35 protein-coding genes are annotated in these 42,023 nt (G+C 38.7%); 25 read left to right on the forward strand and 10 right to left on the reverse strand.

Going from position 1 to position 42,023, the window contains the following annotated elements; all coding sequences use genetic code 11:
• Nucleotides 1-124 precede the first annotated feature (124 nt).
• On the reverse strand, nucleotides 125-994 hold the full coding sequence (locus PSF31_RS18975) for an aminoglycoside 6-adenylyltransferase (protein ID WP_096864099.1): 870 nt from the start codon (nucleotides 992-994) through the stop codon (nucleotides 125-127).
• A 251-nt stretch (nucleotides 995-1,245) separates the two neighbouring features.
• Between PSF31_RS18975 and nadA the strand changes: the two genes are divergently transcribed.
• The 4 genes from nadA (at nucleotide 1,246) to PSF31_RS18995 (ending at nucleotide 5,631) form a co-directional block, all read left to right on the forward strand.
• Complete coding sequence (gene nadA, locus PSF31_RS18980) at nucleotides 1,246-2,286, forward strand: quinolinate synthase NadA (RefSeq protein WP_096864100.1); 1,041 nt, start codon at nucleotides 1,246-1,248, stop codon at nucleotides 2,284-2,286.
• 66 nt (nucleotides 2,287-2,352) lie between these two features.
• Nucleotides 2,353-3,075, forward strand: a complete 723-nt coding sequence (gene pnuC / locus PSF31_RS18985) for a nicotinamide riboside transporter PnuC (RefSeq protein WP_094962402.1) — start codon at nucleotides 2,353-2,355, stop codon at nucleotides 3,073-3,075.
• Between the two features lie 353 nt (nucleotides 3,076-3,428).
• Nucleotides 3,429-4,484, forward strand: coding sequence for a 3-deoxy-7-phosphoheptulonate synthase AroG (gene aroG / locus PSF31_RS18990; RefSeq protein WP_096864101.1), 1,056 nt, complete (start codon nucleotides 3,429-3,431; stop codon nucleotides 4,482-4,484).
• 202 nt (nucleotides 4,485-4,686) lie between these two features.
• Nucleotides 4,687-5,631: a hypothetical protein gene (locus PSF31_RS18995; RefSeq protein WP_096864102.1), complete on the forward strand. Its 945-nt coding sequence runs from the start codon at nucleotides 4,687-4,689 to the stop codon at nucleotides 5,629-5,631.
• A gap of 47 nt (nucleotides 5,632-5,678) precedes the next feature.
• Here the strand turns inward: PSF31_RS18995 and PSF31_RS19000 are convergent, their stop codons facing one another.
• Both PSF31_RS19000 and gpmA read right to left on the reverse strand, forming a co-directional pair.
• Entirely contained in the window at nucleotides 5,679-6,425 is a 747-nt protein-coding gene (locus tag PSF31_RS19000) for a hypothetical protein (RefSeq protein ID WP_164560951.1), read from the reverse strand.
• A 164-nt stretch (nucleotides 6,426-6,589) separates the two neighbouring features.
• Nucleotides 6,590-7,342: a 2,3-diphosphoglycerate-dependent phosphoglycerate mutase gene (gene gpmA / locus PSF31_RS19005; protein ID WP_004256752.1), complete on the reverse strand. Its 753-nt coding sequence runs from the start codon at nucleotides 7,340-7,342 to the stop codon at nucleotides 6,590-6,592.
• A 931-nt stretch (nucleotides 7,343-8,273) separates the two neighbouring features.
• Between gpmA and PSF31_RS19010 the strand changes: the two genes are divergently transcribed.
• From PSF31_RS19010 to PSF31_RS19040, 7 genes are all read left to right on the forward strand, one after another.
• Nucleotides 8,274-8,720 carry a hypothetical protein gene (locus PSF31_RS19010; RefSeq protein ID WP_004256749.1) on the forward strand — a complete coding sequence of 149 codons (447 nt, stop codon included), beginning with the start codon at nucleotides 8,274-8,276 and terminating at the stop codon, nucleotides 8,718-8,720.
• Nucleotides 8,721-8,741: 21 nt separating this feature from the next.
• Nucleotides 8,742-9,062 (forward strand): PTS fructose transporter subunit IIB, encoded by a 321-nt coding sequence (locus PSF31_RS19015; RefSeq protein ID WP_004256746.1) that lies wholly within the window; start codon nucleotides 8,742-8,744, stop codon nucleotides 9,060-9,062.
• On the forward strand, nucleotides 9,049-10,167 hold the full coding sequence (locus PSF31_RS19020; RefSeq protein ID WP_096864104.1) for a PTS fructose transporter subunit IIC: 1,119 nt from the start codon (nucleotides 9,049-9,051) through the stop codon (nucleotides 10,165-10,167). The genes PSF31_RS19015 and PSF31_RS19020 overlap by 14 nt, the downstream gene beginning before the upstream one ends.
• Nucleotides 10,168-10,258: 91 nt before the next feature.
• Nucleotides 10,259-12,844, forward strand: coding sequence for a glycoside hydrolase family 38 C-terminal domain-containing protein (locus PSF31_RS19025; protein ID WP_096864105.1), 2,586 nt, complete (start codon nucleotides 10,259-10,261; stop codon nucleotides 12,842-12,844).
• Between the two features lie 17 nt (nucleotides 12,845-12,861).
• Nucleotides 12,862-14,412 carry a fructose PTS transporter subunit IIA gene (locus PSF31_RS19030; protein WP_164560952.1) on the forward strand — a complete coding sequence of 517 codons (1,551 nt, stop codon included), beginning with the start codon at nucleotides 12,862-12,864 and terminating at the stop codon, nucleotides 14,410-14,412.
• Between the two features lie 175 nt (nucleotides 14,413-14,587).
• Nucleotides 14,588-15,295 carry an oligogalacturonate-specific porin KdgM family protein gene (locus PSF31_RS19035; protein ID WP_004256737.1) on the forward strand — a complete coding sequence of 236 codons (708 nt, stop codon included), beginning with the start codon at nucleotides 14,588-14,590 and terminating at the stop codon, nucleotides 15,293-15,295.
• Nucleotides 15,296-15,327: 32 nt separating this feature from the next.
• Nucleotides 15,328-17,445 (forward strand): metallophosphoesterase family protein, encoded by a 2,118-nt coding sequence (locus tag PSF31_RS19040; RefSeq protein WP_096864106.1) that lies wholly within the window; start codon nucleotides 15,328-15,330, stop codon nucleotides 17,443-17,445.
• A 120-nt stretch (nucleotides 17,446-17,565) separates the two neighbouring features.
• On the opposite strand, the gene PSF31_RS19045 is transcribed toward PSF31_RS19040, so the two are convergent.
• From PSF31_RS19045 to modE, 3 genes are all read right to left on the reverse strand, one after another.
• Nucleotides 17,566-18,393 (reverse strand): CPBP family intramembrane glutamic endopeptidase, encoded by an 828-nt coding sequence (locus PSF31_RS19045; protein ID WP_164560953.1) that lies wholly within the window; start codon nucleotides 18,391-18,393, stop codon nucleotides 17,566-17,568.
• Nucleotides 18,394-18,597: 204 nt separating this feature from the next.
• Nucleotides 18,598-20,067 (reverse strand): molybdate ABC transporter ATP-binding protein ModF, encoded by a 1,470-nt coding sequence (gene modF / locus PSF31_RS19050; protein WP_096864108.1) that lies wholly within the window; start codon nucleotides 20,065-20,067, stop codon nucleotides 18,598-18,600.
• 146 nt (nucleotides 20,068-20,213) lie between these two features.
• On the reverse strand, nucleotides 20,214-21,002 hold the full coding sequence (modE, locus tag PSF31_RS19055) for a molybdenum-dependent transcriptional regulator (protein ID WP_096864109.1): 789 nt from the start codon (nucleotides 21,000-21,002) through the stop codon (nucleotides 20,214-20,216).
• Nucleotides 21,003-21,220: 218 nt separating this feature from the next.
• On the opposite strand from modE, the gene PSF31_RS19060 reads away from it, so the two are divergent.
• Entirely contained in the window at nucleotides 21,221-21,373 is a 153-nt protein-coding gene (locus PSF31_RS19060) for an AcrZ family multidrug efflux pump-associated protein (protein WP_004256731.1), read from the forward strand.
• Nucleotides 21,374-21,457: 84 nt separating this feature from the next.
• Here PSF31_RS19060 and PSF31_RS19065 read toward each other — a convergent pair whose 3' ends face one another.
• Nucleotides 21,458-22,501 (reverse strand): ElaD/SseL family deubiquitinase, encoded by a 1,044-nt coding sequence (locus PSF31_RS19065; protein ID WP_096864110.1) that lies wholly within the window; start codon nucleotides 22,499-22,501, stop codon nucleotides 21,458-21,460.
• Between the two features lie 276 nt (nucleotides 22,502-22,777).
• Here PSF31_RS19065 and modA point away from each other — a divergent pair, with 276 nt between their 5' ends.
• The 3 genes from modA to modC are packed head-to-tail and all read left to right on the forward strand — an operon-like array spanning nucleotide 22,778 to nucleotide 25,338.
• The gene (gene modA / locus PSF31_RS19070; RefSeq protein ID WP_096864111.1) at nucleotides 22,778-23,554 is read left to right on the forward strand and encodes a molybdate ABC transporter substrate-binding protein; all 777 of its coding nucleotides are present in this window, start codon (nucleotides 22,778-22,780) and stop codon (nucleotides 23,552-23,554) included.
• A 25-nt stretch (nucleotides 23,555-23,579) separates the two neighbouring features.
• Nucleotides 23,580-24,269 (forward strand): molybdate ABC transporter permease subunit, encoded by a 690-nt coding sequence (gene modB / locus PSF31_RS19075; protein WP_094962413.1) that lies wholly within the window; start codon nucleotides 23,580-23,582, stop codon nucleotides 24,267-24,269.
• A gap of 1 nt (nucleotide 24,270) precedes the next feature.
• On the forward strand, nucleotides 24,271-25,338 hold the full coding sequence (modC, locus tag PSF31_RS19080) for a molybdenum ABC transporter ATP-binding protein ModC (RefSeq protein ID WP_094962414.1): 1,068 nt from the start codon (nucleotides 24,271-24,273) through the stop codon (nucleotides 25,336-25,338).
• Between the two features lie 118 nt (nucleotides 25,339-25,456).
• Here the strand turns inward: modC and PSF31_RS19085 are convergent, their stop codons facing one another.
• A complete protein-coding gene (locus PSF31_RS19085) occupies nucleotides 25,457-26,941 on the reverse strand; it encodes a mannitol dehydrogenase family protein (protein WP_094962415.1) in 1,485 nt (494 codons plus the stop codon).
• Between the two features lie 467 nt (nucleotides 26,942-27,408).
• On the opposite strand from PSF31_RS19085, the gene PSF31_RS19090 reads away from it, so the two are divergent.
• The 4 genes from PSF31_RS19090 (at nucleotide 27,409) to PSF31_RS19105 (ending at nucleotide 31,991) form a co-directional block, all read left to right on the forward strand.
• Nucleotides 27,409-28,746, forward strand: coding sequence for an MFS transporter (locus PSF31_RS19090; RefSeq protein WP_004256715.1), 1,338 nt, complete (start codon nucleotides 27,409-27,411; stop codon nucleotides 28,744-28,746).
• A gap of 40 nt (nucleotides 28,747-28,786) precedes the next feature.
• Complete coding sequence (locus PSF31_RS19095) at nucleotides 28,787-29,530, forward strand: glucosamine-6-phosphate deaminase (RefSeq protein WP_004256714.1); 744 nt, start codon at nucleotides 28,787-28,789, stop codon at nucleotides 29,528-29,530.
• Nucleotides 29,531-29,554: 24 nt separating this feature from the next.
• Complete coding sequence (locus PSF31_RS19100) at nucleotides 29,555-30,586, forward strand: N-acetylglucosamine-6-phosphate deacetylase (RefSeq protein WP_096864114.1); 1,032 nt, start codon at nucleotides 29,555-29,557, stop codon at nucleotides 30,584-30,586.
• Nucleotides 30,587-30,815: 229 nt separating this feature from the next.
• Nucleotides 30,816-31,991, forward strand: a complete 1,176-nt coding sequence (locus PSF31_RS19105) for an ROK family protein (RefSeq protein ID WP_004256696.1) — start codon at nucleotides 30,816-30,818, stop codon at nucleotides 31,989-31,991.
• A gap of 121 nt (nucleotides 31,992-32,112) precedes the next feature.
• Here the strand turns inward: PSF31_RS19105 and PSF31_RS19110 are convergent, their stop codons facing one another.
• The gene (locus tag PSF31_RS19110) at nucleotides 32,113-32,931 is read right to left on the reverse strand and encodes a pyridoxal phosphatase (RefSeq protein ID WP_004256692.1); all 819 of its coding nucleotides are present in this window, start codon (nucleotides 32,929-32,931) and stop codon (nucleotides 32,113-32,115) included.
• A 299-nt stretch (nucleotides 32,932-33,230) separates the two neighbouring features.
• On the opposite strand from PSF31_RS19110, the gene pgl reads away from it, so the two are divergent.
• Complete coding sequence (pgl, locus tag PSF31_RS19115) at nucleotides 33,231-34,217, forward strand: 6-phosphogluconolactonase (RefSeq protein ID WP_004256689.1); 987 nt, start codon at nucleotides 33,231-33,233, stop codon at nucleotides 34,215-34,217.
• A gap of 163 nt (nucleotides 34,218-34,380) precedes the next feature.
• Here the strand turns inward: pgl and bioA are convergent, their stop codons facing one another.
• Entirely contained in the window at nucleotides 34,381-35,649 is a 1,269-nt protein-coding gene (gene bioA, locus PSF31_RS19120; RefSeq protein ID WP_096864116.1) for an adenosylmethionine--8-amino-7-oxononanoate transaminase, read from the reverse strand.
• A 93-nt stretch (nucleotides 35,650-35,742) separates the two neighbouring features.
• Between bioA and bioB the strand changes: the two genes are divergently transcribed.
• The 5 genes from bioB (at nucleotide 35,743) to uvrB (ending at nucleotide 42,015) form a co-directional block, all read left to right on the forward strand.
• The gene (bioB, locus tag PSF31_RS19125) at nucleotides 35,743-36,780 is read left to right on the forward strand and encodes a biotin synthase BioB (RefSeq protein WP_004256686.1); all 1,038 of its coding nucleotides are present in this window, start codon (nucleotides 35,743-35,745) and stop codon (nucleotides 36,778-36,780) included.
• Nucleotides 36,780-37,937 (forward strand): 8-amino-7-oxononanoate synthase, encoded by a 1,158-nt coding sequence (bioF, locus tag PSF31_RS19130; protein WP_164560954.1) that lies wholly within the window; start codon nucleotides 36,780-36,782, stop codon nucleotides 37,935-37,937. Before bioB ends, bioF begins: the two co-directional genes overlap by 1 nt.
• Complete coding sequence (bioC, locus tag PSF31_RS19135) at nucleotides 37,915-38,700, forward strand: malonyl-ACP O-methyltransferase BioC (protein ID WP_004256683.1); 786 nt, start codon at nucleotides 37,915-37,917, stop codon at nucleotides 38,698-38,700. The genes bioF and bioC overlap by 23 nt, the downstream gene beginning before the upstream one ends.
• Nucleotides 38,693-39,370: a dethiobiotin synthase gene (bioD, locus tag PSF31_RS19140; RefSeq protein WP_096864117.1), complete on the forward strand. Its 678-nt coding sequence runs from the start codon at nucleotides 38,693-38,695 to the stop codon at nucleotides 39,368-39,370. The genes bioC and bioD overlap by 8 nt, the downstream gene beginning before the upstream one ends.
• Nucleotides 39,371-39,996: 626 nt before the next feature.
• Nucleotides 39,997-42,015, forward strand: a complete 2,019-nt coding sequence (gene uvrB / locus PSF31_RS19145; protein ID WP_004256681.1) for an excinuclease ABC subunit UvrB — start codon at nucleotides 39,997-39,999, stop codon at nucleotides 42,013-42,015.
• The last annotated feature ends 8 nt before the right edge of the window (nucleotides 42,016-42,023 follow it).

Genomic DNA, 42,023 nt, shown 5'->3' on the forward strand with positions numbered 1-42,023 from the left:
TCAAGCCATTATCAAGCAAGCAATCCAAGTAATATTTACCTAAGTAAGTACTTAGTTGTCTAATCGCTCACAACAATAAAAGCACCGCATTCCTTTGCTGTGCTTCATTTATATTTATCTTATTTTACAGTGTGTCAGGGAGTAGGGCGTTATCCTGCAAAATGCCAATAAGCAGTTCTTGCATTTTTTCTGCCATAAGCTGCATATCATTGAAGCCTTGAAGGCTAGCGAGCTCGGTAGCTACTTCATTAAAGCAGCGCATCAAACACTGAAGAGACAATGAAGCGCTGTGAGCCGTTCCACAATTAAAAATGACCTCCAATGCCTCGATATAGGGTTTAGGCATCCATTCGTGATATTGACGGCCTTTATACCAAACATGCTTACCTTGCAGAGAAACTAGGTTTTCAACTAGTGCGAGAAAATACTGCTTCATATCTGCACTTCGCGACCATGCCACCCATAACTCATTTCGTGTGAGTGCGATGGCGACTTGATGAGCCTCATGCCAAAAATCGGTGATTATCTCGGCAAATTCAGAGGCACTAACAGGCTTTGGCTGTAAAGATGTTGAATTGGCAATTTCAGGCAGGCCATTAGCGATCCCTGTTTTATCCAATAAAACAGTAAAGCCCCGTGAAAATGTCGCATCTAAACCTTCACACTTCATTTTTTCGAGACGCTCAGGTTCTGCAAAAGTGAAATCAACTTTGCGGCCTTCTTCATAGATCACCAAGCAAGTAGGCCAGTCTGGCGCATCATTTTCTTCGTTAAGTAAATGAAGAGCAGCCAAGGGGGTACCAAAGTTATTAATCCAATGTGTTTGTTGGAATAGCTCTGTCACCCCGTGGCCAATCAATTCGATATCAATATCAGAATAACTATCGATATGTTGTTCTCGCCCTCGAGAGCCGGTTAATACCACGGCTTCAATTCTTGGATCGAGCAATGAAACTGAAATAATTTTATTTATTAATAATGCAGGTGATTCCATAACTGACCTAATGAATTAAGTAAGGATGGCTACGATACCGATAAAGAGGTAGAAAAGCGAAGGTTCAAACCTAAAAAGCGTAAAAAAGCTAAAGCAAAGCCATAAAAGGTTCTCTAATGAGTGAAAAGAAAGGAGACTTATTAAGCCAAGTGGGGTATCTTGTTTAGTATATAAAACAAAATGTATGTAAACTTGCGGTTTTAAACTTGAATAAGGTAATAAAATCGCTTTTTGCTAAACAGAGGCAACCAATGAGCGTGTTTATCGATTTTGACCAGTCAGTTTATCCGTTCCCAGCAAAACCAGCGCGATTAAGCTCGGATGAAAAAGAATTTTATCGGCAGAAGATTAAGTCGCTATTGGTGGAGAAAAATGCGGTAATCGTTGCACACTACTATACTGATCCTGAAATTCAAGCACTTGCAGAAGAAACTGGGGGCTGTGTTGCAGATTCACTTGAAATGGCGCGTTTTGGGGCTAAACATTCGGCATCTACCTTAGTTGTTGCTGGAGTGAAATTTATGGGCGAAACAGCAAAAATTCTCAGCCCAGAAAAACAAGTCTTAATGCCAACATTAGAAGCCCAATGTTCCCTTGATATAGGTTGCCCTGAAGAAGAATTTATCCGTTTTTGTAATGAGCATCCGGATAGAACTGTGGTGGTGTATGCTAATACTTCAGCAGCGGTAAAGGCTCGGGCTGATTGGGTAGTCACATCCAGTATTGCTGTTGAATTAATAGAGCACCTTGATAGCTTAGGTGAAAAAATAATTTGGGCTCCAGACCGCCATCTTGGGCGTTATGTCCAACAACAAACCGGGGCTGATATTCTGTGTTGGCAAGGGGCTTGCATCGTTCATGATGAATTTAAAACACAATCATTAGAAAAAATGAAAGCCCTATACCCTGAAGCTGCGGTATTGGTTCACCCTGAGTCGCCACAAGCGATAGTCGACCTTGCAGATGCGGTCGGTTCTACAAGTCAGTTAATTAAAGCAGCACAAAATTTACCTAACCCATCGATGATAGTGGCGACGGATAAAGGTATTTTTTACAAAATGCAGCAAGCTTGCCCGGAGAAGACGCTTTATATCGCTCCAACAGCTGGTGAGGGCGCAACATGTCGAACTTGTGCACATTGCCCTTGGATGGCAATGAATGGCTTAAAAGCGATTGCTGATGCCTTAGAAGGGAATTCGCAAGACCATCAAATTCAAGTCAGTGAAATATTACGAGAAAAAGCATTACGACCATTAAATAAGATGCTAGATTTTGCAGAGAGTCTAAAATAATAAAATACAATTTCAATGGAATACTGAGCAATACAACATTAACGAACACTTATAAAGGATTTTGGGATGGATTTCTTTAGTACAGCCAATACGTTAGTGCAGATCCCACTTTGGGGATCAGTTTATGATTTATCTTACATTGAAGCCGTGGGGACCATTGCTGGCTTACTTTGTATTCTACTTGCGAGTCTAGAAAAAACGATTAATTATCTATTTGGGTTAATTAACGTTTCTCTGTTTGCAGTTATTTTCTTTCAAATTCAGCTATATGCAAATCTATTGTTACAGATATTTTTCTTTGTCGCTAATATCTATGGCTGGTACGCATGGAGCAGAGTTACTAGTTCGCAGCAAGCAGAGCTAAAAATTCGTTGGTTGAGCTTACCAAAAGCAGCTATAACATTGGTTATTTCAGTTATCGCTATTATTTATCTGACATTTAATATTGATTCGGTATTTAGTGTGCTGGCGAGATGGGCCGTCGAGTTATTAAATCTATTTGGCGCTAACCTCGCAATGCCTGCAATAGAACCTGATGCCTTCCCATTCTGGGATTCGACGATGACCATTCTTTCCGTTGTCGCGATGATTTTAATGACACGTAAATATGTAGAAAACTGGTTGTTGTGGGTCATTATTAACGTCATCAGTATTGTGATTTTCTTTATTCAAGGTGTTTATGCCATGTCCTTAGAATACTTAATTTTATTAGGTATCGCCCTAAATGGCTCTAGGCTTTGGATAAAATCAGCAAAAGAAAACGGCTCCATGCCCATTTCTCGTACTTAGACAGAAAAAATCAACTAAAACAGCTAAAGTGGCATTATCGCCATTTAGCTGTTTTAGTTATTATTTACTCTGAAAAATGCCAGTTCTGCCTACTTATCATGCTAAATTTCAACATTTCACCTCATTTTATAATTGGCTACTAATAAAGTCCTAGTTTTATCGTGCGCTTGCCTGTTTACAGATGTCTGTTGAACGGTTAGATTAAAATTTCGATGCTAATTATCTTTTATCCTTTCGAGTACAGTGAAGGAATTCTGCTGTCTACTCTGCGCTTTGTTCGGGCGAAACCAACTTGGATAAATTTGGCATGTAAATCAACTACAGTAAAAATAATAAACATTGGATATACAGGTATGAATTATCAGAACGATGACGTCAGAATAAAACAAATAAAAGAATTATTACCACCAATTGCTCTACTTGAAAAATTTCCAGCAACCGACAAAGCTGCGTTTACCGTTCATGAAGCACGCCTGGCAATCCACAATATTTTAGCCGGTAAAGATGACCGTTTAGTGGTAGTTATTGGCCCTTGCTCGATTCATGATACTAAAGCGGCTTTAGAATACGCAGAGCGCTTGGGTAAATTACGTGAGGAATTAAAAGGTTCTCTGGAAATTGTGATGCGCGTGTATTTTGAAAAGCCACGCACAACGGTAGGTTGGAAAGGGCTAATTAATGACCCTAAAATGGATTGTAGCTTTGATATTAACGAAGGTTTACGTATTGCTCGTGAATTATTGCTGACAATCAATAACCAAGGCTTACCAACCGCGGGTGAGTTCTTAGATGTCATCAGCCCACAATACGTGGCAGATTTGATGAGTTGGGGAGCTATTGGTGCTCGAACCACTGAATCACAAATTCACCGTGAGCTAGCGTCTGGTTTATCTTGCCCTGTTGGTTTTAAAAATGGTACAGATGGCACAATTAAAATTGCCATTGATGCAATTAACTCAGCGCGTTCAGCCCACTGTTTCTTGTCAGTGACTAAGTGGGGCCACTCTGCGATAGTGAACACCAGCGGAAACCCAGATTGCCATATTATTTTACGTGGTGGTAAAGAACCAAATTACAGTGCTAAACACGTGCAAGAAGTTCGTGAAGGGCTAGAGAATGCGGGGCTTGTGCCTAGTATCATGATTGATTTTAGCCATGCAAATAGCTGCAAAAAATTCGAAAAACAAATGGAAGTGGCGACGGACGTTAGCGAGCAAATCCGCCAAGGTGACCGTTCGATTACAGGGATTATGATTGAAAGTAATCTTGTTGAAGGTAACCAGAATCTCGAATCTGATGAGCCATTAGTTTACGGTAAAAGTGTGACGGATGCGTGTATTGGTTGGAGTGATACTGAAAAAGTATTGCGTCAGTTATCAGATGCGGTGATCGCTCGTCGAAATAAATAATTTAAGAATAATAAGTACATCAAGCCAGATATTTTAATATCTGGCTTTTTTTATATATATACAGCACGATGGAATTTTATATTTTTTATTATACAAAAAATAAATTAGTTTTTTATTCTAAGCTGCATTATTATTTTTTTGTCATTTTTATTAATGGCATTCTTTAAAGTTAGTTAAGTTTTCATATAAAGGAGTATATAAAATGGCATTAACTGATAAATCAAGAATTAATTATGAAATCAATCTTAGAGTACTTTCTAATAAATTGAAAGAGAATGCAGAAATAATGCAAGAAAGTATTATGAATGCTAGAAAAGAGTTAGAGGAAGATCGTGTAAGACTGAATAATGATATTGATATTAGCATTAGAGGAGGCTGGGGGAATGATAAAGATAAAACCGATTCATTTAAATATATTGATTCGTTAAATGATTATCTTAACATAAGAGCAAGTGAATATAAGGATAATATTAAGGTATCTGAGTTAATGAATGAGTACATTGAAAACCCAGATAAAAGAACGGCTATCTTAGAACAAATCCGCCCTCTCGCTGAAAAGGTAAGTCAATTAGATGAAGTGCCTATTTTGTCTCGCAAAAATTATCCTTCAATGAATTCAGCAATTTGGTATGATTTGAAAGCGAATATTTCTGGACCTAAATTAAATAATGATTTCAAGTATGAAGTTGAATATATATTTAATTTAATGAATGCAGAAATAGATAACGATAATGGATATATTTCCAATAATGTCTATAATTATATGGAGGATGTTAAATATATTCGGGAAGGAATCCCCCGCATTGAGAAATCAATTTTAGAATATGAGGCAGACTATGTATCGGACAAAGAATCATTTCCTAGCGCTGAATATTACAATGAATTTATATCAAGTTTAAAAGATAAAGTTAAAGAAGATAAAAGAATAGTTTCTATTATTAATGAAACTATTAAAGAATATGTAATTAAAAATCCTAATAGTACAATTCATTTAAGTGGGAATAGTGGTTTTTCTCCAGTAGATATTTTGGGAGAATGGACTGTTTCGTTCATAGATAATCACTTTATTAGTATAGGTTCTCCTAATGAAGTGAATATTATTAACTTGACTCCACCTGTAATGCCTATGATACCTAACGCAAATTAATCGTAACGACTGCCGGCTTGTCAAGCGGCAGTCATTGTGTCGCCCACTTACTGTTTTTTTTGAATTTGGTTAATGAAGGTATGCAATTTTGACTGTTCTTCCGGTGTTGCATTCGCCGGAGTTGCCGTTAATTGCAATCGTTCAGTATCGGTCTGCACATCAAAATGTACTTTGCCTTTCTCGCCTTTTGTATATTCCACCTCTTTTAATGGAATACGATAACAGTAAGCGAAAATGTTTGGGCGAATATAGAAATATGAGTCTTTAATCGCTAAATAGACACCATCACCCGCTTTTTTGCCAAAGTAACCAAGGAAAATGGTGAAGACAAACAGGAACATCCCTAAGCTTTGGCTCAATATAATAAAGGTGATACTGATTAAGCCAAGTGCAACGACTAAAATACGGTTATTGCGCTTGTTGAACTCAATGCGTTGGTCAAATTGAACATTTAAAGAGGTATCAAATTGGGTTAGCTGGTGGTAACGCCAGCGGATCGCAGAGAAAATCATTCCCATGGTAAATACAATGGTGATTGGCATTAATGCTAGGCTACTGAGTACGGCAAGGACAATGGATAACCGAGGTTTATAAGTCATCACCATCATACTAATAATTTGTACTGGGAAGCTGATACAAGCAATGATCATTAAGGTTTTCATCAGCTCGGCATTAGCAGCACCATTTGAACCATCAACGACTAATTCGCCACCTTGGATCATATACAGCAGGGAACCCAAGATACTGGCGCTAAGTACAAGGCCAACCCAAACATACATATTAAATTTGTTCATTTTATTGTTTTATCAACCTTTCAATGTGTTTTCCCTATAATAATCGGTTATTGGGATTTCTTACACTGTGAGTTAAGTTTTTTTGAGGAATAGAAGTAAATGGATAAGAAAAAAGGGCTAAGCATATGGCTTAGCCCTTCAATATTTAGAGATAAAGTTAATAATTACTTCGCTTTACCTTGGTTTGCTACTGCGGCTTGTTTTGCAGCAATTTCATCTTGGTTACCTAAATAGTAACGTTTGATTGGTTTCATGTTTTCATCGAACTCATAAACCATTGGTACCGCAGTTGGGATGTTTAATTCCAAAATTTCATCTTCACTTAAGTTGTCTAAGTGTTTCACTAAAGCACGCAGAGAGTTACCATGAGCGGCAATAATGACTTTCTCGCCACTAGTAACGCGAGGCTTGATGACTTCTTCCCAGTAAGGAACGACACGCTCAATAGTGGTTGCTAAGCTTTCAGTAACGGGTAATTCTTTATCTGAAAGTTTCGCGTAGCGAGGATCGTGCCCTGGGTAACGCTCATCATCTTTTTCTAGGTCTGGAGGTGTGATAGCAAAACCACGGCGCCATAATTTAACTTGCTCGTCACCGTATTTTGCCGCGGTTTCTGATTTGTCTAAACCTTGCAGAGCACCGTAGTGGCGTTCATTTAATTTCCAGCTTTTTTCAACGGGTAGCCATGATTGTTCAACTTGATCAAGGATATTCCATAAAGTATGAATAGCGCGTTTCAGAACGGAAGTGTAAGCAAAATCAAACACAAAACCTTCGTCTTTTAGCAGTTGGCCTGCAATTTTTGCTTCTTCGCGGCCTTTATCGGACAGTTCTACATCAGTCCAACCTGTGAAGCGGTTTTCTTTGTTCCACTCACTTTCACCGTGTCTTACTAAAACCAGTTTAGTTACAGCCATAGCTAAAACTCCTATCAGTACACTCAAATTAAAAATGAATTATTGCTGACCTACATTATAGGGATAGTCAACTCGAACGCTAGTAGCAACTTGCATTTTCTCCCTATCAATGCGAAAAACAAATTTTACACGAGAGTGATGACTTGTTTTCTAGGTTCATAGATCCTGTGGATACTCTAAATTTAACTCGAATTGAATCGATACAGCAAGTGGTAAAATGATTGTTTGTACATTCCCATGATAGATATCAATCTAAGCACTCAATTACCTCTAACAAGAAGAACCGGTAATGGCTATTTTTTACGAATTATTGGAGATTGTTGCTTCTATCTATAATTTTACAGCATTAGATTCTCTTTTCGTATGATTTTTGTTCAAGGATGCATTCTCTCTAAATTTTTTAATGATATAGCTAAGAAAAATGAGCATGAAAGTGACTAATGGATTGATAAGGTTGAATTTTTTAATGTTTATTTATGCGTTATTTTATAATCTTATATTGAGTAATATCATTTAGGTGCTTTAGGGCTATCAATCGAATTATTATATTTCTCTATCCTAAATTAATTGTTTTTTGATTTTTTTGTTTCATTGTATCTCTTTAAATTTAGCCAATAAGAAAAATGACATTCTATATAAAAACATATAAAAATAGCTTCTATTGGATTAATATAAAAAGATCAGATTAATAATTAATAGTATTGCGAAATTCTTAGATTATTATACTTTTAGGTTTTCAGTGAGGTTATTATTTATCTAAAAAATTTATTTTAGATAAATCTTTGATAATCAGGTTTTTATTGAAAAATGAAAATAGCCATTAATATTTTTAGCATTTTAATTTTTATTTAATTTAATAAATGAGGGTGGAATCACAGTAATTTTCTATTTTATACGTTTAGAATGGTACTAGTTTCTAAAGGGGGACACTATGTCTTTACATTTTGCTTTATTTTTTAAAGGCTGCATTTTATTTTTGCTATCACTTGATAGCAAAATGAAAGCTTTATTAAGCAAAATTTGCTGGTTTGTACCAATTGCATCCCTTGAAAAAGATGAATCTGAGAATTCTAATCAATCTGAAAATGATTTCTCAGTTAATTGGTCGCAGTTATGGCAGAGTGCACAGAAGCTTTATATTTCTGTATTTGATAGCGATTTAACTAAATTAGAAAGAAATGCTTATGTTAATCCTTTAATATCATTAAATATTCGTAAACGTCACGAATTGATCTTTTTATTCCTTGTGTCCAGTTTGCGCCACATAATGATTTGTCGTCATTCTAGTGGTGCACCTGGAAATATTATTTCTTTACCTTTAGCTGCCTTTAAAAAGCACAATGCGCATTTATGCCATTGTGCTTTTTTTATTGTCTGAATTAAATTTTAAGGAGTTGTTATGTTTATTGTTTGTGTTGCGGCTTGTCCTACTGGTGTTGCTCATACATATATGGCTGCTGAATCGTTGGATATCATAGGAAAAAAAAGAGGCCATGAAATTAAAGTTGAAACTCAAGGGAGTATGGGAATTGAAAATGAGATTACCAGTGACGATTTAGCAAGAGCAGATGCGGTCATTTTGGCTGCTGATGTCGCTGTTATTAATAAGGAGCGATTTAATGGGATGATTAAGCTTGAATGCAGTGTTGCAGACCCAATCAAGTATGGCGATGCAATTATTGATGCAATTGAGGAGGAAATGAAAAATGGGGCAGTCTAATGGAACATCGAAACTAGGCATTGGTACGGAAATAAAAAATGCCATTATGACGGGTGTGTCATGGATGCTGCCATTTGTTATCGCAGGTGCAGTGATTATGGGGATATCTCGTATTGGTGCATCTTTATATGGTATTGATAATATTTGGGATTCTAGCCATCTGGAAGCTACAAATTTCGTCGTCCAAGTGCTTCATAAATTTGATGGTTTTGGAGGATTAGCACTCTCTCTGATGTTACCTATCGTCGCGGGGTATATCAGCTTTGCTATCGCGAATAAGCCTGGTTTAGCGCCTGGAATGGTCGGTGGTTTGTTGGCAAGTAATTTAGGCACCGGGTTTTTAGGGGCCTTAGCAGCAGGGTTTATTGCTGGTTATATTGTACGTTTGTTAGCTAAATATACGAAATTACCAAAATCACTTGCATCAGCAGGACCGATTTTTATTTTGCCAGTAGGTGGTACATTACTCACCTGTATTATTATGGCATTTGTGATTGGTGCACCTTTAGCGGCACTTAATCATGGTATGGAGCAATGGCTTTTATCAATGTCGGGATCTAATAAAGTAATTCTTGCTGCCGTTATTGGCGCAATGGTTGGATTTGACCTTGGTGGCCCGGTTAATAAAGCCGCAGTAACCACTGCAATGGCATTATTAGCATCGGAAATTTACGAGCCAAATACAGCAGCTCAAGTTGCTATTATTATTCCCCCAATTGGGATCGGTTTAGCAACGCTAATTTGGTCAAAACGTTTTCCTGAATCATTAAGAGAAGCAGGAAAAGCTTCTACGCTAATGGGGTTAATTGGCGTTTCTGAGGGCGCGATCCCATTTGCTCTTGCTAATCCAAAGATTATTATCATTAACATTATTGGTGCAGCAACAGGTGCAGCTATGGCGGTCGGTCTAGGTGCGATAAATCATGCTCCTATTTCGGGATTTTATGGGTGGTTAGCCGTAGATAAATGGCCGATATATATATTATCGGTTGCTGTGGGATCTGGAATTATTACTATTGGCTCTTTATTAATATTTCGTGGTAATGAAACGATAGAAACTAAAAAAACAGAAACAGATATTCCTAAATTTAAAGTCGGTCGTTAATTAGAGAGTTATTTTAATAATGTCGTACAGTGTTAATTAGCGTGAATAACGTGACGGGGCTGTTCTGCTAAAAATATTTTAAGGTCATAAAATGAAAACGGTACATTTAATTCAACATACGCACTGGGATCGTGAATGGTATTTCACTGAGAATGATTCAAAAATTGTTCTTTATTATTTCATGAATGATTTAATTAAACATTTAGAAGAAGATCCTTCTCTTGGCCCCTTTGTTTTAGATGGGCAAACCGTGGTGCTGGAAGATTATTTACAGGTTGCACCAGAAAGGCGTGATTGCTTACAGAAATTAATTAAACAAGGCCGAATTCTTATTGGCCCTTGGTACACACAAACTGATTTTTTAGTCGTTGGAGCGGAATCTATCACGCGAAACTTACTGTTGGGAAAAGTAGATTGTGAGCAATGGGGCGGTTATATGCCAATAGGCTATGTGCCTGATTCATTTGGACAAAGTGCACAGCTACCTATGTTTTTGCAAGAGTTTGGTATCAAACATGCGGTCGTATGGCGTGGATGGTGTGAACATGATGTCGCAAGTAGTGAATTTATTTGGAAATCGCAGTCAGGTCATAGTGTGGCTACTGCTGTATTACCTTGGGGCTACGGCTGCGCGAAATGGTTACCTGATAATCCAGAAAAAGCCTCTGCCGTTTTACCTGCTATCTTGGAAAAACAAGCCCGTTTTGCTCACTCAGACCAAATATTACTACCTAATGGTAATGACCAATCCCCTTTTGAATATGCCGTACCTGCGATGCTTGAGCAATTAAATAAAGCTCAAAAGGAATATTATTTTGTCAAAAGTAGTTTCAGTGCATTTTTTGATGCTTTACAAGCAAATAGCACTGAACTACCTGAATTTAATGGTGAATTGCTGAGCCCGAAATATATGCGTGTACATCGTGGTATTTTTTCTACTCGAATGGACATTAAATTATTAAATGCAAAATTAGAACAATTTGTTAGTCAACAACTTGAGCCTCTTCTATCCATTAACTGGCGGCTTGGTTTACCTTATCCACAAACTGCGATTGACAATATTTGGCGTAAAGCTATGCAGTCACACGCTCATGATAGTATCGGCGGATGTAATTCTGATCGTGTTAATAGCATGGTGAAAGCACGCTTACAAGATGGTTTAGAAAGTGCAAATCAACTGTTTGACCTTAATATGAAGATGCTTGCTCGCGGGATTGAAGCAAAACAAGATGGTAAAAAAATTATCATTTTCAATTCGTTGCCACATAAAAGAGATGCTCAAGTTCGTATTACACTTTATACACCTGAAAATGATTTTTGTATTAAAGACGATGCAGGAAAACCTTGCCGCTGGCAACTTATTCATGAAGAAAAACAAGATATGTCTTTGATTGTACAAGAATTGGCGAATAGCACGACAACGACATGGTACCGGAAATGCGAAGTCTTGCTTGAAGTGAAAGAGTTACCTTCATGCGGTTATCAGACTTTTTATTTGGTTGAAGGGGAAAATTCAGGTTTTGAAATTCAACAAAACATTCAAACTGAAAATACATTAGAGAATGAATGGCTGAAACTTGAACTGCACCAAGGACGATTGTTATTAACTGATAAACGTAATCAACAACAATACCCAAATATTCTTAGATTAATTGATGGTGGAGACGAAGGAGATAATTATAACTATTCGCCACCTGAAGATGATTGGTTAATTAGTAGTGATGGACACTTACAGCAATTTAACTGTGTAAGAGCATCGTTAATGGATTCATTTATTCTAAATTGGCGAATTCCAGTACCACAGAATGCAATTGCTCGCCAAACCAAACAGGTTAATGCGCATTTATCTGCCACAATGCAGGTTTCTTTACCTCATGATAAGGCATGGCTAGATGTTGAAATCACAATTGATAATACCATTGAAGACCATCGAATTCAGGTTGAAATTCCTACGGAAATTCAACAGACATTTCACTTTGCAGACCAACCTTTTGGTTTAATTCAGCGAGAAAATAATCCAGCCAATATGGATATTTGGCAAAGTGAAAATTGGGTAGAGGCACCAACAGCGCTTTACCCAATGCAAAGTCTGGTAATGCAACATGATGATAAAAAAGGTATTTGTATCGTTACTGAAGGGCTAAGAGAGTATGAAATCCCAGACAGTCAACCTGACATGATAAGAATAACACTTTTGCGCAGTGTGGGTTGGCTAGGCCAAGCAGAACTAACTTGGCGGCCAGGGCGTGCATCAGGTATGGTTTTGCCGTCACCGGAATCACAAATTCAGGGGCTTCATCATTTCCATTTTGCTGTATTGCCGATAGAAAATGGCCAAAGCGCTCAACTATGGCGTGATATTGAGCATTGGCGTTTACCTGCATTTGGTTACCTAGATTCCGGTTGGTCTCAATTTAAAACGAATCCTCATTATATTGTTTTTCCTGATAATTATAGTTTATTGACGTGGGATAGTGAGCTGCACTTCAGCACGTTGAAAAAAGCACAGAATCAAGAGTCACTGATTTTACGTGGGTGGAACCCAAGTAGTGAAACCAAAACCTATACAGAACCTAAGTCGAATACGTTGATACATCAAGTTACTTTATCGGAGTCTATATGCATAAACACAGATAAAGCAGCTCCTTGTACACCTGTGTCTTGGTTAATTGACTAATTAATAAAGGAAAAATTATGCAAATACTTCCATTTCGTTGTGAGTTACCTAATGGTATTCATGCAAGACCAGCGAGTGCAATTGAGCAAAAAACAGCTTGTTTTCAATCAGATATTTTACTTTTTAATAAAAGCAAACTACGCCAAGCCAATGCAAAAAGTGTTTTGGCTCTTGTTGGGGCAGATGTCGCTGTTGGTGATGAATGTTATTTTACAATCAGTGGAGATGATGAAAATCTGGCTTATGAAAAACTAAAGGTATTTATTGAACAAGAATTTATTCATTGTGATGGATTAATGCCAAAAAAAGATAAACCAGAGCAAGGAATGATCCCTATATATCTGAGTCGGACATCATCTCAAATTATTCAGGGTTATGGTGTTAGCCAAGGGATTGCAAAAGGTAGGGCTATCTATATGAAATCTTTTGATTTACAAAAGATTTCATTATTAGAGCCATCAAATTCACAATCAGAACAATGTGAAATACTAAAACGTGCGTTACAAAGTGCTCGTCAACAATTTAGTCTAGACATTCAGCAAGCTGATAAAACAGCGGTTGATATTTTAGAGGCACAAAGCCAATTATTGGATGATGAGGATATTGAAGCGTGCTTACTTGAACCAAGAGAGGCAAATAATGCGATTGCTGCGTTATCAATGGCAATTGAAGAGCTCAGCTTACCATTTCGAAGCAGTAGTAATGAATATTTACGCCAACGTGAGTTAGATATTAAGGATCTGGGATTGCGTATAGCAAGGCATCTTGGTATCGAATCTAAAATACAACTTCCTAAATTAACAGAAGATTCGATTATTATTTGCCAAGGATTACTGACACCAAGCGAATTATTGGCATTGAGAGGGGAGTATTTGCAAGGTATTGTGATGGCTTCAGGGGCAGAAACATCACATACCGCTATTTTAGCACAATCTTTCTCTCTTCCTTTAATATGTCTTTCATCTTCCATGATTGAATCAATTCAATCTGCTCATGTTTTATTATTAGATACGCAATACGATTTATTAATTATTGAACCTGATACATATGCAGATAATTGGTTCAAGCTTGAAAAAGATAAATTATCTCGTTTGTTTATCTCTGCTAATACGCTAAAAAATGATTATTCAGTATTGGATCCGTCTTTAATTTTTCTTGATGAAAGAATGGAATGTAAAGAGGAAGTCATTAAACGATTAACTGATAATTTAGAAGTTAATCACCGAACTGACTCTGGAGCACAAGTTGAACAAGCAATATGGCAAAGAGAAGAGATTTTTAGTACGGCATTAGGTTTCTCAATTGCAATACCGCACTGTAAATCACCTTTTGTTAAACACAGTAGTATTTCTGTATTACGTTTACCGAATGAGTTAGCGTGGGGAGATAATGTTAATGTTAAATTAGTAATTATGCTAACAATTAATGATTCAGATGAAAATCAGCATATGCGAATCTTTTCTGTTCTCGCACGTAAATTAATGCATGAGTCTTTTAGAAATAAAATGTTAAATGCTAAAAAATCAGAGGGTATTGTTGAATTATTGAAACTGGAATTAGAGTTATGAGATAAGAATGTAAAAAATTAAAATTTTAATAAATTAATTTTCTTTTAAGTTATTTAAAAGGATGGGATGGTTTTTTCTAAAAATAGAAGGGGTATATCTATAAATAAAAGATAAATAATGAATCATTGTTTTAACGATTAAATAAAAAATAAATATTAATTATAGGAATCAGTTTATGAAAAACTTAGCTCTAGGTATCTCTACATTATTATTTTGCACAGCAGCGAATGCGACATATATTGACTATCGTCATGAATGGTTAGGGGATGAACATCGCCATGAAGACCGTGTCAAAATTGGCCATAGCATGCAAAATGGAACTTATTTTAGCCTTGAAGGAAAATGGAGAAGTCGAGATGGTGGTTTTGGTGAAAACCTATCATCAAAAGGAAATGAGGTTGAAGTTGGTTATAAATATAAAGCCACAAAAGATTTTGTTTTAACACCTTCTTTTGCTCTAGATTCAGGAGATAAAGATACGGCTTATAAATTCAGTGTCAAAGCTGCCTATAATTTAACGGATGATTTTAATATTGGAACTCGTTTACGTTATGGCGTAAGGCATTATGATAACTCTAATAAGCCTAAAAAAGATAATCAGCATTATTGGCAGAGTAATTTTTATTTAGGTTATAAGCTGCAAGATTTTTCATTAAGTTATGACTTTGAATATAAATTTGATACTGATTATCCTGCATATAAAGGTAAAGAAAAGGATTATGCACATAATCTGAATGTGTCTTGGGTTGGTAATAAGACATGGGTTCCTTATGTTGAATTAGGGTATGTGTCCTATGATGATGGTTCATATGTCAAAAATGGACAAACTTACCGTGATGCATGGCAGTGGCGTTATCGCGTTGGCATTGCATATAACTTCTGATAGAAATAGTTAATTATCTAAAGGGAACAAATATGAACAATAAATTAAAATATAGTTTTGCCCTTGCATTAATGTCCATTGGAACTGTCGCAATGGCAAATGCCCCTACGGCTCAACCTTATAATTATCGCGTCGCGTTTATGCCAGATATCCATTTTCATGATGTATATGGCCAGTTTGCTGATAATGCATTTGAAGGATTAAAAAATAGTAAAAGTGGTCAAAATGCCGTTATTCGTTCTATGTATGCGCAATTAACATCTACGCGTTTATTTAATGAAAACTATTTTGCTCTACGTGCTGCACTAGATGATGCAGGTAAGAAAGGTATTAAACTTATTGCATTACCTGGTGATTTTACTGATGACGGCCAACCTATTCACTTACGTGGGTTAGTAAAAGTATTGCAAGAGTATGAGCAAAAATATGGTATGCGTTTCTTTGCTACACCAGGGAATCATGATCCGAACCGTCCATTTGATATGCCAGCAGGAAAAGAAGATTTTCTTGGAGCTGATGGTAAAACGCAGCGTATCTTTAGTTTAGGGGCAAGTGAGTGTACGGGATATAAAGGAAAGATTGCTGTTATAGAAACGGGAGCTGAGCTGCCAACAATTTGCTCTGAAGAGATGGTATATAGTGGTTATGGTCGAGTGATGGATGCAATGAAATCATTTGGTATTAATCCGTTACCAGAAGATATTTATTGGGAAACACCATACTCAAACTATGGTTCTCAAGGTTACAACTATGAAGCAGCCTTAAAAGCCAGTGATTTTAACCAAAGGCAGTATGAAATTTGTACTCAAGGAACAGGCGGTAAATATAAACAAGAGGGATATGGGCCTTGTTTTAATGTTGCAGACAGCAGTTACCTTGTTGAGCCTATTCCTGGTTTGTGGTTAATGGCCGTTGATGCCAATGTCTATGTTCCTTCTGAAAAAGCAGATATTAATCATCCTAAAGCAGCTAAAAACTTTGCAGGGTCGGGGAATGCGGGTTACAACAAAATGTTGACACACAAACAACAGACTGTTGAGTGGATGGCGGATGTTGCAAAGCGCGCGAAAGAGCAAAATAAAACATTAATCACGTTTAGCCATTTCCCGATGGTTGAATTTGATAATGGTGCAGCAGATGACCTTGAAACCATTTTTGGCAAAGGTAAATTTCAGTTAGAAAGGGCACCAAAAGAAGACACTAGCCATGCAATGGCAAAAACAGGTATCGGTGTTCATGTTGGCGGTCATATGCATTTTAATGATACAGGTGTACGTAAGTATTCGGATGGCAGCTTACTTTTTAATATTCAAGCTCCTTCAATGGCTGCATATGTTCCTGCTTATAAAATATTGAATTTTAGAAATGCGAATGAAATTGATGTACAAACCATTGTAATAGAAGATGTTCCTCGGTTTGATGAGTTATTTGAGCACTATCAGCAAGAGTGGGAACACCTCAAAAATACTAATTCGTCGCATCTTTGGAATAAAGATATCTTAAGCGCAAATAATTATTATGACTTCACTAACTGGCATATTACTGAACTGACACGTTTGCGTTTTATTCCTGAGGAATGGCCCTGTGAAATTCGTCAAATGTTATTTAGTTTGAATGGCGAAGAGATGCTTATTTTAAGCCAGTTAGATACTAAGAAAGCTTATAATGAAGTATTAACGGCACCATTGAGTCAAAATCATGAAATTTGCGCTAAAGACCCGGGAACTGTCAATGTCACCGAAATCTACTTGAATAAAGACTCCGATGCATGGAAAAAAGCCAGTGATAAAGCTGCTATTCTTGCTAAAAATACAGGGTATCAGTTAAATGATTTTGCAAAATGGAATGGTTTTGACCTTGCTGTGGATTTTTATCGTTTACGTAATGCAGACGAGCTTGCGTTGCAAGATATACCTGTAGAAAGATTAAACCAATATCGATTCCTCACAGGAACCTTGTTATCGTCATTACCAAATGAGACTGATAAAATTAACGCGGATAGTTCATTTGAGAATATTTTTAAATTACGCTTTGGCAGTATTTTCACTGTAATTGATAAATATCTACAAGGAAATCCAAGTCGAGATTTTTATCTTAATATTGAGTCTGGGGAAATTAAGCCAATGAATGTTAATCAAACTAGTCATTAGATTAACGATAGATAACATGGTTATAATAATGAAAAATCACTAACATTATTCGTGTTAGTGATTTTTTACGGTGAAGATCATCCAATTTTTGAGTGATTATGAATTTTTAATTAGTTAACATTAATTAGAAACCAACTTAATTGGATAAGTAAAAAATAACAGATGTCCCAAATTTAACCCGAAGTGAATCGATACAGCCAGCCATAATTTACCACTCCACATCCAAGTTAGGCCATAAATCAAACCCGCTAATGTAGCAAAGAGAATTAACAGTGGTCCACCTGCAAAATGCACAGCGCCAAATAACAGTGAGGTAATCACTAGTGCGAGGTAAGGAGACCTCAACCAAAGGGTTAGACGTTGCTGTAAATAACCACGAAATAGCGCTTCTTCAGCTAATGAAACAAAAAGTAGGTTACAGAGCACAAAAGCAGGTAACCAACTAGGAAAATGCCATTCAAAGGCTAATCCGCCAGCAGCAGTTGCGACCAGCAATAAAAGTGGCATAGAAATAACCAGCAGTGCCCATTGAATTTTAGTTGCATGCTTGGCTGGCCGACAGACAAATAACGTTGGTAAGCAGGCGAGTAAAATAAAGGGGACGAGTGCCTTATCAAAATTAAAATACATTGTGAAAGGGGCGCTATGTTCCCCTACGGTAACTTTATCGAGATATCTCAGGTTATTAAACCCAGGGAATAAGTGAATAAATAACCCAATCGTACAGATTAGTAAGATGATTTCACTAATAATTTTGGTGGATAGATAGTGTTGGAAACGCAAACGAATAATGGCAATTATTGTAATACAAACCAATAGTAGAACCGCTTGCCAATCAATAACGTGTGTAAGTGCTGCGGTAATAATTGTGCAAGCGAGTAAAAAAAGAGCAATTAAACGGTGTGTTGCAAGTACTGCAAGTGAAGAGGCTAACATTAACCAAGCCATAAAAAATATCCATTATGATGTCTAAATTATTAGAATAGGCGCAGTGTAATGATTTTATGTGAATTTTCTAATTTAAAATAACCTAAAAAATATAAATAAAAATAAAATCAAAGAGTTATTTGTGTATAACTTAGTTACCATCTATTAAACATTAGATTAATTTGCCAACAGTTTCATCGTGTCTATTGGCAAATAAGTCAAAAATTAAAGTTTTTCAATATCATAACGGTATTTCCCATTATCAGGGACAAAAGTGAGCCGATGTGTAATACAAGCAGGGGCGTCTTCTTGATGATGGCTGACGAATAAGAGTTGTGTGTTACCTTGTCTTAGCATTACATCAATAAACCGCAGAACTAACAACCTGTTAAGGCCATCAAGCCCTTGCAATGGCTCATCTAGAATAAGCATAGCAGGGTGTTTAACTAGTGCTCGAGCTATCAAGACTAAGCGCTGCTGCCCCCACGAAAGACTGTGGAAAGGTTGTTGAACTGTTTGCGTAGAAAAACCTAACAGAGCTAGCCATTCATACGCTAATTGTATTTGACGATCAGAGGGGGTTTGGTACAAGCCAATAGAATCATGAAAACCGGAAATAATGACATTGAGTACACTGGTTGCGACACGGTATTCTTGGTGAATGCTATTGCTGACGTAACCAATATGGCGCTTAATATCCCATATAGTTTCCCCTGACCCACGACGGTGACCAAATAAGGTTAAGTCATTACTATACCCTTGAGGGTGATCTCCTGTAATCAAGCTCAATAAGGTGGATTTTCCAGCGCCATTTTCACCGATAATTTGCCAGTGTTCGTTTGGGTTTACCTGCCAATTTAAACCGTGCAAGATCGGTTTGTCATTGTAGCTAACAGTTCCATTTTTCAAAATAATACGAGGTGTCGTGTCATCCAGTTTTTCATCTGCGGTTGGAGCCTCAGTTTCAGGGATAGAAAGCTGTTTAATTTTCTCACTATGCTGTAATTGCGTTATTAGCGTGTTAGCAAGTACTGACTCCCTATTTCCCACCATTGCTAGTTTGCAATCAGCGACAACACCTATGTTTTCAATAAAATCAGGGAGTTCATCAAAGCGGTTCAACACTAACACTAAAGTTAAGCCTTTTTCAGACAAACTTGATAGTAGTTCGCTGAGCTGACTTCTTGAATAAACATCTAGGCCATCAAATGGCTCATCAAGGATCAGTAAGTCAGGATTACCCATCAATGTTTGGCATAACAGTACTTTGCGAGTTTCACCCGTAGAAAGGTACTTAAACCGACGAGACAACAAGTCACTGATACCGAAGCGAGCGGCAAGCTCAAGGCAGTATTCATTGTCCTTATGGTTAAATTGAATGATTTCAGCTGCTGTATATCCCGTGTCATCTTCATCATCACTGAGCATATCTGTATTATTGCGCTGCCACTCTTCATTAATGATTTTTTGTAATTGTTCAAATGATAGACGAACAGGGGAGGTGAATGTATTTTTTACGACACCAGAAAGAGGAGGGAGCTCATTGGAAAGTACTCGAGCAAGTGATGATTTACCACTACCATTGGCACCAATAAAAGCCCAATTTTCCCCTTTTTCGATGTTAAGTTGCTGAATGTCTAAAGTCTGAATTTCGCTGAGCTTAAAGTTGCCATGTTGTATTGTTATTGTGCTCATCAAGCTTCCTTATCATGATTATTTACCTTGTCATCTATCACAAATAATCAGGATTGAAGCTAAAGTCAACAACAGAACGATATGATAAGGAAAAAAGGTGAATGCTTACTTACTTTTATTGTAAGTAAGCAGGGCAAACTAGCAAATTAGCAAAGTGTGGCAACAATCACTTGGTCCGCATTGAATAATGCCATAACGCTATTATTCACTTTCAAAGATTGGGCATCGATTTCGCTATTTGGCATAGTTGAACATAAAGTTTCACCGCCTGTGAGTGTCACAATCACTTCACTGTTCTCATCACCCCGCTCTAAAGTGGTAATTTTGCCTTCAAGGCGGTTATCAAAGCCTGTTGGGTTAGGTTGTTTAGTAATTTTGACCCAAGGTGCTTTAATCAATGCAAGCACTTCTTTCCCTTCCGTTAACCCTAAACGGTTAGCGCTTTGCTCTGTCAATGCGGCGTTGATCACCGTTCTGTTGTCTGCTAAACGAATTTGTACATGTTGCTGAACTTGCATGTGGTCGCGTGCAATTAACGTCCCAAAAAATTGGTTACGGGCACTGGTTTGCAGTGAAAAACGCGAAATAGCTGCTAATAAGCTGTCTAAAGGGAGATTATCTTCTTTGAGTACATCAAAGGCTTTTTGCTGAATTTGTGCTAGTAAATCATATAGTTGAAGTAATCGCTCACCATAGTGAGTCAGTGTTGTGCCGCCACCGCCTTTACCACCTGTCGCCCTATCAACAAGGATATCATCAGTGAGTTGATTCATTTCATTGATGGCATCCCAAGCACTTTTATAGCTGATCCCTGCGAGTTTAGCGCCTTGGCTGATTGACCCTGTCGCTTTAATTTGTTTTAGTAGCGCGATACGGCGAGGATCAGCAAATAAACTGCCCTGTAGTTTCAGTGTGAGTAAAATTTCGGCCTGCATAAATTTCTCCCTTCCGGCGTGGCTGGTGATGACAGACGTAAAAAGCACGTTTAGTATGTCGTTAGTATAATATTTTGTCTAAAATAGTCTCCATTATAACGTAATTGTGCGTTATTATTTTGATTTGATTTATACTCAATATACTGAGAGTCAAGTTTTCCCTCGTCAGCGTATCTTGTAGGCTGGTGGGTACAGTATCACTGAAGAGGCTTTTTCCTATGTTAGAACTAATTAAAAGTTTGGGTTTTGCCCTGATGATGGTTCCAGTTGTTATGTTTTTGATCATGGGTTTGATCTACGGTTTGGGCGCGTTCTTTAACTTACTGTCTAAAGCACACGTACCTCATCATCATAATACTGAAAACAAGTAATTTTTAACAAAATTTCTTGTCTGACTGATTATAGACCCCCTGATTGTAAATGCAGTCAGGGGGTTTTTCATATAGCAGTGGGCATTATAATGATGGATATTTGCTATCATGGTAATTTGAATATAGCTGTCTGCGGTTTTGAATATTAAACTCTTTTTGTTCAGCCATCGTCTTTTTTATAAAACTTTCTTGAAATTCTTTTAATGTATCATAAGGATCTTGCTGAGTATTTTCAGTGAGTTGCTTAATAGCTTCAACAACGAATAATCCACATCCGTTAGGGACTTGTTGTTGGATATTCCCTTCAATATAGGTTATATCTTTTTCTATGATACCTGCCTTTTCTGCGGCTTTTGCTATTTCATTAGTAATTTCAGGGCTGACATTTTGGTATGAATTAAAGACGACACATTTCATATCTTGCTTATGTTCCGGCTGATAGAACACAGCTAAGACCCAATGGTTATCATTGATATTGATAGGAAATAACTCACATTTATCTAATGTTTTATTATTTAAAATTTTTTGTTCAATTACATCGGCTAATAAGTTGTAGCCATTTTGCATGAGTCCTATTGAGCAATTGATGGTCATGTTTGATGGCAAAGTTGGGTTATTTTTATTGCTTGCATCAATCTCATCACTTGTTGTCATCCTGTTATTATCCCAAAGAGTAGATTCCGCGGGTTCATTTTTCATCAATAGTTTAGTTAAACTAATTTTATCAATAACTTTTTCTATTGCAGATCCGACAATATAAAGGAGCTTAGAAGGGGTCGTTAGTTTCGAATATTTTAGGTGTTTTTTGATTTTTGTATTAAGGTGTAATTGATATAATTTTTTGCTAGTTTCTTGTATTTCTTTATCTATACCTTTCTTTGCAGGCAGCTTTCCATTAAATAAATCAAATAGGATATTTTCTGCTTTTCTTCCTTCGTTGTCTTGCCGTAGAGCGATATTGTGTAATAAATCGATACTCTCTAAGTTCCCATTACCCGCTGATTCTGCTAAAGAAGCTAAAGCTTCAGGGGAAATATTTTTTTCAAATAACCCATTAAATTGCTCAATGGTTAATCCACTCATATAGTGAGCTTGGGTTGGAGAAAGCGCTGTCGGTTGAATAGCCATATTATCTCCTCTGTTTTTATCTATCTGCAAAAGTTGGATAAAATATTCAATTGTGTACGATTTGTGCCGATAAAGTTACAAAGGATATAAATTGTTCTCTATATAAAAACGATTTTACGGCTGAGGAATTTTTCATCGTTCGTGGGATTTTAGAGAAAACATGCAACAAAATTGCATCATTTCTTGCGCCAGCACACTTTTATTACGAGTTTGACTTTAAGTTATCGCTGTGTCCTGTTATATATAACGTGTCGATTAATACTAGGGTAGATAAAAATGAAAAAAGGTTTGGTATCACTTCTCGCTGGCGCAACATTGACGTTAACGATGGCTAGCAATAGCTTTGCAGCTGATAAAATTACGGTTTTTGCAGCGGCTTCTCTAACTAATGCACTGAATGAAATTTCTGAGCAATATAAGAAAGACACTAAAGTAGAGGTTGTTGCATCCTATGCGTCTTCTTCAACGCTGGCTCGTCAAATTGAGCAAGGTGCCCCCGCTAATTTATTCATTTCGGCTGACCAGCAATGGATGGATTATGCTATCGATAAAAAATTGATGGTAGAAGATACACGCTATACATTATTAGGTAATGAATTGGTGTTAATTGCACCGAAAGATGCCAAAATTGATAAAGTTGAAATTAATAAACAAACTGATTGGAAAAAACTGTTAGATGGTGGTCGTTTAGCCGTTGGTGACCCTGACCATGTCCCTGTTGGTATTTATGCCAAAGAAGCATTAAGCAACTTAGGTGCATGGGAAACAGTTGACCCGCTGTTAGCACGTACAAATAACGTGCGTAGTGGTATGGCATTGGTTGAGCGCCAAGAAGCGCCTTTAGGTATTGTATATGGCTCTGATGCTGTCGCTAGCCAAAAAGTCAAAGTGGTAGGTGTCTTCCCTGCTGATACCCATAAACCTGTTGAATACCCAATGGCAATTGTTAAAGATCAAGATAACAAAGCAACCCGTGATTATTATGAATACTTGAAAACCCCAGCGGCTTCAGAAGTATTCAAACGTTATGGTTTTGAACCTCGTACTAAATAAACGTTAAGAGAGCATTTTTTTGCAGATGTTAAGTCCTTATGAATGGGAAGCGATTTACCTAAGTCTAAAAGTATCCAGTGTGGCTGTAATTTTCAGTTTACCGTTAGGTATTTTAATGGCATGGGTATTGGTTCGCTGTAATTTTCCTGGAAAAACACTGCTCGATAGTATTATTCATCTACCACTGGTATTGCCGCCAGTGGTAGTGGGGTATTTATTATTGATCAGTATGGGTAAACGCGGTTTTATCGGTGAATGGCTATATAACTGGTTTGGATTTAGTTTTACCTTTAGTTGGCGGGGGGCTGCGCTTGCGTCTGCCGTGGTTGCGTTTCCACTGATGGTACGTGCGATCCGTTTAGCGCTTGAAGCGGTTGACCAAAAATTGGAATTAGCCGCGAGGACATTAGGCGCAACACCGTTACGTGTCTTTTTCACGATCACCATTCCGCTTTCTCTTCCCGGTATTATTGTCGGAACAGTATTAGCATTTGCACGTTCACTTGGTGAATTTGGCGCCACAATTACTTTTGTTTCGAATATACCAGGTGAAACACAAACCATCCCATTAGCGATGTACACCTTAATTGAAACGCCAGGGGCGGAAGTAGACGCTGCGCGATTATGTGTGATTGCGATTATTTTAGCCTTGATTTCATTACTGATTTCAGAGTGGCTCACCCGTTGGGGTAAAAAGCGTTTGGGGGTGGCTTAGCATGTTAGAACTCGACTTTTCTCAAAAACTAGGGGACTTACAGCTTGAAGTCACAACGCAATTGCCAACGGAAAGTATTACTGCCGTTTTTGGGCTTTCAGGCGCTGGTAAAACCTCGCTTATCAATGTGATAGGTGGGTTAACTAAACCTAATACAGGGCGTGTTGTATTAAATGGCCGCACATTGGTGGATATGGAAAAAGGTATTTGCTTACCACCTGAACAACGCCATATCGGTTATGTATTTCAAGATGCACGGCTATTTCCCCATTATCGGGTGAAAAGCAATTTGCGTTATGGCATGTCACCCGTAATGAAAGATCGCTTCGATGATATTGTTGAATTATTAGGGATTGAAAAATTACTCAATCGCTACCCGATAACCCTTTCTGGTGGTGAAAAACAACGTGTCGCTATCGGACGGGCGCTATTAACAGCCCCTGAAATTCTCCTAATGGATGAGCCGTTAGCCTCTTTGGATTTACCTCGAAAGCGTGAATTGCTGCCGTATTTAGAGAAACTTTCTCAAGACGTTAAAATTCCCATTTTATATGTTAGCCATAGTTTGGATGAAATTTTGCGTCTGGCTGACAAAGTGATTGTCATGGCGCAAGGAAAAGTTAAAGCTTTTGGCGCTTTGGAAGATGTTTGGGCAAGCAGTGCTTTGCGCCCTTGGTTACAGCAAGAAACGTTAAGCAGTGTGGTAAGTGCAACGGTGCATAGCCAACACCCTGATTATGAGATGACAGCGGTGATTGTTGGTAGCCAAAAACTGTGGATCCCTCGAGTTGAAGCCCAACAAGGTGTTGATGTGCGTATACGTATTGACGCTGCAGATGTTTCTTTGGTACTCGAAAAACCACAAGTGAGCAGTATTCGTAATATTTTAGCCGCAGAAGTGGTTGAATGGATTGAAGATGGCGAGCAAGTAGATGTGAAGCTAGATTTAGGCGAAGAACATTATTTATGGGCGCGGATCACTCGCTGGGCAAGGGATGAGCTTTCTATTCGCAAAGGGCGTAAAGTTTATGCGCAAGTGAAGTCGGTGTCACTTTCCCGCCATTTATAGCAAGGACATATTTTTCTCTTCTATCCAAAAAGTAATCAATAAGAGATATCGCAGCTTACGTATAAAATACGATATCTCCTTTCATAGATTAATTTTTATGTATAAATAAAGTTAATCTCTACTTTACTGTTTGTTGTAGATAGTGCTTAACTGTTTCACGAGCGCCAACAGAGATTAGCTGCTGATAGGCTGTTTTTACATTTTTGACGATATCTTGATTTTGAGAAAACTCAAGTGGAAAGATAGCGTTAATCGCTAAAAGCCTATCAACAGCTTCCAAACCAACCCCACATAGGTGATAGATTTCAGCAAATTTATGTTGTAAAGGATCCTTAATATCTATTGCATTACCTTGCTCATCTTGTCCACTGACATATTTCATCCAGGCAGCAACTCCGAGAGCGAGAAATGTATAGTCTGAGCCGTGCTTTTGATGCCACATTATTGAGTCTAGTAAGCGTTGAGGTAATTTTTGGCTCCCATCAGCCGCAATTTGTGCAGTTTTATGTTTGATTGTCTTGTTAGAAAAACGCTTTATTAAAGTTTGTGTATATTGTAATAGGGTTGTATTGTCAGGGATGAAAAGTGTAGGTGCTTGTTCGTTTATTATTAAGCTGTACGCCGCTCTACTGTAATCAGAGTTTTGCATAGCATCGGAAATAAATTCATAGCCACCTAAGTAACCTAGATAAGCAAGAAAAGAGTGGCTTCCGTTTAGCATACGTAATTTCATCATTTCATAGGGTGTGACATCAGGCACAAATTGAGCACCGACATGCTGCCAGTCTGGTCTACCATTCACAAAATTATCTTCAATAACCCACTGGCGAAATGATTCACAAATGATGGCACATGGGTCATCTCTGCCAATTAATTGTTTAATTTCTGCATATGATTCTTGAGTCATGGCTGGGACAATTCGATCAACCATTGTACTTGGGAATGAAATGTGTTGATCAATCCATTGCGCTAGTTGTTTATCTTGTTGAGCGGCTAAACCAACAATAGCACGCCGTGCGGCCTCACCGTTTTTACGAATATTATCACAAGAAAGAATGGTAATAGGGGGTTGTTGTCGTTGAAAACGTAAACGAAGTGACGCGACGATATAACCTAAAACCGATCGTGGTTTTGTTGGGTGTGCGATGTCATGTTGTATGTTGGGGTGTGACAAATTCAACAGGTCTGTTGCAGGAGAAAGGCAATAGCCTTTTTCTGTGACCGTTAATGAAATAATTGCTGTATCAGGGGAAGCCATCTTTTCTACCACAGCATCTATGCCATCAATGCGTGGATGCATTGCTTCTTTTATCACCTTAATCGTTCTAACGGTCGATTTTTCTTCGTCTTTTTCAAGTAAAGTGTAATGGCCGTTATATTTATTTAATTGATTAATTAACACAGCTCCGCTATCGGACATCAAATTAATTTCACAATATCCCCAATTAGAGAGAAATTGTTCAAATAATAAGTGAGTGTAAAGAGCTTGATGAGCTCGATGAAATGCACCACAACCAAGGTGAACGATACGGGGAATGAGCAATGGTTTAACTTCTTGAACGGGCTGGAAAGTTTGATTATTTAAGTGAGGGGTATGTGGCATAACTCGGTCCTTATAATAGAAGCAATCAATGTAGAGTAAAGACATCTCAATATGGCAAATTAACAATTAAAAAACAAATCTGTTTTTAAATTGATTGGCGGTTATAGAGAGATTATTTATAATCAAATATCTTTTATATTATAAATATATTTTTAATTGAGCAGGGGTTATTTTAATGGTTACAATGTCTTCTTTGTTGTATATATTTGATTTTGCTTATAATGCTAATTGTTTGTTTGTGTTTTTAATAAAAAATTAAAATAAAATTAAAATAAATTATTTTAAATAAAAGTATATGTTTTCTCATTGAAATATGATTTCGATCTCATTTCTAAATAATTTAAGAACGATCATGTTCTAAATTCAGTTTAATAGTGCTAATTTCAATAGTGCGCGCTTTTTGTCCGTTTTGTTTGAACAAAACATACCTCAAATAATGTATTCCTAAAATAAATGTAGGGGGCAGTATGAGTGACACTATTTCAGAACAATTAGCTACCGATACTGCAGCTGATAAGCCAGCTGCAGATAAAAAAACGATTAGAAAAGTGATGATGGCTAGCGTGTCAGGAACGGTCATAGAGTGGTACGACTATTCATTGTATGGTGCAGCAGCAGGGCTAGTGATCAATAAACTTTACTTTCCGAATCTATCACCCACAATTGCAACATTAGCAGCGTTTCTTACCTTTGCTGTAGGCTTTATTTCACGTCCTTTAGGGGGGGTAATAATAGCTCATATAGGAGATAGATACGGGCGCAAACCAGCTCTTATTTTTGCCATTGTTTTAATGGGGATCGCAACACTCGCTCTTGGATTACTTCCGACTTATTACCACATTGGCATTTGGGCCACGATTGCATTAGTTGTAATCAGATTAATGCAAGGTTTTGGTTCAGGCGCTGAGCTAGCAGGTGCCCAAACTTTTGTTGCGGAATATGTCCCTATGAAGCAGCGGGGGTTTTATACCTCGTTAATTAATGCATCTACAGGGATCGCCATTCTATTGTCGACTGCCGCTTTTTTTGCTGTATCACAACTCCCTGATGATGCCTTTATGAGCTGGGGTTGGCGTGTTCCTTTCTTGCTATCTATCGTTTTATTTATTGTCGCTATTTATATTCGCAAGCAATTGGATGAAACCCCTGAATATGTTAAATCAGTCGAAAAAGCAGAGAAAGATAAAAAAGAGCAAAAAATTCCGATTAAAGAATTATTTATTCATAGTCGAAAAAATTTACTCTGTGGTTTTTTTAGTTTGGCGGGGCATCAAGCAAATGGTTATGTACTCAGTGTCTTCAGTATTAGCTACCTCACTAATACGTTAGGAATGGAAAAATCTGATGGATTGATGGCATTAATGGTCGCTGTACTTGTTAATACAGTCATGACGCCTGTCATGGGGAAATTAACTGATAAATATGGCACAACTACAATCTTCTCATTCGGCGCTATTTTCTTAGGGGCTTTTGCATTCCCATTATTTTGGTTCCTTGGCAGTGGTAGTTTAGTACTGGCAACACTGGGTATGTGTATTGCTTATGGTATTGGCCATGGCGCGACATCAGGAGCTCAAGGCGCATTCTTAGCTAATCTATTCCCAACACAATATCGTTATTCAGGTATTGCACTTTCTCGTGAACTAAACAGTGTTATTTTTGCAGGCTCAACCCCAGTTATTGCAGCTGCTTTAGTTTCTGTTGGTGATGGAAAACCGACTTATGTTGTTTACTACTTGATTTTCTGTTGTGTGCTGACATTAATCGCCGTGCAAATGGCCAGAAAATTAAAACAACACCAATAAGATACAGATTAAATTTTTACTTATTTAGTATGAGGTTCATATGGATATTATTGTTTCTGAAGATAAACAAATGTTAGGTAAAAAGGCCAGCCAAGCGGGAGCACTTGCGATTAAACAGGCGCTTAGTAAAAAAGCAGATGTCGCCATTATCGTCGCAACAGGAGCTAGCCAATTTGAAATGCTGGAAAATTTAATTAATGAAGATATTGATTGGTCTCGTATTACTATTTTTCATTTAGACGAGTATATTGGCCTGAATGAAGGACATCCGGCTAGTTTTCGCCGTTACTTACAAGAACGACTTGTCAATAAATTGCCATCACTGAAGCAATTTATTGGGGTAAATGGTTCTGCTGAGAATATAGAAAAAGAAATTCAGAGGCTAAATCATATTATTCGCCAGTATGACATTGATGTCTGTTTTGCAGGAATAGGAGAAAATGCACACTTAGCGTTTAATGACCCACCTGCAGACTTTAACGTGAGCTCGCCTTATCTTGTGGTTAACCTTGATGAAGCATGTAGAAAACAGCAATTGGGCGAAAAGTGGTTTGCCCATTTGAATGAAGTACCTAAGCAAGCTATTTCTATGAGTATTTCGCATATTTTAAGTTCAAAAACTTTAATACTTAGCGTACCTGACTTACGTAAATCTATTGCAGTAAAAAATACAATAGAAGGTGAAATAACCAACCAAGTTCCTGCGTCAATTATTCAACAACATCAAGATTGCCGAATATTCTTGGATAAAGATTCTGCTTCCTTGTTAACAGGGCGCTATTAAGGAAAAGTATTGAGGGATCAAACGATGAAGGTAACCAGTGGACTATTTGATATTCAGGTAAATGGTTTTGCAGGTATTGATTTTAATGATGAAAATATTACTGCAGAAGCATTAGATTATGCACTAGATAAAATGTTAAAAACAGGAGTAACATTTTGTTTACCAACGTTAATTACAGCATCGGAGTCTTCTCTTATAGAGCGTTTTCGGGCATTAGATAAGGCCGTATCGAAAAGCCATCTTGGTAAACTTATGGTTCCTGGTTACCATTTGGAGGGGCCATTTATTAATCCAGAAGTGGGGTATGCGGGATGTCATCCTCCCTGCGATATTATTAAACCAGATATTAATTTGGTTGCTAGTTTAGAAAGAAAGGTTAGCAAGCCGATACTGCTAGTGACTTATGCTCCAGAGTTTGACCGGCAATTTCAATTTGTAAAACAGTTAGTTGCCATGGGGAAGTGTGTGGCGGTAGGGCACTCTAATATCAATTTTAGCCAAATGGAGGAAGCGGCCAAAGAGGGTGTTTGCATGAGTACACACTTAGGAAATGGTATTCCTCAATATTTACATAAATTGGAAAATACGCTTCAAGCTCAATTAAGTTGCGATGCTATTGGTGCCAGTTTTATTGCTGATGGAATACATATTCCATTTCCCGCATTAAAAAATTTATTACGAACTAAGACGGTCGCTAGGTCAATTTTAGTGACAGACGCTGTCAGCGCTGCAGGTTGTAATAAAGCAGGGAATTACCAATTTGCAGCGATGTCAATTGAACGTACTGATGATGGCACCGTGCGGGTTCCCGGGGAAGCTAATTTAGCGGGGTCTAGCCTGACATTAGACCAAGCGGTACGTAATATAGTGAACAATAAGATAGCAAGCTTTGATGAAGCTATTATGATGGCGACCACTAATCCACGCCATTATTTACAGCCCGCATTGATGAGGTGTGGAATAACCCCTCCAGTATCAGCAATTACCTGGGATGACCAACTAAATATTGTAAAGAGCACTATCAATCGTGAAGTTGTGCGTGAATATACATTTTAATTACTTTAGCGTATTGTTTTAACCAGCAAAAGCCAGGCTGCCTTACCGCGTTCTGGCTTTTTTCTTTTATTAATAAGGATTGATTGACGATAGACCCTTGAGGCATACTTTATCGATAGTTATTTACCATTTTTCTGACTTGAGAAGGGGTAAGCTGTAGGTAGGTTGCCTATTCCTATTTGATGAATGGTGCAGGGACCTAGATTAAACGGCTTTATATCGAATTATTATGATATTAAAAACAACGACTGGCTTTTTATCACATTTACCGATCACTCAGTCTATTACAAATGATAAGGAACGTATTTTTTTTGCCATTTTAAATGGCCAAATCACGACACGTCGTGAAGCAGTAAAATTTCTGAATATCCGCTCAACTACCGTATCAGAACATGTTACTGAGCTTTTAGATAACCGTTTATTGACCGAAACAATCAGCCAACATTCAGGGCGAGGTCGGCCATCAATGATACTGGTAGTGAATCCTAATCGTTTAGTAACATTAGTTTTCCAAGTCATTAGTTTGTCATTACATGTTTTTGCTATCAATTTAGTTTCTAATGTCATTGCGCATGAGCAGCTTGAAGCATCACCTGAGTGTGATAGCCAAGCATTAGCCAGCAAAATTAGCCAACTTCACAAAAATATTCTGCAAAAAATACCGAGAACAGCGGAAGTTTCGGGGTGTGTCTTCTCTTTAGGGGGGTTATTTGATCGCAAAACTTATCATTGGATACATGCATCTCGTTGGCCTAGAATGAATAATTTAGATATCAAAAGTTTATTTCCCCCTGAGTATCGTGTTGTTTTATCAAGAACTTTGGACGACGAGTTAATGCTACATGTACTTGAGCGTCGCAAAAGTACGTTATTACTGCATTGGGGGTACGGTGTCGGGGTTGCCTTTAGTACCGCAGATAATTACATCAATATAGGTGGACATGCTTTTGGTGAAATAGGGCATTGGCATATCCCAGGGCAAAATAAGCCGTGTCAGTGTGGGCAAGTTGGGTGCTTAGAAACGGTTACTGCATTATGGGCAATTGGTTCAGATGTGCTTGCTGGTAAATTTAAAGCCCATGATGATGAAGAAAATGTGGCAGAAATTTTGGCTACTCATGATCTAGTGAATAATGCAACGATGCAGCAAGCTGTTTCTCATATGGCAAATGCAGCATCAAATATTTGTCGTGTATTTTTCCCTTCACGTTTAATTGTGTCGGGGCCTTTTGTGAAAAACCCGCAAATTTGGGCTGCGTTTTGTGAGAGCTTCCAACAGCAAAATCGTTTTTTTGGCCAATCATTACCGGAACTCTCAATGAGTCAGATGAGCCGAAACTCACGAATTTATGGCGCGGCCTTACCTGTATTAGAGCAAGCGTTAATCGAATTACTTACCCAATAAGTTGTATTGATTCATCAATTATGTAGAGTTTTTTCCGGTTACTGACAATCTTTAACCGAAAAGTATGGAGAGTGTCAGTAACCAGAATTGAACTAAGTTTTCTTGTTATTTCATAACCCCGTTAGAGAACGTATTTACGGATAACTTCAGCAATACCCGGCTCCGTGTTGATGCGAGTGACTAACTTGGCCTGCTGCTTAATTTCATCAACCGCATTGCCCATCGCTACACCTAAACCTGCGGTTGTCAGCATACTTAAGTCATTAAAATTGTCACCGAAAGCCACAACATCATTCATCGTCATCCCTTGGGATTCGACCCACTCTTTTAAGCGTTGGCCTTTGCTATTGCCTTTGCGGCCGACATCAACCTGATCCATCCAAGACCATTCACAGTCCAAACCAAAATCATTTTCAATTTCGCTAACGACTCGATGAAGTTGCTCCGTATTTGGCGAGCTAACAGCAAATTTCCAAATAGAATCATAGTTATGCATCACATCAGCGTAATCTTCAACAAATTCAATGGTTGGGCGCTGTGCAACAGGTAAGGATTCGGCCCAATTCAATGTACGTTTAATGCCTTCTGTTTGTGCGTTATAGAGCATTGCATTATCAACATACATTAAATGCTGAATATCTGTTCCACGCAGTTTGTCTATCATTTGTGTGACAGAATCGAGGGTCATAGGATCTGATTTTAGAACTTTTTTGCCTAAATAGTCGTATAGGTAGGTTCCATTACAACAAATGGCTGGAGTATCGAGATCTAAAGTTTGATAAAACGGATGAATCGCAACATGATGGCGGCCTGTGACAATGATCACTTTGACGCCTTGGCGGCGTGCTTCTTGTAAGGCTGCTAAAGATTCAGGCAGAATTTTCTTTTGGTGATCAAGCAGTGTTCCATCAAGATCGAGCGCAATAACGCGGTATGACATAAACGGCTCCACGTGATTTAGTTGTTACCTATCTTACTAAAGGGGTAGAGATAGGGAGATGATGAATTTAACGAATAACGAGAAATTATTGCTATAAAAATAGTCAACTTGATATGTTTTATCATCATAACGTTAACTGAACCGTTTTAGTATCATTATTATTTGTTCTTGGTACGATATGTAACAGCCGCATCAGTGCTATTTACCCAGTGTAATTTGCATAATATAAAGTATAGTGAAGCCAATATAGTGGATTATAGATGCGGTTTTGTATTTTTATCATGAATTAAGGAGTCAGGATGAATCAGGTTGTTTATATTGCGAGCCCCGAGAGTCAGCAAATTCACGTGTGGTCGATGAATGAGGTTGGGGAGCTTACTCTTCTGCAAACGGTAAAAACACCGGGTCAAGTGCAACCTATGGTATTAAGCCATGATAAAAAACACCTTTATATTGGTGTGCGCCCGAATTTCCGTGTCGTAACCTATGAAATTGAAGAGAAAGGGTTACTACGTTTAAAAGCGGAGACATCAATTCCAGGTACACCGGTTCATTTATCCCTTGATAATAATGGCAAATATCTATTTGTTCCTTCATATCATCAACATAACTTGTCAGTGTTAACCATTAATGAAGAAGGCGTCCCAGATCGCGTTGTTCAAGTGATTGAAGGCTTGCGTAATCCACATTCTTCCCATGTTGATGTTGATAACCAACAGCTTTGGGTTCCTTGTTTAGGCGAAGACCATATCCGTTTATTCGATTTACATGAAAATGGTTATTTAACCGAAGCAACCGCAGATCAAATTACCACAGCTGCGAAATCCGGCCCCCGTCATCTGGCTTTCCATCCTACTGAAAAAGTCATTTATTGTGTGAATGAGTTAGACTCAACGGTAGGCGTGTATCGTAAATTTACTCGCTATCGTAACATGCAAACTTTGGCAAATTACCCATTAGGTAACGAAAGTCAGCGCTGGGCTGCAGATATCCACATTACGCCAGATGGCCGCCATTTGTATGTTAGTGAACGTTCTGAAAGTTACCTCAGCCACTATCTGGTTTCTGATGACGGTTGCGAGCTAACATTAGAAGCACGTTACCCAACAGAGACGCACCCAAGGGGCTTTAATATCGATGCAACAGGGCGCTTTTTAATTTCGAGTGGGCAAAAATCAGACCATATTTCAGTTTCTGAAATTGACCCGATTACAGGGAAATTGACGCAAGTAGGAAGGTATATGGTCGGGAAAGGTCCTATGTGGGTCATTTCAGTCATTCTTTGAGCCGTAACTGTGTTGGCTACGTTTACTAACCCTAGTCACATACTTGTGTATGCTCCTAGGGCTTAGTTTCACTTGCCGCCTTGTTACAGCTCAAATGATTTATGAAATACTCTAGATTAAAAATTCAGTAACAATCACTTCGATTATCATTGCATTTATTGTGCTATCCCAACACTTTTGCCATTGCATTTGTTACTTTACTGAGTTGCTCGGGGGTGATGATATACGGTGGCATAACATAAATAAGTTTGCCGAATGGGCGAACCCAAACACCATTTTCCACGAATACTTTTTGTAAAGCGGCTGTATTGACTGGCTGCTTCATTTCAACCACGCCAATTGCACCAAGAACACGTACATCTGCAACACTAGGGTGGGATATTAAAGGCATCAGTTCAGCCTTAAGTTGTTGTTCGATAGTGGCAATTATTTTCTGCCAAGGACTATTGAGTAACAAAGTCAGGCTGGCATCCGCCACCGCACAGGCAAGAGGGTTACCCATAAAGGTTGGTCCATGCATAAAGCAACCTGCTTCACCATTGCTAATGGTTTCTGCCACATGGCGAGTTGTGAGTGTGGCAGAAAGTGTCATATAGCCCCCAGTTAGTGCTTTACCTAAACACATAATATCGGGTGATATATCAGCATGATGGCAAGCAAACAATTTACCCGTACGACCAAAACCAGTCGCAATTTCATCAGCGATCAACAGTAGACCATATTGATCACACAAATGGCGGACTCCCTTTAAATATTCAGGGTGATAGATACGCATTCCACCAGCCCCTTGAACGATCGGTTCAAGGATTATCGCCGCAATTTTATCGCTATTTTCGGCAAGTTGAACTTCAAGAGGATGCAAATCGGCGCTGTCCCATTCGTCGTAAAAACCGCATTGAGGGGCTTCCACAAAAATATGTGGAGGTAAATACCCCTTATACAGGCCATGCATTGAATTATCAGGGTCACAAACGGCCATCGCACCGAAGGTATCACCATGATATCCATGACGTAATGTGAGGATCCGTTGACGCTTTTCCCCTTTGGCTTGCCAATATTGCAATGCCATTTTCAGAGCAACTTCAACCGCCACTGACCCGGAATCGGCAAGAAAGACACATTCGAGTGGCTCTGGTGTGATGGCAACCAACTGTTTACATAGATTCACTGCGGGTGGGTGCGTAATCCCGCCAAACATCACATGGGACATTTTCGCTAATTGCGTTATTACCGCTTGGTTTAATACAGGGTGATTGTAACCATGAATGGCTGCCCACCATGAAGACATACCATCAATTAATTTTTCTCCATCGGCCATGACTAGCTCGGCTCCATGGGCTTCAATAATCGGATAAGCCGGAATTGGCTGGCTCATCGAGGTATAAGGGTGCCAAATATGTTTGGCATCAAACTGAATATCTACGTTATCCATTTGCTATCATCGTCAACTTTTTTAGATCATTTTAGTTGACATGATAATCGCAATATTTAAACTGGCAACAACTTTTTCAACTGGAGAGTTTCCGTGAGCCAATTAAAACAGTGGACAATAAAACAAGCTAATGAACTGTTTTCAATGCCTTTTTTTGAATTATTATTTCAGGCACAGCAAATTCATCGCCAACATTTCGACCCCCAGCAAGTGCAAGTCAGTACTTTGCTATCGATTAAAACTGGGGCTTGCCCAGAAGATTGTAAGTATTGTGCGCAAAGCGCGCGCTATAAAACAGGGCTAGAAACTGAAAAACTAATGGAAGTTCAGCAAGTTCTGGAGTCTGCAAAAAAAGCTAAGCAAGCAGGTTCAACTCGTTTTTGTATGGGGGCGGCATGGCGGAATCCGAAAGAACGCGATATGCCTTATCTTGAAATGATGGTAAAAGAAGTGAAGTTATTAGGGATGGAAACCTGTATGACTTTAGGGATGATTGATAATTCTCAAGCTCAACGCTTAGCAGAAGCCGGGTTAGATTATTATAATCATAACCTTGATACCTCTCCTGAATACTATGGCAATATTATTACGACTCGCAGTTATCAAGACCGCTTAAATACACTCGAAAATGTCCGAGACGCAGGGATCAAAGTCTGCTCTGGTGGGATTTTAGGCTTAGGCGAAAAAGTCAGTGACCGAGCGGCCTTATTGGTGCAACTGGCAAATTTACCTAAACCGCCAGAAAGTGTGCCGATCAACATGTTGATGAAGGTTGAAGGAACCCCGATGGCAGATAACGAAGATGTCGATGCGTTTGATTTTATTCGTACTATTGCCGTTGCACGTATCATGATGCCAACGTCATACGTTAGGCTGTCGGCAGGCCGTGAATACATGAATGAGCAAACTCAGGCATTATGTTTTATGGCCGGTGCGAACTCAGTATTCTATGGGTGTAAATTATTAACGACGCCAAATCCTGATGAAAACAAAGATTTAGCACTATTTAGAAAACTGGATATTAACCCTGAGCGAATTGAAACTGGCGAAGGGGATAACCATCAAGCCGCTAAGTTAGCCGAAACGTTGTTAACCGCCGATAACCCTCAATTTTATAACGCAGCAGTATAATGACTTGGCAATCATTTATACAAAACCAGATAGAGCAGCGTAAGCAGGCTTCTATCTGGCGTCAACGGCAGTGTATTGATAGTGCCAATGGTCGTTCGCTTTTTCTGGCTGGAAAAGAATTTCTTAATTTCTCATCCAATGATTATTTGGGATTAGCCCATCATCCTCAAGTGGTTGCCGCGTGGCAACGTGGGGCTGATGAATATGGTGTGGGTAGTGGAGGATCGGGCCATATTACAGGGTTCACCAAAGCACATGATAAATTAGAGCAAGCTCTTGCTGATTGGCTCGGCTACCCAAAAGCCTTATTGTTTATTTCAGGTTTTGCCGCGAACCATGCGGTGATCACGGCATTAATGACGGCAAATGATCGTATTTTAGCGGATAAACTTAGCCATGCATCAATAATGGAGGCCTCGATTCATTCAGGGGCTCAATTAAGGCGCTTTAAGCATAATAACCCTCTATCACTTGATAACTTAATTCAAAAACCGGTTTCGGGAAAAACGCTTGTCGTCACAGAAGGCGTTTTTAGTATGGATGGCGATAGTGCTCCACTTCAACAATTGCAGGAAATCGCTAGAAATCAGCATGCTTGGCTGATGGTTGATGATGCACACGGTATTGGCGTTATCGGAGAACAAGGCCGTGGTAGTTGCTTCGCGAATGGGGTTAAACCTGAAATTTTAGTCGTGACATTTGGTAAAGCGTTTGGTTTAAGTGGCGCAGCGGTATTGTGTGATGAGCCAACGGCTGAATTTTTTGTCCAATCCGCACGCCATTTAATTTATAGCACTTCAATGCCTCCGGCTCAGGCTGTCGCGCTTCTAGCGGCAGTTGAGCAAATTCAGCTCGCAGATCAAGCACGAGAAGACCTTAACCAACATATTGCATATTTTAGAAATAATGCTGATTTTAATGGCATGCAGCTGGCTAATTCAATGACGGCTATTCAACCATTAATTATCGGGGAAAACCAAGCTAGCCAACAGTTAGCCAATTTCTTACGCAAAAAAAATATTTGGGTGCAAGCGATCAGGCCGCCAACGGTTCCGCCTGGGAGTGCTAGGTTACGAGTCACATTAAGCGCTGCGCATCAACGTCAAGATATCGATCAATTATTGGAGGCTTTACATGACGTTATCGCTCAGTCGTGAAAAGCATAAAATTGCAGCGGCATTTGGCCGTGCGGCTAAAAGTTATGACTCAGTGGCAAGTTATCAACGATCAACAGGAACACAACTGCTTGGTCAACTGACTTCAGTCTTAAACAGTTCAGAACTCACAGCACCATTACATATTTTAGATGCAGGGTGCGGTACGGGGTATTTTAGCCATAAACTGAAAAATCAAGGACATCACATCACGGCTTTAGATCTTTCTGCTGGTATGCTCGAAATGGCGCAAACGAAAGCTGTGGCTGATCATTATTTATGTGCTGACATAGAATCCATTCCGTTAGATTCACAAACCTTTGATGTGGTTTTTTCCAATTTATCGGTCCAATGGTGCCAAGATCTCAGCAAAGCATTAAGTGAATTATATCGAGTGACAAAACCGGGGGGAGTTGTGGTGTTCACCACACTTGCAGAGCATTCTCTCGCAGAATTGTCTTCAGCTTGGCATTCACTTGACGGCTATTCACATGTGAATTCCTTTCTCAGTGTTCAGCAGATACAAAATAGTTGTCAGTCATGGAGACATAAACTTATTTTTCAGAAGGATACCGTCTATTTTCCTGAATTAATAGCGTTGCTTCATTCATTGAAAGGCATTGGGGCGACACATTTGACTGCTGGGCGTAAAGCAGGGTTAATGACCCGCCAGCATTTGCAGCAACTTGCTTTGCTCTATCCAATGACAGAGCAAGGCTTACCTCTAACTTATCATACGGTGTTTGGAGCGATTTACCGTGACTAAAATGTATTTTGTAACAGGAACGGATACAGAAGTAGGGAAAACCGTTGTAAGTTGTGCTTTATTGCAAGCTGCAGGTTATCAAGGTTTGAATACGGTGGGCTATAAGCCTGTCGCATCTGGGAGTGAGCTCACGGCGGATGGCCTACGTAATAGCGATGCGTTATTATTACAAGCCAATAGCCGAGTAAAATTACCCTATGAGGCGATTAATCCTATTGTATTTGAAGCGCCAACTTCACCGCACATTATCAGTGAGAAATTAAATCAACCCATTGAATTTTCAGTGATAAATAAAGGGTTGGCTTATTTGAAGTCCCAAGCGGATTGGTTATTAGTCGAGGGGGCTGGTGGATGGTATACCCCGTTATCTGTAGAAAAAACTTATGCAGATTGGGTGATTGAACAGCAACTCCCCGTTATTTTAGTTGTTGGTGTTAAGTTAGGCTGTATAAACCATGCATTGTTAACCATGGAATCTATCGAAGCTGCAGGTTTACCCGTAGCCGGCTGGGTTGCCAATGAAGTTGAACCCGCAGGTATTTTCCAAGAGCAATATTTGTCAACACTTAACCGAATGATCAAAGCACCTTGTTTAGGGGGGATCCCACACCAAAAAACACTCAACGGTAAATTAGGAAGCTATTTGGATCTTTCTTTATTAACTATTTGATTATATAAAAATATCAATACTTTTCCCCAAGCCACACTCAATGCTTGGGGCTGATCAATTGTTAAATAGGGAGCCGATCTTTTTTAACGTTCTCAACTAAAATACTGTCAAGTATTTCAGTAAAAATACCACTCAGATCTTAATAAAAAATATAAAATCTGTTTTTCATAGCAGTTACTACTTAAAAATTTTTTCATTAAACTGCCATCTTTTTGTCATTTTGCCTCCATTGAGCAAATCTTAGAGATCCTGTGAATCCATGAGCTCTAAGGGCTTCAAGAGTTATCCACCATTTCTGTGGATAACCTTGTGTATTAACGTTATAAAACAAGTTCTACGCTAGGTGACAAGCGGCTTTGGGTTTATTTGATGTGATTCTGGACTTTAAATTAATCTATAATAAATACAAATGGTTAAATAAAATCAAGCCTTCAATTTATATTTGAGGTATGGCTAAAAATGCAATAGCATAAAATATAAAGTTTCAAAAAGGTCAAGTACTTTTTTGGGGATAACATTTTTATAAACATATCAGAGCGGAGATTAACAGAAAATTTAGCTTCAATACTTGAAGCTGGTTTTTTATCCAGTATTATATTGGAAGAAACTTGTTAAGGGGCGTTAATATGAGTAAGGATTTTAAGCTGTATTCTGATTTTCAGCCGGGAGGGGACCAACCCGAAGCTATCCATAAATTAAGGGAAGGGCTACAAGATGGACTTGCTCATCAAACTCTATTAGGCGTAACGGGGTCCGGTAAAACGTTCACTATTGCCAACGTCATTGCGCAAGAGAACCGGCCCACCATGCTAATGGCGCATAATAAAACCTTAGCGGCACAGCTTTATAGTGAAATGAAAGCCTTCTTCCCAGATAACGCTGTGGAATATTTCGTTTCTTACTATGACTATTATCAGCCTGAAGCTTACGTCCCAAGCTCAGATACTTTCATTGAAAAAGACGCCTCTGTAAACGAACATATTGAGCAAATGCGTCTATCTGCGACTAAGGCCTTACTCGAACGCCGCGATGTAATTGTGGTGGCTTCTGTGTCAGCTATTTATGGTTTGGGTGACCCTGACAGCTATTTAAAAATGATGTTGCACCTAACGGATGGCATGATCATCGACCAGCGCTCAATTTTAAGGCGTTTAGCGGACTTACAATATACGCGTAATGACCAAGCCTTCACGCGAGGGACTTTCCGTGTTCGCGGCGAAGTTATCGATATTTTCCCAGCGGAATCAGACGAATATGCCTTACGCGTTGAGCTATTTGATGACGAAGTTGAACGGTTATCATTATTTGACCCATTGACAGGTCAAATACAACATCGTGTTCCTCGCTTTACCGTTTATCCAAAAACGCACTATGTCACACCGAGAGAACGTATCCTTGAAGCAATGGAACAAATTAAGGTTGAATTAGCGGATAGGCGAAAAGTATTACTGGAAAACAATAAACTACTTGAAGAACAGCGTATTACCCAACGAACACAATTCGACTTAGAAATGATGAATGAGCTCGGTTATTGTTCAGGTATCGAAAACTATTCGCGCTACTTATCGGGTCGTGCGCCCGGTGAACCACCTCCGACATTATTCGATTACTTGCCTGCAGATGGCTTGCTAGTGGTAGATGAGTCTCACGTTACCATCCCACAAATAGGCGCGATGTACAAAGGGGACCGCTCAAGAAAAGAGACCTTAGTTGAATATGGTTTTCGTCTTCCTTCTGCATTAGATAACCGGCCAATGCGTTTTGAAGAATTCGAAGCTTTAGCGCCGCAAACTATTTATGTTTCAGCAACACCGGGTAACTATGAGCTTGATAAATCAGGCAATGAGGTGATTGAGCAAGTTGTTAGGCCTACAGGCCTACTTGACCCGATAATTGAAGTTCGCCCAGTTTCTACCCAAGTAGATGATTTACTGTCTGAAATTCGTATACGTGTGCAGAAAAATGAACGTGTGTTAGTCACCACATTAACTAAACGTATGGCCGAGGATTTAACGGAATATCTCGAAGAACACGGGGAGCGAGTTCGTTATCTTCACTCAGATATCGATACAGTCGAGCGCGTGGAAATTATTCGCGACTTGCGGCTTGGTGAGTTTGATGTGCTGGTTGGGATCAACTTATTAAGAGAAGGCTTGGATATGCCAGAGGTATCTCTGGTGGCTATTTTAGACGCGGATAAAGAAGGTTTCTTGCGTTCGGAACGTTCGCTTATTCAAACCATAGGGCGTGCGGCTCGTAACTTAAATGGTAAGGCAATCCTCTATGGAGACAGGATCACCAACTCCATGCAAAAAGCGATTGCAGAAACAGAGCGTCGCCGTGCTAAACAAATGGCGTTCAACGAAGAACATGGCATCGTTCCACAAGGGTTGAATAAGAAAATCGGTGATATTCTGCAAATTGGCCACAAAGTGGGTGGCAAAGGAAAAAGCCGCACGAAAGACAATACCAAAAATAATAATTCGGTTGATATTCAATCAATGTCAACAAAAGAATTGGAGCAACGGATTTCGCAACTTGAAGCGCAAATGTATAAGCATGCTCAAGATCTTGAATTTGAAGCGGCTGCGCGAGTCAGAGACGAATTGCAGGAGATACGCTCCCAGTTTATCGCTAATTCCTAATTTTCATC

It is taken from the genome of Providencia sp. PROV156, from assembly GCF_028480905.1.
In the GTDB taxonomy this organism is placed as follows: Bacteria; Pseudomonadota; Gammaproteobacteria; order Enterobacterales; family Enterobacteriaceae; genus Providencia; species Providencia hangzhouensis.

Coding starts and splice junctions, on each gene's coding strand:
- modA (WP_096864111.1), top strand. CDS start 22,778: ATGAAAAAAGGTTTGGTATCACTTCTCGCTGGCGCAACATTGACGTTA.
- PSF31_RS19100 (WP_096864114.1), top strand. CDS start 29,555: ATGAAGGTAACCAGTGGACTATTTGATATTCAGGTAAATGGTTTTGCA.
- modB (WP_094962413.1), top strand. CDS start 23,580: ATGTTAAGTCCTTATGAATGGGAAGCGATTTACCTAAGTCTAAAAGTA.
- modC (WP_094962414.1), top strand. CDS start 24,271: ATGTTAGAACTCGACTTTTCTCAAAAACTAGGGGACTTACAGCTTGAA.
- bioF (WP_164560954.1), top strand. CDS start 36,780: ATGACTTGGCAATCATTTATACAAAACCAGATAGAGCAGCGTAAGCAG.
- PSF31_RS19095 (WP_004256714.1), top strand. CDS start 28,787: ATGGATATTATTGTTTCTGAAGATAAACAAATGTTAGGTAAAAAGGCC.
- PSF31_RS19065 (WP_096864110.1), bottom strand. CDS start 22,501: ATGGCTATTCAACCGACAGCGCTTTCTCCAACCCAAGCTCACTATATG.
- modF (WP_096864108.1), bottom strand. CDS start 20,067: ATGAGCACAATAACAATACAACATGGCAACTTTAAGCTCAGCGAAATT.
- PSF31_RS19045 (WP_164560953.1), bottom strand. CDS start 18,393: ATGGCTTGGTTAATGTTAGCCTCTTCACTTGCAGTACTTGCAACACAC.
- uvrB (WP_004256681.1), top strand. CDS start 39,997: ATGAGTAAGGATTTTAAGCTGTATTCTGATTTTCAGCCGGGAGGGGAC.
- PSF31_RS19085 (WP_094962415.1), bottom strand. CDS start 26,941: ATGCCACATACCCCTCACTTAAATAATCAAACTTTCCAGCCCGTTCAA.
- PSF31_RS19090 (WP_004256715.1), top strand. CDS start 27,409: ATGAGTGACACTATTTCAGAACAATTAGCTACCGATACTGCAGCTGAT.
- pgl (WP_004256689.1), top strand. CDS start 33,231: ATGAATCAGGTTGTTTATATTGCGAGCCCCGAGAGTCAGCAAATTCAC.
- PSF31_RS19020 (WP_096864104.1), top strand. CDS start 9,049: ATGGGGCAGTCTAATGGAACATCGAAACTAGGCATTGGTACGGAAATA.
- nadA (WP_096864100.1), top strand. CDS start 1,246: ATGAGCGTGTTTATCGATTTTGACCAGTCAGTTTATCCGTTCCCAGCA.
- PSF31_RS19015 (WP_004256746.1), top strand. CDS start 8,742: ATGTTTATTGTTTGTGTTGCGGCTTGTCCTACTGGTGTTGCTCATACA.
- bioC (WP_004256683.1), top strand. CDS start 37,915: ATGACGTTATCGCTCAGTCGTGAAAAGCATAAAATTGCAGCGGCATTT.
- PSF31_RS18975 (WP_096864099.1), bottom strand. CDS start 994: ATGGAATCACCTGCATTATTAATAAATAAAATTATTTCAGTTTCATTG.
- PSF31_RS19110 (WP_004256692.1), bottom strand. CDS start 32,931: ATGTCATACCGCGTTATTGCGCTCGATCTTGATGGAACACTGCTTGAT.
- gpmA (WP_004256752.1), bottom strand. CDS start 7,342: ATGGCTGTAACTAAACTGGTTTTAGTAAGACACGGTGAAAGTGAGTGG.
- PSF31_RS19040 (WP_096864106.1), top strand. CDS start 15,328: ATGAACAATAAATTAAAATATAGTTTTGCCCTTGCATTAATGTCCATT.
- PSF31_RS19000 (WP_164560951.1), bottom strand. CDS start 6,425: ATGAACAAATTTAATATGTATGTTTGGGTTGGCCTTGTACTTAGCGCC.
- PSF31_RS18995 (WP_096864102.1), top strand. CDS start 4,687: ATGGCATTAACTGATAAATCAAGAATTAATTATGAAATCAATCTTAGA.
- PSF31_RS19010 (WP_004256749.1), top strand. CDS start 8,274: ATGTCTTTACATTTTGCTTTATTTTTTAAAGGCTGCATTTTATTTTTG.
- PSF31_RS19025 (WP_096864105.1), top strand. CDS start 10,259: ATGAAAACGGTACATTTAATTCAACATACGCACTGGGATCGTGAATGG.
- bioA (WP_096864116.1), bottom strand. CDS start 35,649: ATGGATAACGTAGATATTCAGTTTGATGCCAAACATATTTGGCACCCT.
- pnuC (WP_094962402.1), top strand. CDS start 2,353: ATGGATTTCTTTAGTACAGCCAATACGTTAGTGCAGATCCCACTTTGG.
- PSF31_RS19060 (WP_004256731.1), top strand. CDS start 21,221: ATGTTAGAACTAATTAAAAGTTTGGGTTTTGCCCTGATGATGGTTCCA.
- modE (WP_096864109.1), bottom strand. CDS start 21,002: ATGCAGGCCGAAATTTTACTCACACTGAAACTACAGGGCAGTTTATTT.
- PSF31_RS19035 (WP_004256737.1), top strand. CDS start 14,588: ATGAAAAACTTAGCTCTAGGTATCTCTACATTATTATTTTGCACAGCA.
- PSF31_RS19105 (WP_004256696.1), top strand. CDS start 30,816: ATGATATTAAAAACAACGACTGGCTTTTTATCACATTTACCGATCACT.
- PSF31_RS19030 (WP_164560952.1), top strand. CDS start 12,862: ATGCAAATACTTCCATTTCGTTGTGAGTTACCTAATGGTATTCATGCA.
- aroG (WP_096864101.1), top strand. CDS start 3,429: ATGAATTATCAGAACGATGACGTCAGAATAAAACAAATAAAAGAATTA.